Annotated in this window: 39 protein-coding genes; 12 read left to right on the forward strand and 27 right to left on the reverse strand. The window is 63.9% G+C overall.

All coding sequences use genetic code 11. The features are described from left to right. The 5 genes from B5F88_RS08020 to B5F88_RS21775 form a co-directional block, all read left to right on the forward strand. A partial coding sequence (locus B5F88_RS08020; RefSeq protein WP_140402076.1) for an FAD-dependent oxidoreductase occupies positions 1–1034 on the forward strand: 1034 nt, incomplete at its 5' end. Then, complete coding sequence (locus B5F88_RS08025; protein ID WP_087344053.1) at positions 1034–2293, forward strand: FAD-dependent oxidoreductase; 1260 nt, start codon at positions 1034–1036, stop codon at positions 2291–2293. The genes B5F88_RS08020 and B5F88_RS08025, both read left to right, overlap by 1 nt. Next, positions 2290–2634 carry a DUF1667 domain-containing protein gene (locus B5F88_RS08030; RefSeq protein ID WP_087344056.1) on the forward strand — a complete coding sequence of 115 codons (345 nt, stop codon included), beginning with the start codon at positions 2290–2292 and terminating at the stop codon, positions 2632–2634. Before B5F88_RS08025 ends, B5F88_RS08030 begins: the two co-directional genes overlap by 4 nt. A 35-nt stretch (positions 2635–2669) precedes the next feature. Continuing rightward, entirely contained in the window at positions 2670–4157 is a 1488-nt protein-coding gene (glpK, locus tag B5F88_RS08035) for a glycerol kinase GlpK (RefSeq protein WP_087344059.1), read from the forward strand. Between the two features lie 129 nt (positions 4158–4286). After that, a complete protein-coding gene (locus B5F88_RS21775; protein WP_162612144.1) occupies positions 4287–6335 on the forward strand; it encodes a DnaB-like helicase C-terminal domain-containing protein in 2049 nt (682 codons plus the stop codon). A 53-nt stretch (positions 6336–6388) separates the two neighbouring features. Here the strand turns inward: B5F88_RS21775 and B5F88_RS08045 are convergent, their stop codons facing one another. From B5F88_RS08045 to B5F88_RS08125, 17 genes are all read right to left on the reverse strand, one after another. Beyond that, entirely contained in the window at positions 6389–6739 is a 351-nt protein-coding gene (locus tag B5F88_RS08045; RefSeq protein WP_087344065.1) for a hypothetical protein, read from the reverse strand. Positions 6740–6793: 54 nt separating this feature from the next. Then, positions 6794–7159, reverse strand: coding sequence for a hypothetical protein (locus tag B5F88_RS08050; RefSeq protein ID WP_087344067.1), 366 nt, complete (start codon positions 7157–7159; stop codon positions 6794–6796). Beyond that, positions 7156–8427, reverse strand: a complete 1272-nt coding sequence (locus B5F88_RS08055) for a type IV secretory system conjugative DNA transfer family protein (RefSeq protein WP_087344070.1) — start codon at positions 8425–8427, stop codon at positions 7156–7158. Before B5F88_RS08055 ends, B5F88_RS08050 begins: the two co-directional genes overlap by 4 nt. 22 nt (positions 8428–8449) lie before the next feature. Then, positions 8450–9034 (reverse strand): ATP-dependent Clp protease proteolytic subunit, encoded by a 585-nt coding sequence (locus B5F88_RS08060; RefSeq protein WP_087344073.1) that lies wholly within the window; start codon positions 9032–9034, stop codon positions 8450–8452. Beyond that, complete coding sequence (locus B5F88_RS08065) at positions 9031–10392, reverse strand: hypothetical protein (RefSeq protein ID WP_087344076.1); 1362 nt, start codon at positions 10390–10392, stop codon at positions 9031–9033. Before B5F88_RS08065 ends, B5F88_RS08060 begins: the two co-directional genes overlap by 4 nt. Positions 10393–10937: 545 nt before the next feature. Then, positions 10938–12302, reverse strand: a complete 1365-nt coding sequence (locus B5F88_RS08070) for a serine protease (RefSeq protein ID WP_087344078.1) — start codon at positions 12300–12302, stop codon at positions 10938–10940. 27 nt (positions 12303–12329) lie between these two features. Then, a complete protein-coding gene (locus tag B5F88_RS08075) occupies positions 12330–13088 on the reverse strand; it encodes a Cof-type HAD-IIB family hydrolase (RefSeq protein WP_087344081.1) in 759 nt (252 codons plus the stop codon). A gap of 2 nt (positions 13089–13090) precedes the next feature. Further along, positions 13091–14143: a cysteine protease StiP family protein gene (locus B5F88_RS08080; protein ID WP_087344158.1), complete on the reverse strand. Its 1053-nt coding sequence runs from the start codon at positions 14141–14143 to the stop codon at positions 13091–13093. Continuing rightward, positions 14127–15269: a phosphoribosyltransferase domain-containing protein gene (locus tag B5F88_RS21780; RefSeq protein WP_087344082.1), complete on the reverse strand. Its 1143-nt coding sequence runs from the start codon at positions 15267–15269 to the stop codon at positions 14127–14129. Before B5F88_RS21780 ends, B5F88_RS08080 begins: the two co-directional genes overlap by 17 nt. Positions 15270–15289: 20 nt before the next feature. Beyond that, the gene (locus B5F88_RS08090; RefSeq protein WP_087344084.1) at positions 15290–15856 is read right to left on the reverse strand and encodes a rhomboid family intramembrane serine protease; all 567 of its coding nucleotides are present in this window, start codon (positions 15854–15856) and stop codon (positions 15290–15292) included. A gap of 60 nt (positions 15857–15916) precedes the next feature. Then, the gene (locus tag B5F88_RS08095; RefSeq protein ID WP_087344088.1) at positions 15917–18559 is read right to left on the reverse strand and encodes a calcium-translocating P-type ATPase, PMCA-type; all 2643 of its coding nucleotides are present in this window, start codon (positions 18557–18559) and stop codon (positions 15917–15919) included. Positions 18560–18651: 92 nt separating this feature from the next. Further along, positions 18652–19257, reverse strand: a complete 606-nt coding sequence (locus tag B5F88_RS08100) for a TerD family protein (RefSeq protein ID WP_087344090.1) — start codon at positions 19255–19257, stop codon at positions 18652–18654. 12 nt (positions 19258–19269) lie between these two features. Then, complete coding sequence (locus B5F88_RS08105; RefSeq protein WP_087344093.1) at positions 19270–19881, reverse strand: TerD family protein; 612 nt, start codon at positions 19879–19881, stop codon at positions 19270–19272. Between the two features lie 10 nt (positions 19882–19891). Continuing rightward, entirely contained in the window at positions 19892–20473 is a 582-nt protein-coding gene (locus B5F88_RS08110; RefSeq protein WP_087344096.1) for a TerD family protein, read from the reverse strand. 14 nt (positions 20474–20487) lie between these two features. Then, entirely contained in the window at positions 20488–21069 is a 582-nt protein-coding gene (locus B5F88_RS08115) for a TerD family protein (protein ID WP_087344099.1), read from the reverse strand. Positions 21070–21101: 32 nt separating this feature from the next. Continuing rightward, positions 21102–22256, reverse strand: a complete 1155-nt coding sequence (locus tag B5F88_RS08120) for a toxic anion resistance protein (RefSeq protein WP_087344101.1) — start codon at positions 22254–22256, stop codon at positions 21102–21104. Between the two features lie 2 nt (positions 22257–22258). Continuing rightward, positions 22259–24529, reverse strand: a complete 2271-nt coding sequence (locus B5F88_RS08125; protein ID WP_087344104.1) for a YceG family protein — start codon at positions 24527–24529, stop codon at positions 22259–22261. Positions 24530–24752: 223 nt separating this feature from the next. On the opposite strand from B5F88_RS08125, the gene B5F88_RS08130 reads away from it, so the two are divergent. Then, positions 24753–25718: an HpcH/HpaI aldolase/citrate lyase family protein gene (locus B5F88_RS08130; RefSeq protein WP_087344106.1), complete on the forward strand. Its 966-nt coding sequence runs from the start codon at positions 24753–24755 to the stop codon at positions 25716–25718. A gap of 77 nt (positions 25719–25795) precedes the next feature. Here B5F88_RS08130 and lysA read toward each other — a convergent pair whose 3' ends face one another. From lysA to B5F88_RS08165, 7 genes are all read right to left on the reverse strand, one after another. Continuing rightward, a complete protein-coding gene (gene lysA, locus B5F88_RS08135) occupies positions 25796–27094 on the reverse strand; it encodes a diaminopimelate decarboxylase (protein WP_087344108.1) in 1299 nt (432 codons plus the stop codon). 84 nt (positions 27095–27178) lie between these two features. Continuing rightward, positions 27179–28432: a dicarboxylate/amino acid:cation symporter gene (locus B5F88_RS08140; protein WP_087344111.1), complete on the reverse strand. Its 1254-nt coding sequence runs from the start codon at positions 28430–28432 to the stop codon at positions 27179–27181. Positions 28433–28511: 79 nt separating this feature from the next. Further along, on the reverse strand, positions 28512–29360 hold the full coding sequence (locus tag B5F88_RS08145; RefSeq protein ID WP_087344115.1) for a L,D-transpeptidase family protein: 849 nt from the start codon (positions 29358–29360) through the stop codon (positions 28512–28514). Between the two features lie 278 nt (positions 29361–29638). After that, positions 29639–31432, reverse strand: a complete 1794-nt coding sequence (locus tag B5F88_RS08150; RefSeq protein WP_087344118.1) for a sigma 54-interacting transcriptional regulator — start codon at positions 31430–31432, stop codon at positions 29639–29641. Between the two features lie 115 nt (positions 31433–31547). Then, entirely contained in the window at positions 31548–31805 is a 258-nt protein-coding gene (locus B5F88_RS08155) for a glutaredoxin (protein ID WP_087344121.1), read from the reverse strand. A gap of 38 nt (positions 31806–31843) precedes the next feature. Continuing rightward, the gene (locus B5F88_RS08160; RefSeq protein ID WP_087344124.1) at positions 31844–33013 is read right to left on the reverse strand and encodes a MalY/PatB family protein; all 1170 of its coding nucleotides are present in this window, start codon (positions 33011–33013) and stop codon (positions 31844–31846) included. A gap of 252 nt (positions 33014–33265) precedes the next feature. Then, positions 33266–35341, reverse strand: coding sequence for a sigma 54-interacting transcriptional regulator (locus B5F88_RS08165; protein ID WP_087344127.1), 2076 nt, complete (start codon positions 35339–35341; stop codon positions 33266–33268). 231 nt (positions 35342–35572) lie between these two features. On the opposite strand from B5F88_RS08165, the gene B5F88_RS08170 reads away from it, so the two are divergent. Then, a complete protein-coding gene (locus B5F88_RS08170; RefSeq protein WP_087344130.1) occupies positions 35573–36865 on the forward strand; it encodes an L-serine ammonia-lyase, iron-sulfur-dependent, subunit alpha in 1293 nt (430 codons plus the stop codon). Between the two features lie 85 nt (positions 36866–36950). Here the strand turns inward: B5F88_RS08170 and B5F88_RS08175 are convergent, their stop codons facing one another. Then, complete coding sequence (locus tag B5F88_RS08175) at positions 36951–38759, reverse strand: glycogen/starch synthase (protein ID WP_242959685.1); 1809 nt, start codon at positions 38757–38759, stop codon at positions 36951–36953. A gap of 318 nt (positions 38760–39077) precedes the next feature. On the opposite strand from B5F88_RS08175, the gene B5F88_RS08180 reads away from it, so the two are divergent. Both B5F88_RS08180 and B5F88_RS08185 read left to right on the forward strand, forming a co-directional pair. Then, positions 39078–40136 carry a MoxR family ATPase gene (locus B5F88_RS08180; RefSeq protein WP_087344136.1) on the forward strand — a complete coding sequence of 353 codons (1059 nt, stop codon included), beginning with the start codon at positions 39078–39080 and terminating at the stop codon, positions 40134–40136. Beyond that, a complete protein-coding gene (locus tag B5F88_RS08185; RefSeq protein WP_087344139.1) occupies positions 40133–41911 on the forward strand; it encodes a VWA-like domain-containing protein in 1779 nt (592 codons plus the stop codon). Before B5F88_RS08180 ends, B5F88_RS08185 begins: the two co-directional genes overlap by 4 nt. 19 nt (positions 41912–41930) lie before the next feature. Here the strand turns inward: B5F88_RS08185 and B5F88_RS08190 are convergent, their stop codons facing one another. Together B5F88_RS08190 and B5F88_RS08195 are read right to left on the reverse strand one after the other, a co-directional pair. After that, on the reverse strand, positions 41931–43397 hold the full coding sequence (locus tag B5F88_RS08190; RefSeq protein WP_087344142.1) for a HAMP domain-containing histidine kinase: 1467 nt from the start codon (positions 43395–43397) through the stop codon (positions 41931–41933). Between the two features lie 63 nt (positions 43398–43460). Then, positions 43461–44243 carry a sporulation initiation factor Spo0A C-terminal domain-containing protein gene (locus B5F88_RS08195; protein WP_087344145.1) on the reverse strand — a complete coding sequence of 261 codons (783 nt, stop codon included), beginning with the start codon at positions 44241–44243 and terminating at the stop codon, positions 43461–43463. Positions 44244–44427: 184 nt separating this feature from the next. Here B5F88_RS08195 and B5F88_RS08200 point away from each other — a divergent pair, with 184 nt between their 5' ends. The 3 genes from B5F88_RS08200 to B5F88_RS08210 form a co-directional block, all read left to right on the forward strand. Further along, on the forward strand, positions 44428–45201 hold the full coding sequence (locus tag B5F88_RS08200; protein ID WP_087344148.1) for a GHKL domain-containing protein: 774 nt from the start codon (positions 44428–44430) through the stop codon (positions 45199–45201). 109 nt (positions 45202–45310) lie between these two features. After that, positions 45311–46552, forward strand: a complete 1242-nt coding sequence (locus B5F88_RS08205) for a GHKL domain-containing protein (RefSeq protein ID WP_087344152.1) — start codon at positions 45311–45313, stop codon at positions 46550–46552. A 24-nt stretch (positions 46553–46576) separates the two neighbouring features. Next, positions 46577–47041, forward strand: a 465-nt coding sequence (locus B5F88_RS08210) for a hypothetical protein (protein WP_343286461.1), incomplete at its 3' end; no start/stop codon positions are given.

The following is a 47041-nucleotide window of genomic DNA, read 5'->3' on the forward strand; positions in this document are numbered from 1 at the left end:
CCGTCACCGCCGCCCTTCACGCCCCCACCGCCGCCATCTGCTCCCCCTGGGAGTACGGCCTGGCTCTGGCGGAGACGGCGGTGCGCAACGGCGCCGAGCTCCAGCTGGAGACCGCTGTTACCGGCCTGACTCCCACGGAAGAGGGCTGGCGGGTGGAGACCAACCGGGGCGTGCTGGAGGCCCGGTATGTGGTCAACGCCGCCGGTCTGGACGCCCAGGCCATCCATGAGATGGCCGCCCCGCCCTCCTTTGCCATCCATCCCTCCCGGGGCCAGTACTTCCTGCTGGACAAGAGCGAAGGCGGCCGGGTGGGCCGGGTGATCTTCCAGTGCCCCAACGAGAAGGGCAAGGGCGTGCTGGTGTCCCCCACCGTCCACGGCAACCTGATTGTGGGCCCCGACGCCGAGCCGGTGGAGGGGGACGACACCTCCACCACCAGCGCCGGACTGGCCTTCGTGCGGGAGACCGCCCTGCGCTCGGTGCCGTCGGTGGATTTCCGCACCTCCATCCGCAACTTCGCCGGGGTGCGCGCCTCCACCGGCGCTAAGGACTTTATCATTGAGCTGTCCGCTCCCCATTTCCTGGATCTGGCGGGCATCTGCTCTCCCGGCCTGTCCGCCGCCCCCGCCATCGGGGAGTACGCTGTGGAGCTGCTGGGCCAGGCGGGTCTGGCCCTGGAGCGGAAGGCGGACTTCCAGGCCAGCCGGAAGCGCATCCGGTTCCGGGAGATGTCCCCGGAGGAGAAGGCCAAGCTGGTGGCCGAGCATCCGGCCTACGGCCGGGTGATCTGCCGGTGCGAGACCGTCACCGAGGGGGAGATTCTGGACGCGCTGGCCGGTCCCATCCCGCCCCGGTCGGTGGACGGGGTGAAGCGCCGGGCGGGCGCCGGTCTGGGCCGCTGCCAGGGCGGCTTCTGCGGCCCCCGTGTGGTGGAGCTGCTGGCCCGGGAACAGCACCGCTCTCCCGGAGACATTCCCCAGGAGCGGGCCGGCTCCTGGCTGCTGGTCCGTGAGACGAAAGGAGGGGCGCGCTGATGTATGATCTGATTGTGCTTGGCGGCGGCCCGGCCGGTCTGGCCGGGGCCTGCGCCGCGTGGGAGGCCGGCCTGCGCCGCATTTTGATTGTGGAGCGGGACAAGGAACTGGGCGGCATCCTCAACCAGTGTATCCACAACGGCTTCGGCCTGCACTACTTTAAAGAAGAGCTCACCGGCCCGGAGTACGCCGGGCGGTTTGTGCGGATGCTTCAGGACACCGGCGTGGAGGTGCGCCTGGACACCATGGCCCTGGAGGTCACCCCCGACCGGAAGGTACATATGGTGGGCAAGGAGACGGGCTACCGGGTGGAGGAGGCCAAGAGCATCCTGCTGGCCATGGGCTGCCGGGAGCGCACCCGAGGAGCCATCGCCATCCCCGGTACCCGGCCCGCCGGCATCTTCACCGCCGGAGCGGCCCAGCGGTATGTGAACATGGAGGGCTGGCTCCCCGGTAAGCGGGTGGTCATCCTGGGCAGCGGCGACATCGGCCTCATTATGGCCCGGCGGATGACCCTGGAGGGGGCCAAGGTGCTGGCCTGCGTGGAGGTCATGCCCTACTCCGGCGGCCTGAACCGGAACATTGTCCAGTGCCTCCACGACTACGACATTCCCCTCTACCTCTCCCACACCGTTACGGATATCCGGGGCAGAGACCGGGTGGAGCAGGTGGTGGTGTCCCAGGTGGACGACCGGCGGCAGCCCATTCCCGGCACCGAAATGGTGTTTGACTGCGACACCCTGCTGCTCTCCGTGGGCCTGATCCCGGAGAACGAGCTGACCCGCCAGGCGGGCATCCAGATCGACCCCCGCACCAACGGGGCGATCGTCTGGGAGAATATGGAGACCTCTCTGCCCGGCGTGTTTGCCTCGGGCAACGTGGCCCACGTCCACGATCTGGTGGACTTCGTCACCGCCGAGAGCCAGCGGGCGGGAAAGGCCGCCGCCCAATATGTCCAGGAGGGTCCGGGAGAGAGCCAGCCCGTTCTGGAAGTGAAGAACGGGGACGGCGTAAGCTACACCGTGCCCCAGCACATCCGGCCCGGCCGGGTGGAAAAGGCCTGCGACCTGTTTTTCCGGGTGAACCGGGTGTGCGGCCCCAGCCGCATTCTGGTCACCTCCGGCGGCGCTCAGGTGGCCGCCTATTCCAGAGACTATCTGGCCCCCGGCGAGATGGAGCACATTATGCTCCCCCGCAAGCTGCTGGACGGGGCCAGCGGTACGTTGACTGTATCCATTGAGGAGGTGGCGTCCAAATGAAGGAGCTTATCTGCATCGTCTGTCCCAAGGGGTGCCATCTGAAGGTGGACGAGGAACAGGATTACGCCGTCACCGGCAACAGCTGCCCCAAGGGGGCGGATTACGGCAGGGTGGAGCTGACCCATCCCACCCGGGTGGTCACCTCCACCGTCCGCTGTGAGGGCGGGGCCTATCCCCGCTGTCCGGTGAAAACCAACGGTCCCATTCCCAAGGGGGACATTTTCGCGGCCGTGTCCCTGCTGGACGGGGTGACGGTCAAGGCCCCCGTCCAGGTGGGCCAGGTGGTAGTGGAGAATATCTGTGGCACCGGAGTGGACTTTGTGGCCACCCGCAATATGTGACACAGAATTTATAAAAAAGGAAGGGGCGCAATATTATGGGTACTTACATTCTGGCATTGGATCAAGGCACCACCAGCTCCCGGGCCATCCTGTTCGACCGGGAACAGAACATTCTGGGCGTGGCCCAGAAGGAGTTCACCCAGTTCTACCCCAAGGAGGGCTGGGTGGAGCACGACCCCATCGAGATCTGGTCCTCCCAGTACGGCGTGATGATGGAGGTCATCGCCCAGGCCGGTGTGACGTCGGCTGAGATCGCCGCCATCGGCATCACCAACCAGCGTGAGACCACCATCCTGTGGGACAAGGAGACCGGCCGGCCCATCCACAACGCCATCGTGTGGCAGTGCCGCCGGACGGCGGACATCGTGGATAAGCTGCGGGCCGACGGCCTGGAGGACCACATCCGCCGGACCACCGGCCTGGTGCCCGACGCCTACTTCTCCGCCACCAAGATCAAGTGGATCCTGGACCGGGTGGAGGGCGCCAGGGAGAAGGCCCGCCGGGGCGAGATCCTGTTCGGCACGGTGGACACCTGGCTGCTGTGGAAGCTCACCAACGGGGCGGTCCACGCCACCGACGTGACCAACGCCTCCCGCACCATGCTCTACGACATCCGCAAGCTGGACTGGGACGACACCCTGCTCCAGGCTCTGAACATCCCCCGGGCCATGCTGCCCCAGGTCCGCTCCTCCAGCGAGATCTACGGCTACACCGACATCCAGGGCGTCCAGATCCCCATTTCCGGCATAGCGGGCGACCAGCAGGCCGCTCTGTTCGGCCAGGGCTGCTTCTCCTCCGGCGACGCCAAGAACACCTACGGCACCGGCTGCTTCCTGCTGATGAACACCGGCGAGACCCCCTGCGAGAGCCGCAACGGCCTGCTGACCACCATCGCGGTGGGCCTGAACGGCAAGGTGCAGTACGCCCTGGAGGGCTCGGTGTTTGTAGGCGGCGCGGTGATCCAGTGGCTGCGGGACGAGATGCGCTTCTTCGCCGAGAGCCGGGACGCGGAGTATTACGCTCAGAAGGTGTCCGATAACGGCGGGGTGTACCTGGTGCCCGCCTTCACCGGCCTGGGCGCCCCCTACTGGGATATGTACGCCCGTGGCGTCCTGGTGGGCATCACCCGGGGCACCCAGCGGGAGCACATCATCCGGGCGGCTCAGGAGTCCATCGCCTACCAGGTGGCCGATCTGGTCCACGCCATGGAGAGCGACACCGGCGTGCCTCTCACCAACCTGAAGGCCGACGGCGGCGCCAGCCGGGATATGTTCCTGATGCAGTTCCAGGCGGACATTCTGGACCGCCAGGTGCTCCGCCCCGCCATCCGGGAGACCACCGCTCTGGGCGCGGCCTATCTGGCCGGTCTGGCCACCAACGTGTGGTCCAGCACGGAGGAGCTCAGCCGCCTGTGGCGGTGCGACACCGCGTTCACCCCCGCCATGGAAGCCGCCAATCGGGAAAAGCTGATGGGCGACTGGCACCGGGCGGTGGAGCGCTGCCGCGGATGGGCCAACCGCTAAGTTCACAGATAACCTGATCAGCCGCCCCCGGGCGCCCTTCCGGCGCCCGGGGGCGGCTTTACAAACGGCTGGGATTGTCCTAAAATGGAAAGCAGTACCACGAAAACGCCACTGGAGGAGGGAGAGCACATGGCTCAGCCCCAAAGCGCCGCGCCCCTCAGCGCCCTGCTGCTGGATGAGGCGGAATTTGGCTCAGACGCCCTTTTGCGGGCCCACCCCTGCGTCAGCACCGGCTTTCCGGCCCTGGACAGGCTGCTGGGCGGGGGGCTCTCTCCCGGCCTGACCGTGCTGGGGGCCAGCCCCGGCCTGGGGAAATCCACCCTGGCGCTGAACATCGCCCAGCATGCCGCCGCCCACGGCAGCCCGGTCCGCTACTACTCCTATGAGATGCCCCCCAAGCGGCTGGGGATGAAGCTGATCACCCGGGAGAACTTCCTCCGGGGCGGCAGCCCGCTGTTTTCGGTGAAGGACCTGTTTGACGCGGACACCCTCCGGGGCTGGACCGACGGCTGGGAGGCTTACCGGCAGGCCCGGCGGCAGGTGGCAGAGCGGTTGGACCGGCTCTACATCATCGACTGCGACGCCGGCGGGAAGGCCTACACCGCCGAGGACATCCGGGCCGACTTTTTCCGCTTTATGGAGGAGCAGGGCGGGACCGGGGGAATGCCCCTGCTCATTGTGGACTATCTGCAGATTCTCCCTCTGGAGGACGGGGTCCGGGTCAGCGACGCCCGCCAGGCGGTGGACCACAACGTGCGCAAAATGACCGCCCTGTCCAAGGCCTTCGGCGGGGTGGCGGTGCTGCTCATCAGCTCCCTGGGGCGCAGCTCCTACAAGATCCCGGTGCAGATCGACTCCTTCAAGGAGTCCGGCTCCATTGAATTTTCGGCGGACACCCTGCTGGGCATCCAGTTCTCCGCCTGCCAGGGGCAGGACGGCTCCCCCAACCGGGAGTGGAACATGATCCAGGAGAAGGACAAGAACCCCCGGGAGATGGACCTGGTGGTGCTCAAGCAGCGCTACGGCGAAACCGGCAAGGTCCCCTTCCTGTACTACGCCGCCTACGACTGCTTTACCGAGGCCGGGGACCGTCCGCCGGCGCCCCCCCTTCCCCGGACGGAGGAGGCCCCTCCGGCCCAGGCCGCCGCCCCGAGCCAGACGGCCGCTCCAGTCCCAACGGCCGCTCCGCTCTCTGAGCCGCCGGCGGCGGAGCAGGCGGAGGCAGCCGAGGAGATACCGCTGGTGGAGGAGGCTGTCCGCCCCCGGACCCAGGGGCTGGAAAAGGCCTGCATGAACAACACCATGATCGCCCACAGCCTGCGGGGCGGCGGCGGGGTCCCCGGAGAGGAGCAGAGCTGCCGGGTCATTCCCGCCAAGGGCATTTCCACCCGCTACACCATTTCGGCGGAGCTGTCCTGCGGCGACTGCGACGTGGCCGACGCAGTGTACTCCCTCTTTTTGACGGAGAAGTATTTTTCGCCGGAAAACAGCTTTTCCCTCCGGCGGCTGCTCACCCTGCTCACCGGGGACAGCCGGCAGACCCTGACCGCCCGGCGGCGGGACACCCTGTTGGCCAGCCTGGACCGGCTCCAGGGGGCCACCCTTTCCATCCGCTGCGGGGAGGAGCTGGAGGCCAGGGGCATGGACCGGAAATACGAAAAGGCCGGCTTTGATCAGCCCCGGAGCTTCCTGCGGCTGGCCCAGCACAACGGGCGGTACTATTTCCCCTCGGTGCAGCTGGCGGAGGTGCTGCCCCTGTACGCCTATGCCACCATGACGGGGCAGGTGATCTCCTTCCCCACCGCCCTGCTGAGCGCCCGGCCGGGGCCGGGCAAAAAGCCCCTCAGCAGCACCGCCGAGGCCATTGCCATCCGGCATTTTCTCATCTACCGGCTGGAGGTGGTACGCAACCGGAAGAGCCCCCAGGAGCAGCACAAAATGCGCACCATCGCCCTGGGGCGGGACTCCCAGCTCTTCCGGCTCCTCCGGATCCGGCGGGAGGACTACAGCAGTGCCGACTGGAGCCGCCGGTGCCGCCGGGTGGCCGGACTGGTGGCGGACGCCCTGGAGGCTTTCCGGCAGACGGGCTACATCCAGGGCTATGTGTTCCACGAGGAGAGCAGCGTCACCGTCTCCGGCGCCGTGGCCGACCCGTGGACCCTGGATTACGAACCATAAACGCCAGCAGGCGGGACCGTCTCCGGGCGGTCCCGCCTGTTTTCCTGTACGGCTCACTCTGGCAGACACCCCCCTTCCGGCCCGTAGGGGCACGTATAGCAGTCCCCGGGGCACTCCACCTCCTGGGCCACGCCGCAGCTGCCGCAGTAGTTGCACGCCTGGCAGTCCTGCTGGCAGAAGGGGTAGTTGCCGTCGCAGAGCAGCGGCTCGTCATCCGGCTCCTCGTACGGCTCGTCCCAGTCGTCTCGGCCGTCGTCCTCCGGCGGGGGGCAGCCGAAGAGCCGGTAATCCGCCAGGAGGAAGGGGTCTTGCGGCTCCTCCCAGCCGTCGCCGAACAGCGCCCGGTCATAGGCCTCGTCCAGGGGCAGGTCCTCCCCCAGGATTTCCTCCCAATCAATTCCCATGAGAATCGCCTCCTTTCCGGTGGTTTTGATTTTTGTTGTGTTCGATATGGTAGTTCATATGGATTCTCCTTCCGTATATTCGTATTGATAGGTCAGCCCCAGTCCGTCCAGGTAGTCCTTCAGGGGCCGTTCCGGCCACGAGAGCTCAAACTCCCGGGCGATGCGCTGCTCGGGCCGGTCGCCGGAGGCACGGCTCAGGGCGGCCAGCAGCTTTTCCGCCTCGCCGGCCTCCAGGATGTAGCGGTATTCCGCCCCCATCCGGATCGGGCGGTCCCTGGGGAAGCGCAGGGGGGTGGCGCCAGTGAGCTGCAGCCGCTCCCCCCGCACCTCCACCAGCAGGTAGGACAGGGGCTCCCCGGTGTAGGCGGCGGGTCCTCTGGCCCGGAGGGCCTCCAGCAGCGGATAGGCCTGCTTGCTCACAGCGCCTCACCCCCCTTCTCCCCGGCGGCCTCCGGCAGTTCGCCGTAGGCCTCGTGGGTGTGGAGGTCGTACTTGACCACCAGCCGGGGTTTCTGGCCCCTGGTGAAGAGGTAAGCCTGCTCCAGGGGCATGTTGAGGATGGTGTCCGCCGTCTTGTTGGCCTTGGCGGCAATGTACCGGGCGGTCTCCACGTCCTGGCCCCCCAGGTACAGGCAGTTGTCGCAGTTGTTGATGATGGTCATGCTCTTCTCATGGCCGTAGAGGGCGGACAGCTGGGAGATACTCTGGAGGATGATGCTGACGTAGATCTCCCGGGAGCGGATCACCGAGATGAGCTTGTCGAACTCCGGGATGCAGGCGTTGGTGGCGAAGTCGTCCAGGATGAACCGGACGGGCACGGGCAGCCGGTGGTCGGGGTAATCCTTGTCCGCGCTGGCGCACAAGGTCTGGAGGGCCTGGGTGTAGAACAGGTTCACCAGGCCGTCCATGGACCGGTCGGTGTCGCTGATGGTGAGAAAGACCGCCGTCTTTTCCCGGCCCATGGCCTTGATGTCCACCCGCCGCCCGCTGCGGTACATCTGCATGGGGCCGTCGTAGGACAGGGCCCCCAGTGCCCGGGAGACGAAGGCCTGGATGCTGGAGTCGGTCTTTTCCGAGTTCTGCACCACGTTGTAGAGCTGGAACTGGCGGGCGGCGAAGCTGTCAGGCTGCTCCTGGGCCAGCTCCTGGAGCAGCTGGCCGTAGATGCGCTGGCCCAGCCCGCCGCTGCCGTCGGTGGCCGTGAAGAGCCGCACCACGTAGTCCAGGGTGTGCTCTGCTCGGGGGAGGACTTCCAGCACATAGCCCACCAGGCAGGCCAGCAGGGTGCGGGCGCTCTCTTCCCAGAAGGCGTCCCGCTTGTCCCCCAGGGGTACCAGGGCGGCGCACAGGGTCTGGATGTCCTGCTCCACGTACTTGTCCCGCTTGGGGTCGAAGCGGATGTAATCCAGGGGATTGTAGCCGTCGGAGGCCAGGGTGTCGGTGAAGTCCAGGCTGAACACCTGGTAGCCCCGCCGCCGGAGGAGGGGGCCCAGCTCCTCCTTCAGGCTGCCCTTGGTGTCGGCGATCACCATGCTCTCGTTGCACTGCATGATGTTGGGCTTGACGTAGCCCCGGGTCTTGCCGGCGCCGCTGGGGCCGATGATGAGGTCGTTGTTGTTGATGCCGGTGGTGCGGGTGCTGTTGCTGATGAGCTGGCCCTGGGCCAGAATTCTCTGATTGTCCTGCATGGTGATGTTCTCCTTTCCAAGGTTAGATTTTTTCCACAACGCGGTCGGCCAGGCCGAACTCCACCGCCTCCTGGGCGTCGAAGTAGGTGTCCTTGGCGGTGGCTTTGTTGATTTGACGCAGGTTTTTGCCGGTGTGCCTGGCCAGAATGGCGCACAGGTCCTTGCGGCACTTGAGCAGGCGGCCGCTGGTCTCCTGCAGCTGCAGGGCGCTGCCCCCGGCCCCGCCGGAGAGCAGCGGGTCGTGGATCATCACCGTGCCGTGGGGCAGAATCTCCCGGCGGCTGCCTGCCGCGAAGAGAATGGCGGCCATGCTGGCGGCCATCCCCACGCAGACGGTGCGGACGGGGCAGGAGAGGCTCCGCATCACGTCGTAGACGGCCAGCCCGCTGTTGACGCTGCCGCCGGGGGAGTTGATGAGCAGGGTAATCTCCCCGGCCGGATCCTCCCGCTCCAGCCAGCGGAGCTGGCGGATGAGAGAGTAAGCGCTGTCAGGGGTGATTTCGGTGACGCACTCCACCTCCCGGCGGGCCAGCATGTCGTCGGTGATGCGGCAGCTGAAGTATCCGCTGCTGGTCTCGCGGATAATCATGGGTGTTTCACAGTTCATTGGTGAGAGACCTCCTTCCGGTCGTGTCGTTTTTTCTCCTGGGCAATGAGGCAGTAGGGCTCGATGAGCAGCAGATAGAGCATGTGGACTCCCACGTCCTGCATCCACTGGTCGTCCTTATCCAGGCTGTCCTCCGCCATGTGCAGCAAATCCACATAGGGGCATCTGGCGGGCAGCTCCAGATAGGTGCGCAGCATGCCGGCCAGCCAGCAGGGGTATCCGCTGCGGGTGAGGGCGGCCACCCCCTGGAAAAAGCGCTCCTGGGTGCCCATGGCCAACCGGGCGCTGTCGGGAAGCCACCGGTTGAGCCGGCTGATCCGGTCCTGAAAGGACTGGACCAGGCGGATGCTGCCCTCCTCGCTCTGGTAGCGCTTGGGCATGTTGTCCGGCCTCCGGCCGGTGACTCTGCGGCCCAGCCTCATGGCGTTCACCATGGTCTGGTCCCCCCGCAGGGTGGCGGCCATCAGGCGCATGAGCTCCACCCCCTGATAGTAGCGCTCCCAGTCCCCGTTGCACAGCATATCCCGGGTGGCCAGGGCCACGTCCTCAAAGGTGACGCACCAGTCGGGCAGCAGCGCCCGCATCTGGCGCAGCTGGTCGGGCAGGCCCCGCATCCAGGCCTCCAGGGTCATCTCCCCCACCCGGCCCACCAGTTCTCCGCTGCGGCCTTCGTCACTGGACACGCCGGCCCGGTAGTCCGCCAGCAGCTGCTGGAAGGGGATGCCGTCCTGCCGGGGCGGGGCGGGCTCCCGGTCCGCCGCCAGCAGCATGGGCAGCCGCCGGGCGGTGCGGGCGGTACACATGGCCTGGCTCCGGCCGTCCTGAAGCACGCGGATCAGGCCGCCGTGCAGGCTGCCGTACTCGCTGGGCGCCGTGCCCTCCCTCCGGCACTCCAGCATGCTCTGCCGGAACAGCTCTCCGGTCAGCTCCGGGGGACAGGGCTCCAGACGGCAGTACCACTCCGGCGGGTCACCCCGGGCTGTCACGGCCTCCAGCATGGTCAGAATCTCCCCCACCTCCCCTTTGGAGAACGGGGAGGCGGAGGTCCGGAACGTGAGGCAGCCGTCCAGCCGGGCGTGGCTGCCCCGCCAGGCGTCCCGGTCGGTAAGCTCCACCGCCAGCAGCACGGCGTCCCCCCGGCACACCAGATAGTCCAACCGCTCCCGCTGGAGTACCTTGGGCCACTGACAGTCGCCCTCCGGCGCGGACAGATCCGCGCACACCGCTCCGCAGAGCAGCCGCAGATGTTCCCGCCGGAACAGCTCCGACTCCGCCAGCGCCCGCTCCCCCGCCTGGGGGTCAAAGATGTCAAACGGCATATTCATGGGCCAGCATACCCGGATACCATATTCATTCATTTCAGATTCCATCCTTTCCTGATTGTTTTCTCAATGCCCCTATCGAAGGCAGGGGTACCCCTGCCTTCTTTCTCCTCCAGGCTCCCGCGACCGCCGGCTCCCCGCACAGCGCGGAACCTCCGTCCAGGACCCTTCCTTCCACAATTTCACCCGGCGCCAGCGCAAGCGGCGCTCACACGCCTAGCTCCCAGGCCTCCACCCCGCTGCCGGATCACGCGGAAGGTGTCGATACTGCAAAACGTTGTCCCGACAGGGACGTTCGGACATGTTTCATGTCCGTCACTTGATGAACAAAATACTTAAAGTATTTATGTTCATCAAATACATATAACATAGCGTTCCATTCAAAATTTCTGAATCCATTCTGCTCCAATGGTTTTCCACATTTCAAAAAATCATATTTTTATAAATTCAAGCAATTTTTCATCTTTTTCTTTCTCAAATTTCTTTTTTGATTTCCAAAATGGCAAAAAGAAAACCGTCCCGGATGGGAAACCCTAAGGGTTTCCCATCCGGGACGGTTTTCTGCTCAAAAGGGTGGCCGGTTACAGCAGTCCTCTGGCGAACTCCAGAATGGACTGGTAATCCACCGCCAGGTTGAGGTTCTGTCCGTCGTCAAAGCCCGCCGTAATGACCCCGATCAGGTTGCCGTACACGTCCAGCAGGGCGCCGCCGCTGCTGCCGTGGGAGGTGGGGGCGGTGAACTGGAGCATGGACCGCCGCCCCACCGTCCGGAATCCGGAGATGATCCCGTCGGACACCGTGTTGAACAGGCCCAGAGGGCTGCCGATGGCCACCACCTTCTGGCCCCGGACCAGCGGCTCCGGCCCCCGGTAGATGGGGATGGGAGCCCGCCGCTTCTCCATGCGAAGGATGGCCAGATCCAGGTCCTGGTTGTACTTGATGAGCTCGTTGGTGTAAAAGACCTCCGTCTCCTCCTCCAGCAGCACGCCGTAGTAGCGCCCTCCGGCGGCCACATGGAAGTTGGTGAGGATATACCCCGAGCTGTTGATGAGCACCCCGGAGCCGGTCTTGTAACACTGGTTCTGGTCGTCAAACACCTGCAGCATCACCACCGACGAGGCCAGCTTGGCCAGCTCCTCGTAAGGCATAGGCTGCCGGGACTCCCTGGCGGGCGGGCTGCTGGTCTGCCTCCTGGGGGGCGGTGTCACCACCGGCCGCCGGGCCGGCTGCTGGGCCGCCGGAGGCGGGGCGGCGGGGGTGGAGACAGGCGTGGAGACCACCACCGGCCTGGGCGGACGGTCCGGCCCCTCCACCACCACCGACAGCCCCAGCAGCTCCGGATCCTCCAGCCCCACGTCCTGGCTCTCGCTCACATACAGCACGTCGCAGCCCATCCGGTACAGCAGGCAGAGGAACAGATACTCCGGCAGCTTCACCACACCGCCACAGGCGAATTTGGGGAAGCTGGAGATCTTCTGGGTGCTGACAAACAGGCGGGGAAAGTACTGGTCGATCCAGAACAGCAGCTTGACGGCAAAGTTGCGCACAATGGACTCCTCCGCCCGGCCCCGGCTGCGATGGAAGGCCTCCAGGGTCTCCCGGAAGCTGGTCTCAAAGGCCTCCTCCAAAATCCGGTTCTCAAAGCGGAAGGGCAGCTGCCACTTTCCCCCGTTGTACAGCTTTATGTATGTCTCCAGCGCCCCCTGGTCCGGCTGTCTGGCCAGGGCGGGGACGTACACATACCCGCTCTGCCGGGCCCGGTCGTCCTTCTCCCACATACCCAGCCGCTCCAGCACGCCCTTGTAGTCGTATCTGGCCAGATAGCGGATAAAGCAGGTCTCCTTCTGGAAGTTGGAATACCGGCCGCTCAGGGCGAAGAACTCCTCAACGGCGTGCTCGGAGCGGGGGCGGAGCACCGCCTGAAAATATTGTCTGTAGTCTGCCATACTCACTGCTCCTTTTCGAGGCGTCTGTCACTCGATCCGCGCCGCCGCCTGTCTCAGCACAAACTCATAAAATCGCTCCCCCGGTCCGCAGACCGCCCTTTCCGGACAGGGAAGGCCTTGGGCCAGCTGCCCATGGGGTACAATGGCCACGTCGGCCCGCTCCAGCATGGGCCGGTCAATGGGGCTGTCTCCGGCGCAGATCACCCGCTCCGCTCCAAACCGCGCCCGCAGCCGGTCCACCGCCGCCCCCTTGTGCATGGACGGCGGGAAGCAATACACCTTCCGCCCGGTTACCTCCACGTCCAGGGGGGTGCGGTTCCGCAGCTTCTCCCGAAGCGTCAAAGCCTCCTGGGGACCGTCGCAGGCGGCGAACACAAACAGCTCGTCCACCATCCGAAACCGTTTGGCCTGGGGCTGCTCCTCCATGGCCGCCAGCACCTCCTCCATGGCCTGCCGCCAGGGCCGGACCAGCTCCAGAGATTCCTGCCGCCAGACCTGGTCCACCGCCCCGCCGTCCAGCAGGATGCCGCCGTTGGCGGCCGCCCCGTACCGGGGCCGGCACCGGAGGGGAAATTGGATGCGCAGGTACTGCTCCACCGAGCGGCTGGTCACCGGGATGAACAGCGCTTTTTCCATCAGCTCCTCCAGCATGGCCGGAGCCGTTGGGGGGAGGTAGCCCTGGGGTTTCCCATCCAGATACTCCACACACAGGTCGGTGTCCAGGGCATGCTTGTATGAAAAGATCAGGGTATTGTCCAAATCGCTTGCAAAGATCGTCTGTTTCATGCTCAGTTGTCGGCCAGCTGCTGGATCAGGCCGCAGGCCCGGTAGTTGACCAGCGGATACTCCACCAGCGGGACCCCCTTCTCCTTTGCCAGTTGATAGATGTGGCCCAGATGCTCCTCGTCCTCCATGCTGTGGACCAGCATCTTCCAGGGCATCCGCCGCAGCAGCACCCGGGTGGCCTCCCCGATGCTGGGCTTCACCAAATTGCGGTCGGCGATGGAAAAGGCCCGGCACAGCCCGTCCACCTCCTCCATGGCGCTGAGGGCAGGAGGCGTCTCCTCCCCCTCCTCCCCGTCCTCCGGCTGGAAGTGAGCGGCCACCGCGTCAATAAACTGGTAGGTGAGGTCCTGGTCCAGCAGCCCTTTATAGAAGGCCGCGCCGTGGAAGTCGTGGTCGCCAATGATGTCCTTCCGGTAAAAGGTGCGGCTCAGCAGCCCGGACACGGTGGAGTTAAGGCAGGAGCTGGCGATGAGGAAGTCGTCGTGGGTCCCCCACTTCTCCGCCAGCCGGGCCGGATCGGACAGCACCGCCAGCCCGGCGCTGACGCCGGGGTACTCCTCCATAGCCCGGCTCAGCTCCCGCTGGATGGCCCCCTTGCCGGTCCAGCCGTCCACAAACTGGAGCTGCTCCGGCCGGTGGCGGGCCAGCAGACAGGCCATGGCGTTGCGGTCGATCCCCTTCCCCCGGATAATGGAGATGGTATAGTGCTTCACATCGGCGTGGTAAAACCGGGCGATATACCGCTTGAGCAGCACGCCGATGGAGGTGCCCGCACGGGCCAGGGAGACCAGCACCGCCTCCGGCCCCTTGTCCCGCCAGATCTGCCGGGATACGGCGGCCACCGCACGAGCGGTCATGGGGGCGTACCGGGCCAGGCCGTCGTGGTAGGCCGCCAGATAGGCCGGCGAGGGCTCGTACTCCACGGGCAGCATTTCGGAATAGTGGACCCCGCTCTGGATGCGCTTCTCCCGCTCCGCTGTGGGCAGGGGCTCCACCAGTCCGGTGATGTCCTTCAGCAGGATTTCCACATCCTGCGGCTTATAGGTACCAAACATGTCGTCCTCCCTGGACATAAAAAACCTTCCGGCCCGCCTGGGGCGGGAAGGCCCCCAGCAGGCTGGCCAGCGCCCCGGTCCCCTCCACCGGCGTGTCGGAGACCACCACAATGGCGTCATAACCGTCTATGTTGTAAAGATAGGTAGGGCGGGCCTCGTCATAAAAGCTGGGCAGCTTGGCCCCGGAGCGGATGGGGTAGTCCCCCCGGCTACAGACGCCGATGGGGCTTCTGGTGGTGGCGTGGCAGCGGACCGCGCAGCCCCGCTCCTCCAGCATGGCCCCCAGCGTCAGGGCGGGATACATGCACTCCTCCGTCCCCAGCACCGCCACCCGGCTGCCCGCCGGGATGTCCCGACCCGGCCCCGTGAGAAAGGCCCGGGCCAGCCCGGCGCAGCTGTCCTCATAGGCCCCGATGGGCAAACCCAGCCTGGGGTCCAAAAGTTTTCCACACGCTAACGCCTCACTGTGGAAAACTTCCGCGACCGGCTCCGCCGGAGGGGCCTCCGCCACCTCCAGGCCCTCCACCAGGGCGGCGTAGTCCTCCTGGGGGAGCTTGACCAGGTACTGGCTGCGGATGCCCGCCTCCTCCAACAGCCGCTGGTTTTCCGGGGAGACCCGGTTGAGGATGGAGGCGGCCACGATCTGCTTGTCCCGCAGCTGGGGATACCGCCCCTCCAGCTCGGCCACCATATTGCGCAGGGTCTTTCCGGTGGAGATCTCGTCGTCCACCAAAATCACGGTGTCCGTGGCGGCCAGCCACTCCGGCAGACGGTCGCCGGGCAGCTTCTGCTCCACCGCGTGGCTGTGCTCCTCCAGAAATTCCAGCCACTGGCCGGCCTGGGGAAAGTTCTCCCGGGTGGTGTGGAGGTAGACGCACTCCGGCCCCAGGGAGGCGGCCACCGCCGCGCCCACGGCGGTGGCGGTCTCCGCGAAGCCGAGCACCAATCCGGCGCCTGGGTATTGCTTTGCCAGCAGCTCCCCCAGGGCCCCCATCATAGTCAGGGCCTCCGAGGGGCTTACCGGGATGTGCTTGGCCTGCAGCGGGTTGACCAGCAGGTAGGGCCGCTTGCTGTTCTGAAACCGCTTGGCCAGCCGCAGGGTATCTTCCTTGGTGTAATCAGGCATTCCTTTTTTCCTCGCTGTTATCAAGACTTCCGGCGGCCTCCCAGCAGGAAGCCGAAGGCCGTGCCGCACAGCCCGCCCACAATGTGCATCAGGTTGGCCACGTTGTCCCGCACAAAGACCATGGCGTACACCTCCTGGCCCAGGTACAAGGCGCCCACCAGCAGCAGGGTCAGGGGGATCTTTCCGTCCCGCATGCCGGAGAGGGAACCCAGCATGATGAGCATGAACACGATGCCGCTGGCCCCCAGCAGGGCGGTGTGGGGGAACAGGAGAAAGTGCAGCACGCCGGAGACCAGCGCCGTCAGGACGATGGCGGCCAGCAGGGAGCGGCTTCCGTACTTCTCCTCCATGGGGGGACCCACCACCAGCAGCAGCAGCATGTTCCCCATAAAGTGGCTGCCGTCGGCGTGGCCCAGCACATGGCCCAGAAAGCGCACGTAGGTCAGGGGGTTGGCCAGAGAGGAGCGGTATACGGAAAACAGGGCGGAGGTGGTCCACCCCTTGGTGAGGTAGCCCAGAACCAGGGCCAGCAGGGAGAGAAAGAAGAAGCTGAGGATCACCGGCGAGTTATACTGTAATTTTTTCATGCCACAGGGCCTCCCATGCTTGGAAAAGGGGTACTCCCTGGGGAGTACCCCTTTCCGGTTTTATTTCGGGGTGACAGCCTTCCGAATCATATCCACGGGGATCATGGTCACCGCCAGGATCCCCACCACCAGCCAGCCCACCGGCGGGAAGGGCACGCAGCTGAACATACTGCCAATCCATGCGCAGGCAGGCACCAGGGGGGCGTTGACGATCAGCGCCTGGATCACCACGATGGCGAGGAACACCTTCATAAAGCCGGTGTTCTCGTTCAGGCCCTTGAAGATGGCGAAGCCGTCGTCGCGGACGTTGAAGCCGTTGAACAGGGCGCTCCAGATAAAGAGCACGAAGTAGGCCGACAGCTTCTGTTCGGTGTTGGCGAAGAACTGGTCAAAGAAGGGGAGCTTCAGGAAGAGGAAGCTGAGCACGGTGAGCCACAGGCCCATGGTGAGAATCTGCACCATCATGGGCTTGCTCACAATGCTCTCGTCCCGGCGGCGGGGCTTTTCGGTCATATACCGCTCCTGAGCCGGCTCGTTGCCCAGCATGATGGCCCCCAGGCCGTCCATCACCAGGTTGACGAACAGCAGATGGGTCACCTTCAGGGGCTCCTCCACCCCGAAGAAGGGGGAGATGGCGCTGACCACCACGGCGGCCACGTTGATCACCAGCTGGAACTTGCAGAACTTCAGGATGTTGTGGTAGATGGTCCGGCCGTACCAGATGGCGTCCTTAATGGACTTGAAGTTGTCGTCCAGAATGACGATCTTGCCGGCCTCCTTGGCGGCCTCGGTGCCGCTGCCCATGGCGAAGCCCACATCGGCCCGCTTCAGGGCGGGGGAGTCGTTGACGCCATCGCCGGTCATGCCCACCACCAGGTTCATCTCCTGGCACAGCCGCACCATGCGGGACTTGTCGGTGGGGAGGGCCCGGGCGATGACCCGGATGCGGGGGATGATCTGCTTGACCTCCTCGTCGCTGAGCTCATTGAGCTGGGCGGAGGTGAGGGCCACGTCGTCCTCGGTCTTGAGCAGGCCGGCGTCGGTGGCGATGGCCACCGCGGTCTCCAGCCGGTCGCCGGTGATCATGACCACCTGGATGCCCGCCCCCTGGACGGCGGCGATGGCCTCCCGGGCCTCGGGGCGCACGTCGTCCCGGATGCCCACAAAGCCCACGATCACCGTGTCGTCGTTGATCTTGTTCTCGGTCATCTGCTGGTTGGAGTACCCGAAGGCCAGCACCCGCATGGACTTGCTGGCCAGCTCATCGATCTTGGCGTTGATGGCCCGCAGGGAGATAGGGTGCTCCTCCCCGCTGAGGCTGAGGTATTTGGTGGAGGCGTTCAGCAGCCGCTCGGGAGCGCCCTTGTAGAAGGTCTTTTTCAGCTCGCCCAGGTAGGCCTGGCTGAACTTGTTGGCGGAGTTGAAGCCCTGGGAGAGGGTGACGGTGCAGGAGCTCTCCAGCTTGCCGAACAGCTCCTGTCCCAGGAATTTCATCAGCGCCTGGTCGGTGGCGTTGCCGCCGATGACGTTGCCGGAGGCGTCAAACATGGACTGGCTGTTCTTGCCGATGGCCAGGTCCACCAGGCCCTTGATCTTGCCGTGCTGGGGCAGCTCGGCCAGGGGGATGGTGATGCCATCTCCCGTGAAGAACTCCACCACCTCCAGCCGGCCCTTGGTGATGGTGCCCGTCTTGTCGCTGAACAGGATGTTCAGCGAGCCGGCGGTCTCGATGCCCTCGGCCTTGCGCACCAGCACGTTGTGGTCCAGCATCTTGCTGGTGTTCTGCATCAGCACCAGGGAGATCATCAGCGGCAGGCCCTCGGGCACCGCGCACACGATGATGACCACCGCCAGGGACACCGCCTCCACCACGTCCTTGATGATCTCGGTGGCGCCGGTGTCCAGGTAGGGGCCGATGCCGCCGGCGGAGATGACATAGAAGGCCAGGTACATGGCGGCGATGACCACGGCGCCGATATAGCCGAATCTGGAGATCAGGCCCGCCAGATTGGAGAGCTTCACCTTCAGGGGGGAGTCGGGCTCCTCGTCCTGCATCTCCTCGGCCATTTTGCCCATCATGGTGGCAAGGCCCACTTTCTGTACGTCCAGCACGCCCTCGCCGTCAAAGAGCACCGCCCCGCGGAACAGGGAGTGCTTGTCCACAAAGGTGTCGCCGGTAATCTCGTCGGCCAGGCGGAACTCCCCCGGGGCCGCCGTCTTGGAGCACTCCTCCGCCTCGCCGTTCAGGGCGGAGTTGTCCACCTTGATGTGGCCGTGGATGAGCACGCCGTCGGCGGGGATCTTGTCGCCGGACTGGAGCAGGACCTTGTCCCCCACCACCACGTCGTCCATGTCGATGACGGCCACGACGCCGTTGCGGTAGACCTTACACTGGTCCTTTTTGGTGCTGTCCTTCAGCTGGCGGTACTTGGTATCGCTGGCTACCCCGGTTTTGGCCGAGACGAAGGCCACGATCAGGATGGCCACAATGGTGCCGATGGGTTCGTAGATATCCGCGTAGCCCAGAACACACATGACGATCATCAAAACCGCGATCGCCAGGAGGATCCGGATCATGGGATCGCCGAAGGTCTCCTTGAACTCCGCCCAAAATGTGGTGGGTTCTGAGTCGGGGATCACGTTGCTGCCGTATTTTTCTCGAGATTCGGCAACCTCTTTGTCCGAAAGCCCGTTATAGTGCATAGTTTTTTCTCCCGTATACACAGGAAAAGAGAAGCCAGGTGCAACGCCGCTTCTCTCTCCTGTTTTCTATGTTGTCAAACAGAAATGAATGCTTACATATACCGCCGGCACAGCTCGGGCAGGCCGGGATCGGTGGTGCCCTGACCGATGGCGTTGAACTTCCACTCGCCGTTGTGGCGGTAGGCCTCGCCGAAGATCATGGCGGTCATGCCGTCGTAGTTCTCCGACAGGTTGTACCGGCACAGCTCCTGGTTGTTGCGGGCGTCCATGATGTGGATAAAGGCGTTGCGGATCATGCCGAAGTGCTGGTTGCGCTGCACCGCCTGGTAAATGTTCACCACGAACACAATGCGGTCATACTCGGCGGGCACCTGCTGGAGCTGAATGACGATCTGCTCGTCGTCCCCCGCGCCCGCGCCGGTCAGGTTGTCGCCCATGTGCCGCACCGCCCCGGTGGGGTGCTGCAGGTTGCCGAAGTAGATGATATCCTTCCCGTCCAGCAGTCTGCCGCCCCGCAGCATGAGGGCGGAGGCGTCGCAGTCGATGGCCTGGGGCTTGGAGCCGAACAGGCCGCCCAGCAGGCCACCCTTGTTGGCCTGGGCCTCGTCCCAGCCCAGACCCACAATCACCTGGTTCAGACCCTCCTGGCCCTCCTTGGTCAGGCTGACCTTCTGGCCCTTTTGCAAACTAACAGACATGGTTTTTCCTCCTTATTTTCTCCCGGCAGTCCAGGACAGGCCCCAGTGGAAGGCCTCGTCCAAATCCCGGTGGCCCTGGTAAAACTGGACGATCTTCTCCACGCTGAAGGTCTCGTCGTTGATGTTCTCCAGCAGCACCAGGCCGCACATGATCTTTTGGGAATTAAACTCATCCATCTTCACGATCAGGTCCTCGGCCCCGGGGTAGCGGATGGTGACCACCGCGTCGGCCTGCTGCCAGTTGGCAACCCCCTCGTAGATGTAGGTGTAGACCAGCACCCGCTGGATCTCGGCGATGCGGTTGCCGTCAATGCGCAGATTCTCCCCGGTGGTGACGGCGCCGGTGCGGTCGTCCCCGTCCAGGGCGATGTAGGGCTCCCGCTGGAGGGAGCCGAAGGCGTTGCCCAGGGCCTGGACGGCGCCCTTTCTGCCGTTTTTCAGCTCAAACAGGCAGCCCAGGTCCAAATCAATGCCGCCGGAGTTCTTGGAGCCCATCAAGCTGGCGAAAAAGCCCTGCTTGGCGGGCTTGCTGTTCCAGTTCAGGTTGACCAGGATCTCTCCCAGGCCGGCGTTCTGCTTCTTTTGGAGATTGACCTTTTTCCCCTTTTCCAGACTGATGGCCATGGCTTCCTCCTTATTCCACCTCGACCCCGTAGTTGGCGCACAGGGCCGCCAGGCCGCCCTGATAGCCGCTGCCGATGGCGTTGAATTTCCACTCGCCGTTGTTCTTGTAGAGCTCGCCGAACACCGCCGCCGTCTCAATGGAGAAGTCCTCCCCCAGGTCGTAGCGCAGCAGCTCCTGGCCATTGGTCTCGTCGTAGATGCGGATGAAGGCGTTGTTCACCTGGCCGAAATTCTGCCGGCGCTCCTCCGCCTCATAGATGGTGACGGTGAAGGCCACCCGGGTGACGTTGTCGGGCAGGCGGCTCAGGTCCACCTTGATCTGCTCGTCGTCCCCGTCGCCCACGCCGGTCAGGTTGTCGCCCAGGTGCTCCACCCCGCCGGAGGGGTCCTTCTGGTTGCCGTAGAACACAAAGTCCTCGCTGCGGGCGGTCTTGCCGTTGTCCCCCAGCAGGAAGGCAGCCGCGTCCAGGTCGAAGGCCCCACCGGTGTCAAAGGCGTTCACATCCCAGCCCAGGCCCACCACCACACGGGTCAGGCCCGGATTGTCCTTGGTGAGGCTCACTTTCTGGCCTTTTTTCAGATTAACAGGCATGATTGGTTTCCTCCTTACGCAACTTCAATTCCGTAGTGGCCGCACAGCGCCGCCAGGCCGCCCTGGAAGCCGCTGCCGATGGCGTTGAACTTCCACTCGCCGTTGTGCCGGTACAGCTCGCCCACCACGATGGCGGTCTCGATGGAGAAGTCCTCCCCCAGGTCGTACCGGATCAGGTCGGCGCCGGACACCATATCCTGGATGTGGATATAGGCGTTGGACACCTGGCCAAAATTCTGGTTGCGGCTCTCGGCGTCATAGATGGTGACGGTAAAGGCGATGCGCTCCACGTTGGCGGGCACCTGGGACAGATCCACCACGATCTGCTCGTCGTCGCCGTCGCCCTCGCCGGTCAGGTTGTCGCCCAGGTGCTTGACCGAGCCGCTGGCGTGCTCCAGGTTGCCGTAGAACACAAATTCCTTCTCGCTGGGGCACTTGCCGGAGGCGTTGGTCATAAAGGCCGCCGCGTCCAGGTCGAAGGCCGCCCCGGAGTCATAGGCGTTCACGTCCCAGCCCAGGCCCACCACAATCTTGGTCAGTCCCGGATTTCCCTTGGTCAGGTCTACTTTCTGTCCCTTGGTCAGATTGATCGGCATAGTGATATCCTCCTTATTCCCGAATCGTTTCTTTATTTCTTCTCAGGCATGCTGTACCTGGAGTTGAAATCCGCCTTGATGGCCTCCAGCCGCTTCTGGTCGTCCACCCGCTGCTTGCGGGCGTTCTCCTGGATCTGCCGGGTCTCGTCGATGCCGGAGACGATGGTCTGCCAGGTCCGCTCCAGGGTCTCGATCTTGATGGAGCTGCCCGAGGCCAGCCGGGCGGTCATCTTGGACTGCTCGGCGGTGTTCTGGGCGTTGCGGATGAGCATTTCGTTGGTCTTTTCGTCCAGAGCGGACATGGCCTCGGCCTGAATACGCTGGCGCTTGAGCATGATGGCCTGGGTGAGGGCCTGCTTGAACACCGGCAGGGTGATGATGAAGGCGGAGTTGATCTTGCGCACCAGGTTCATGTTGCTGAACTGCATGGTCTTGATCATGGGGATGGCCTGCATGGCCACGTTCTCCGCCGTGCGCAGGTCCTGGGTGCGCTGCTCCAGCATCATCAGGGCCTGGTTCAGGCTGGTCAGCTCGAACTGGATGGAGTTGTCGCCGCTGGCCTCCATGTCGGCCTGCCGCTGGGCGATGTAGGCCTCCAGCTCCCGGCAGCCCTGCTCTCCGGCCAGGATGTACTTCACCAACTCGTGGTAGTAGTTCACGTTGGCCTGGAACATCTCCTCCAGCTTGCGGTTGGACTGCTTGATCTCGCTCTCGTACTGCTTGAGCTGAACGTAGATCTTGTCCACCTCCTGGCCCATGGTGTGGTACTTGGCCAGGATCTTGTCCAGCTGCTTGCGGAGATTGCCGAAAAGCTTGCCGAACAGGCCGGGGTTTTCCTTGATCTCCTCGATGTCGAACTTGTCCATGATCTTGGCCAGGGTGGTGAGCATGGCGCTGGACTCGTCCAGCTGGGACATGTTCATGCTGTTAAGCACCACGTCGGAGCACTTGGAGATCTCCTCCGCCGCCCCCGCGCCGAAGGTGACGATGGTCTCCAGGTTATAGACCTCGATCTGGCTGGCCAGCCGGTCCACCTCGGGGGAGTTGGTCAGGGCCTGGCTCATCTCCTGGCGGTCGGCCACAATGTCATACTGCTGATAGTTCTCCTGCTCCGCCGGGGGAGCGGCCGCGGCCTGCCCCTGGTCGGGAAGGGCGTTGGGGGTGGGTCTGCTGAAATCCAATCCCATAGTCATGTACTCCTTCCAAATAGTCTTCTGATGGAACTCAGTCCGCCCTCCTGGACGGCATTGAGGTTGGGAACGGACAGGTCGTACTGGTACTCTCCGATCTGGTGCTCGTTCACATACCCCTCCGGGAGATATTTTTCGATACACTGATACCCTGTGGGCACAAAGAACAGGATGTCGAAGCCCACCAGGTTGAGATAGGCCACCAGGATGCTGTCCTCCAGGGAGAGAATCTTTTCCGTGGTGTTGATGAAAATGAGCTTGGGATTCTTCTTGGTAAAGTCAAACTTCTGGATGAGCCGCAGCAGGTCCCGGTTCAGGTTGAGGGCGGTGGCCACCACGGTGTACTCCGTGCCGTTCTGGTAGGTGCCCGCCACCACCTTCTGGTCCAGCAGCAGCTGGAGCTTGTCCAGCAGGTGCTCCTGCATCTCCCCCCGGAGGATGCCGTAGGGGTAGGCCTTGTGCTCCTTGATCTTGCTGCGCTGCAGCCGCCCGTTTTTCAGAAATTGGGTGGCGAAGGGCTTGACGGGGTTGGCGTCCGTCCCGGCGAGCCAGGGCACCGACCGGACCACCAGGGTGTCCGGCGTCACCAGCTTTTTCAGCTCCAGCCAGTAGGCGTTGGTCTGCCCGTCCTTCACGCCGCAGATCTTCTCCAGCAGCACCGGCATGGTCACCGTCTGGTCCACCACCGAAAAGCTGGGGCGGTATTTCAGCTCCTGGTCCCACAAAATGGGGATCTCCTCGTACATGGTGCGCAGGGTGACCGTCTCCGCCTTGCCGTACTGCTGGTTGCGGTACATCCCCGAGTCCTGGTACATCAGCGAATCCAGGTCCCGCTCGGCCTGGTAGGCCGCCGTGCTCACCCGCACCTGGGCGGGCTCCACGGGGAAGCTGTCCATGGGGAGGGACTGCTCGTACCGCAGCTCCAGCAGGGCGGGGTCTTGGAGGGGGCAGCCCTGGTTTCCGTCGGGCAGCAGCACCAGCACGTCCACCGGCAGCCGGGCCAGCAGCCGCAGGAACAGGGCCTCGTTGAGGGTGGCGCACCTGCCGAAGAGGAGGAACACCCCCACCTCCGGCATCTGCCAGCCGGCAAACAGCTCCTTCTGATACCGCTTGAGCCACGCCAGCAGATAGACCGCCTTGTTGGTCAGGCGGGCGACCGTGCCGCCCGGCTCCCTGGCCTCCTCCAGGATCAGGTCCAGGAAGGCCTTCACCATCAGCCGCTGGAGCTCCTGGCTGGAGGGATACTGGATGTTGGGCGTCAGGCCCGCCGCCAGCTGCTCCACGTTGGCGTAGTTCTGCCGCTTGATGGACGCGATCTCCTCCGGCGTGGGGGCGGGAATGCCGCCGTTCACCAGGCATACCCGCCGCTGGCCGCTTTTCAGCTGCTTGTAGAAGGAGAACATATCGTTGGAGAAGAGCAGCTTGTCCTCCACGCCGTACTGGATGACAAAGCCGTTGTAGAAAAAGCCCGGCTCGCTCCCCCGGCCCTGGGCGCTGGTAAGCAGCTCCTGGACCTGGGGGCTCTTCATCCAGGCGTTGGTGCAGGGGCGGAGGGAGGGGGGCGGGCCGTAGAGCCGCTGGCGGTTTTCCTCCCTGCGCAGCTCCTCCTGGAGCCCCTTCAGGCCAAAGCCGTCGGGAAAGGCGGTCATGCCCGGCTCCTGGTAGAGGACGGACAGGGCGGAGCTGGGGTCCAGCTTCAGATAGGGGGAATCTCCTCCCCGCTCCAGCAGGACAATGTCGGCCCCGGCCCGGGACAGCACGGTGAGCAGCTGCAGCTCGTACTGGCTCACCGCCCCGTCGTACAGGATCTGGGGCAGCTGCTCCGCCCCCAGCCGGTTGACGATGCGCTCAAACTTGTAGTAGAGCCAGCACATGTATTTGATATAGGCGTTGCGCAGCATATTTTCATTTTTCCCCTCCCGCAACATGTCCTGCAGGGTGGAAAACATGGCCTCCACCACGATGGCCCGCTGGGGATCGGCCATCCGGGGCAGCCACCGGCGCAGCTTGCCGTCCAGAAAGGCCCGGTCCAGCCGGAAGTCCTGTCCCATCATCTCGGAGAAGTAGGCCAGGTTGTTCACGTCGGGGTTGGGGATCTTCCCGTCGATGATCACCCCCGTGCGTCTGGCCGACTGGTAATAGGCCTTGAGAAAGTCCGCCACGGCGGGGGAGTAGCCCGCGATCCGGCAAAAGTAAACCCCCGCCTCCCTCCGTCCGGAGAGCGGCAAGAATATGTCATTGAGTTTTTCCGGTATGATCAGTTTCAGCATGCCATCAACTTTCTCCGACTGAAGTATGGAATCATTCCCATTATAGCATTTCTTAAAATTTTTTCAACTTGAAGAAAGGGCCATTTACCCAATAAAATGGCCTGTTTGTGCCTAAAAATTTTTTAATCTTCTTTTCATGTTCTCCCCTTGTCTTTTATGGTAGAATTATTAGGTTGTCCCCCTGTCTGGGGGATATGATTTTCAGCTGTAAAGAGGGATTGTGATGATCGAGCAACTCAGCGGGTATGACGTGGGCGCCTTGATGTACTGCCCGGCCCACGCCCACGGGACCATTGCCGGCGCTCTGCTGCGGGAACAGTATCCCAAGCCCTTTTCTCTGGCCTTCTGTCTGGAGGACACCGTGCCGGAGGCCCTGGTGGAGCAGGCGGAGGGGGAGCTCTATCAGATCCTGCAGGAGATTTGCCGCAACCGCTCGGAGCACGCCTTTTATCTCCCCCTCATTTTCGTCCGGGTGCGCTCCCCCCAGCAGCTGCGGAAGCTGGCCGCCGCCTACCGCCCCTTCTCCTCCATCCTCCGGGGCTTTATCCTGCCCAAGTTCTTTGTGGAGAACTGCGGGGCCTATATCCAGGCCATCCGGGACATTGCCGCCGCCGGGGCGGACTACCGCTATATGCCCATCTTTGAGTCCCCCGCCATGCTGCCCCTCCACACCCGCTATGAGCATCTGGCCCAGGTGAAGGAGCAGCTGGACACCGTGGCCGACAGAATCCTCAACGTCCGGGTGGGAGGCAACGACCTCTCCCACGCCTTCGGGTTGCGGCGGACGGTCCATGACACCATTTACGACGTCCGGCCGGTGGCCCACCTGCTGACCGACCTGGTCACCACCTTTGCCGGCCGGTATGTGGTCTCCGGCCCCGTGTGGGAATATTTCTCCGGGGACGGCTGGGAGGAGGGCCTGCGGCGGGAGCTGGCCCTGGACCTGCTCAGCGGGTTTATCGGCAAGACGGTGATCCACCCCAACCAGATCCCGGTGGTCAACAACATGCTGAAGGTCTCCGCCGGAGACTACCGGGACGCCCAGGCCATCACCGGCTGGAATGGGGCGGACGGGCTTCTGGTGGCCTCCAGCGCCGACGCCATCCGCATGAACGAGTACAACACCCACTTCAACTGGGCCAGCAAGGTACTCCGTCTGGCCCAGGTCTACGGCGTGCGGGAGAACTGAGCTGTCAAACACGATAAGAAAAAACGCGGTCTTTCCCTCCAGGGGAAAGGCCGCGTTTTACTTGTTCAGAGTATGACTTACCGGTCGTTCCGACACAGGTCGGCGAAGGACTCCCGCTCTACCGCCACATAGTGCTCCCGGCCGCCCCGCAGCATGACAATGGGGGGACGGGGCAGGCGGTTGTAGTTGGAGGCCATGGAGTAGTTGTACGCGCCGGTGGTGCACACGGCCAGAATATCCCCACGGCCCACGCTGCCGGGCAGCTGGACGCCCTGCTGGATGATGTCGCCGCTTTCGCAGCAGCGGCCTACCACCGAACAGGTGAAGTTGGTTTTCTCGTCCATCTTATTGGCAAGCAGGCAGGTATAATTGGCCTGATAGAGGGCGTAACGGGGGTTGTCCGTCATGCCGCCGTCCACAGAGACATAGTTTTTGTAGCCGGGGATCCGCTTGACCGTACCCACGGTGTACAGGGTCATGCCGGCGGCGCCCACGATGCTGCGGCCGGGCTCCATGTGGATCTCCGGCATCTCGATGGACAGCCGGGCACAGGTCTGCTTGATGGCGTCGGCCACCTGGGCCACCTTCACGTCCACGTCCAGATGGGGGTCGCTCTCCACATAGCGCACGCCGTAACCGCCGCCCAGGTCCAGCTGGGGAGCCATGTAGCCCAATTTCTTCTTCATGTCGGCCACAAACTCCAGCATGATGACGGCGGCCCGCTCGAACACGTCCTCGGCAAAGACCTGGGAGCCCACATGGCAGTGGAAGCCCATCAGCTCCACATGGGGCTGGGCCAGGGTGAAGGCGGTGATCTCCTCGGCCTGGCCGGTTTCAATGGCGCTGCCGAACTTGGAGTCCACCTTGCCGGTGGCGATGGCCTCATAGGTGTGGGGGTCAATGCCGGGGGTCAGGCGCAGCAGCACCTTCTGCCGGATGCCCCGCCGGGCGGCCTCCGCCTCGATGGCCCGGATCTCCTCCACGTTGTCGGCCACAAAGTAGCCGATGCCGTGCTCCATGCTGTAGCGGATATCCTCGTCGGTCTTGTTGTTGCTGTGAAAATAGGCCTGGCCCAGATCGTAGCCCGCCTGCAGCGCGGTATAGATCTCGCCGGAGGAGACCACGTCGATGCCCATGCCCTCCTCCTTCATGATCTCGTAGATGCGCTTGAAGGAGGCCGCCTTGCTGGCATACAGGGGGCGGGCCTTGTCCCCAAAGTGCTTTTGGAAGGCCGCCAGGTACGTCCGGCAGTTTTCCCGGATTTTGTCCTCATCCATCAGGTACAGCGGGGTGCCGTACTGCTGGGCCAGCGCCGTCACGTCCTGTCCCGCGAAGTACAGGCGGCCGTCCGCGGCGGTAATGTTATCACAGATCATGGGACTCTTCCTTTCTGTCTCTCTGGACCCGGGGAGGGTCTTCCGGCGGCGGCGAAGCCCCCGCCGCCGGAAGTCAAGAGGGAATTATTTCTGAAGCTGCTTGCCGCTGATGGCTCTCTCCAGCCAGTTCTTGCCGTCGGTGATACGGGCCACAATGTAGCAGACCACATAGTCGCCGGAGGAGTTGATCATGGTAGCGGGAGGATCCACCAGGTTGCCGATGGCCACCAGGATGGGGAAGGCCACCTCAATGTGCTGGGGGAAGAAGATGGAGCAGATGATATACTCGCCGATATAGCCGCCGCCGGGCACGCCGGACATGCCCACGGAGGAGAGCACGGCCACCAGCACCACCATGGGCAGCATGCCCCAGCTCATATCGGAGCCCATGGTGCCCATGACGAAGGCGATCTTCAGCACGCAGGAGAAGCAGGAGCCGTCCATGTGCATGGTGGCGCCCATGGGGATGACCATTTCGGCCACGTCCTTGGGGATGCCGGTATCCTCCGCCTCACGCAGGTTGGTGGGGATGGTGGCGGTGGAGGAGCAGGTACCCAGGGACATGACGGCGGGACGGGCAATGTGCTGGAACATGGTCTTGATGCCGTGCTTGCCGCCGCCGATCCAGGCAAACAGGGGGAAGGCGGTGAAGAGGTAGATGAAGCACAGGGGGTAGTACACGATCAGGGCCCGGCCGTAGGCGGTAGCCACTTCCGCGCCGTAGGTGGCCACCAGGTCGGCGAACAGGGCGAAAAAGGCGATGGGGGCATAGTAGGTGATGATCTTCACGAAGGCCATCATGACCTCGCTCAGGCCCTCCAGGAACTTGCCGATGATGTGGTCCGGGCCGCCCACCAGGTTGGTGGCGAAGCCGAAGAAGATGGAGAACACGATCAGGGGCAGCATGGCGCTGCGGCTGAGCAGGCCCACAAAGTCATCGGTGGTGAAGAAATTGACGATCATATCCGACAGGGAGGCGTGCTCGCCCATGGCCTCGGTGGCCATGTCGGTCCAGGGGGTCAGTACCGGGGGGAAAACCTTCATCAGCACGAACATGATGACGGCGGCGATGGCGCCGGTGACCACGAAGGTGGCCACGGTGGTGCCCATGATCTTACCCGCCCGCCGGCGGCTGCGCACGCTGGCCACGGAGTTTGCGATGGAGGCGAACACCAGCGGCACCACCACGCAGAACATCATGTTGATAAACACCGTGCCGAAGGGCTTGATGGCGTGGCCAAAGCTGGGGAAGAACCAGCCCGCGATACAGCCCAGCACCATGGCGGCCAGCATGATGATCAGGAACATATAGTTCTTCATCACTGTTTTTTTATCCATTATGAATACCTCGCTTCCTCTCTTTGCTCTGTCCCTGGAGCCCGGGCCGGACCAACCACGGCCGGCCCGTCAGGGAAGGTTACATGATCACAATAATGGTGTCCTCCTGAATGGTCTGCAGGATCTCAACCATCATCTCCCGGGGCACGGAGACACAGCCGGCCGTACCGTTGCCGGTACTGCAGTGGAAGAAGATGGCAGAGCCGCTGCCGGGGGTGCAGGAGGTGTTGTAATTGATGGCAATGGCGTACTCATAGGCCACGGTCTCCTCCACCAGATGCTCGGCGCTGTCCCACTGGCCCTCGGTCTCACTCTTCTTTACCATCTGGTTGTAGTAGACGCTGTCCGAATCGTCCACCCAGTAGTCGTCCTCGCCCACCTGCAGATAGTCGCGGGCGCTGCCGGGATCCTCCGCCACGCCGAAGGCCTGGCCAAAGGTGTAGATGCCCCGGGGCGTGCAGCCGTCCCCTTCCTGCTTGTTGCTGGTGGTGCCGTTTCTGCCTACAAAGGCCTCATCGGTGGACATGGTCTCCTTCCAGAAGTCCCCGTCCTTCTCCAGCACGGTGACGGTGGCCTCCGGCGCGCCGTCGGCGTGGGGCCGCACCAGGATGCAGGAGGAAACCGACTGCTCTTCCGGGCTGGTAAGCTTCACTTCCTGACCCTCCTGATTCCACTCCACCCCCAGACCCAGGGCGGAGCTGATGGCCCGAATGGGCAGATAGGTGGTACCGTCAATGGCGAAGGGCTCCACCGCGCCGCCCCCCTCGTTGGTCAGGGTCAGCTTTTTCCCATCCAGGGAAACCGAGATGTCTCCATAGTAGAGCTCCTTGGTCACCATCCCCTGGATGGCGGATGCGGTGGCAATGGTGCCAAACGCAATGCACCCTACCAGTACCCCGCTGACCAGTTTCTTCAGAATACCTCTCATGCTGATTCCTCCTGTCTCTTTTCCTTGCGGAGCCGGAATTCTGCCGGGCTGCCACGTTGTATTTATTTTAAAATGCAAATTTCACACCAAATGACCCTCCCCGTTGCATTTTGTATGAAACTCACAATTTAAAACAAAAGCATTTATATATTATCACAGAGATTAAGGAAAAACATCGCATATTTTGTTATTTTATTCCTGTTCAATCTTTCGCCGGCGGGCAAGAATAGTTCGGAATTCAGAACATGCTTTCCTGATTTCCGGACCATCTGGCCCATTTACTCGATCTGGTGCTCCTTCAGCTTGCCGTAAAACACAGTTTTGGACATGCCCAGCTGCTTCATGGCCTTGCTCCGGCTGCCGCCGCACTGGGCCAGGGTCTGCCGGAGGATCCTGGCCTCCTCCCGCTTGAGCAGCTCCTTCCAGGTGCCGCCCTCCGGCTCGCTCTCCAGGTGGATGTGCTCGGGATAGATGATATCCGACTCGGAGAGGGCCACCGCCCGCTCCAGCACGTTTTCCAGCTCCCGGATGTTGCCCGGCCAGCGGTAGGACATCAGCCGGCTGAAGGCCTCGCCGGAGAGCTGCTTGCGGGGGGCGCGGTACTTTTCCACAATTTTCTCCATCAGGTCATTGATGAGAAAGCACACGTCCTCCTGGCAGTCCCGCAGGGGGGGCAGCTCCAGGGAAAAGCCGCTGAGGCGGTAGTACAGGTCCTGCCGGAACCGTCCGGCGGCCACCTCCTCCCGCAGGCTGCGGTTGGTGGCGGCCAGGATGCGCACATCCACCGGGATGGGCTGGGTGGAGCCCACCCGGCAGACCTCCTTGTTCTGGATCACGTGGAGCAGCTTGGCCTGGATGTTCAGGGGGATCTCCCCGATCTCATCCAGGAAGATGGTGCCCCCGTCGGCGCTCTCAAAAAAGCCCGCCTTGCCCTTGGGGTTGGCCCCGGTGAAGGCGCCTCCCACATAGCCGAACATCTCGCTTTCAAAGAGGGTGGGGGCGATGGTGGAGCAGTCCACCGTCACCACGGGCCCCTTCCGGGGCTGGAGCTGGCAGATGGTGCGGGCTAGAAAGGACTTGCCCGTGCCGCTCTCCCCCGTGATGAGAATGTTGCAGTCCAGCTGGGAGAGCTTGTAGGCGTAGCGCCTCACGGAGGCCGAGCCCTCTCCCCCGCCCAGGGCGGGAGCCAGAGCCCCCTCCTCCCCCTGGCGGTACTTCTCCTCGGCGGAGCGGATGACGTTGTTGCGCTCCAGAATGGCGTCCCACAGGTCCTCCACGTTCCGGAACTTGACAATAACCCCCTCCGGCCCCTCCGGTCCCGCCACCGGCAGGATGGAGGCGATGAGCTCATAGCCGTTGACCTCGTAGGCGGTGTCCACATACCGCTCCGCCTGGCCCGCCAGCACCTGGGCCAGATGGGCCTCGAACAGCGCCCCCTCGAAGAAGTCCTGAAAATGGTACCCCTCCACGCAGATCTCGTATCCGGTCTCCTTGGCCATGTAGGGCGCGCCCTGGAGCAGATTGCGGATGGACTCCTTCCGGGCGGAGTAGCCCTTTTCCTCCCAGAACTTCACCTCCAGGGTGGCGCCGTCCAGAATCACCATCTGGCCGATGGAGAGGAAATAGTCGATGGTATAGGGCACTCCGTCCACCAACACGGAGGCGGACTTGTTTTCGATGGTCACGGTGATGGAGCGGGAGCGGAAGGTGGTCTGCAGCTGGAGCCGGTCGGCGTCCCGGCTGGGCAGGAATTTGTACACCGCCCGGCTGCCCGGCGTCTGGTACTGGCCCACCGCCACGATCCGGTCCCCCGTCCGTAGCCTGCGCTCCTGGATGCCGATGCAGGCCAGGTCCTCCGGCGTCAGTCCGCCATCGTCGGCGCCGATGGCGGTGTCCGCCAGGATCACCACGTCTCCCGCCTCCAGCCGGCCGGCGCCATGGGGGTGGGGGCTGCGGTTGAACAGGCCGAAACGCTGCTTGGCCCGCTGGTTGATGTGGGTAATGATCCCCTGCCGGTCCAACGTGAGGACGGCGTGGGAGGATGCGTCTAACAAACTCTGTAACAGGCTCATGGAACGGACTCCCTTTTCCCGGTTTCAAGTATAGCTGATTATTATAGCACATCGCCCCCGGCCCGTCGAGGGACGCCGGAGGGGGAAAGGCGGCCCGTCCCGTGGGCGAAGCCGGTCAGAGCCGGGCCAGAACCTCCTCCAGCTCCAGCGTGGTGAAGCCGTCCTCCAGGATGAAGCAGGGGATCCCCAGGGTGCCGTTGGCCTTGGGTCCGTCAAACAGGGAGCTGCTCTCCCGCAGGGCCAGGTAGGCCTTCAGATCGGCCAGGCTGGCCGACAGGTTCTGAAAGGTGATGTCCACCTTCCGGGCCGCCAGGACGTTGATGGCGTACAGGGTGTCGGGGCAGAGATGGCTGCCGATAATCGTAACGTGCATGGTCTTTTACTCCTATCGCGTCAAAATCAAAGGAACTGTTACAGGGCGTTGACCGCCTGCTCCAGCTGGGCCATGGCCCGCTCCAGCACGCTGCGGGGGCAGGCGGCGTTGAGGCGCATAAACCCGTCCAGGCTGCGGCTGAAGGTCCAGCCCTCGTTCAGGCCCAGGCCCGCCTTTTCGATCATAAACTTCCGCAGGGCCTCATTGTCCAGCCCCAGGCCCCGGCAATCCAGCCACATCAGATAGGTGGCGTCGGGGGCGTAGGTCTTGATTTTGGGAATGTGCTTGGCGCAGTAGTCCACCACGTAGTCGAAGTTGGCCGACAGATAGGGCAGCAGCTGCTCCAGCCACTCCTCCCCCTGGTTGAAGGCGGCCTCCATGGCGATGAGGGAGAAGGCGTTGTTGCGGTGGATGTCCATGCGCATCCAGTACTGGTCAAAGACCTCCTTCATGTGGCGGTTGGGAAATACCACGGTGGAGGCCTGCAGGCCGGCCAGGTTGAAGGTCTTGGTGCCGGAAATGCCGGTGACCACATACCGGGCGATCTCCGGGGAGAGGGTGGCCGTGGGGGTGTGCTTTTTCCCGTGGAAGATCAGGTCGGAGTGGATCTCGTCGGAGAACATCACCACATGGTGCTTCATGCACAGCTCCGCCATCCGCCGCAGCTCCTCCGGGGTCCACACGATGCCCAGGGGGTTGTGGGGGTTGCACAGCAGGAACAGGTCGGACTGCTCCAGCTTGGCCTCAAAGTCCGCCCAGTCCATCTCCCACTTGCCGTCACGCTCCACAAAATGGTTCTCCACCACCTTGCGGCCCGAGGCCTCCGTCATGTCGTAGAACTCGGAATACACCGGGGGCTGAATGAGCACGCTGCCCCCCTCAGGGGTGAACAGCCGGACCATGGCGCTGATGGACTGCACCACTCCCAGGCTGAAGCTCATCAGCTCGGGGTCGATCTCCCAGTTGTTGCGCCGCTTCTGCCAGCCCCGGATGGCCTCAAAATAATGGGCCGGGCGGCTGGTGTAGCCCCAGATGCCCTCCTGGGCCCGGGCGGTCAGGGCGTCGATAATGGGCTGGGCGGTTTTAAAGTCCATGTCGGCAATCCACAGGGGGATCACCTGGTCCGTTCCAAACTTTTTAACCCGCTCGTCATATTTGGCCGCGCAGTTGTCCTTGCGGTCAACGACGGCGTCAAAATTGTACTTCATTACAATACCATCCTTTCCCGATGAGGTTTGTCCTCTGGTTGAGCAAGGGACATGCCGGATTCCCGTTCTCCCGCCAGCTTTTTGATCCGCCTCCTCATTTTATTCATCCTGCCCAATTTTTCAGCTCCCGTTTTATGCAACAGGCGCAGAGCTGCCGGCAAATCCCTCCGTGGGCCCGCCTATTTAACTGGTTAAAGCACAACCCGTTTTATAATTGGTTAATCCAATTGACCATTTTTTGGCTGCGCCGGACTACTTGGCCAGCCGCTGGGCCCAGAGCCGGCCATTGGGGGTCAGACAGGTGCCCCCCCGGCCTCTGCCCACCCGGGCCAGCCCCTGCTGGCTGAGGGACAGGAGGATGCGCCGGATCTCCTGCTGGGAGCAGGTGAGCCCGGCCTCCCTGGCCGCCTTCAGCAGGCTCTCCCGGCCCGCGCCCCCGCCATTCTCCCCGGCCTGGTAGAGATACCGGAGGACAAAGTCCTGGTCCCGGCTGGGGTACTCCTTCAGGTAGGGAAAGCCGGTGGTTGGGGCGGCGGGGGACACGGCGGCCCCCTCGCCGGACACGGGCAGGTAGTGGAAGGTGGGGGGCAGGTCCTCCGGGCCGATCACGGGGCTGCCCACATAGCTGAAATACTCCACCACGTTGCGCAGCTCCCGGATGTTGCCCCGCCACTGGTGGGTCAGCAGCAGCTGCTTCACCTCCGGGGAGAGGGTGAACTCCGCTCCGTTCTCTTTGCGGAACTGCTCGATGAGCAGCAGCAGGTCCTCTCCCCGCTCCCGCAGCGGGGGGATTAGGACCGGCAGGGTATTGAGCCGGTAATAGAGGTCCCGCCGGAAGCTGCCCGCCTCCACCCGCTCCTCCAGGTCCTCGTTGGTGGCGGCCACGATGCGCACATCCACAGGGATGATCCGGTTTCCTCCCACCCGCATGATCTCCTGCTCCTGCAGCACCCGCAGGAGCTTGCACTGGAGGGCGGCGCTCATCCCCTCCACCTCGTCCAGAAACAGGGTGCCCTTGTGGGCGAATTCAAACAGGCCGGGCTTGCCCCCCCGCCTGGCCCCGGTGAAGGCCCCCTCCTCATAGCCGAACAGCTCGCTCTCCAGCAGGTTTTCCGGCATGGCGGCGCAGTTGATGGCCACAAAGGGGCTGGAGGAGCGGGGGGAGGCCCGGTGGATGGAGTGGGCAAACAGTTCCTTTCCGGTGCCGGTCTCCCCGATAAGCAGGATGGGCAGCTGGGTCTGGGACATCTTGTTCAGCATGGTGATGCACCGCCTCAGGGCCGGGGAGTCCCCCCGCACGTCGGCAAAGGTGTACTTGGCCCGATACCCCTTGTGGTGCAGCTGGGTGCGCAGCTCATTCTGCCGGTTTTCCGCGTCGGAGAACCGCTGGACGGTGGCAAAGGCGCCGATACAGTTGCCACCCCGGAGCACGGGGGTCACCGCCACGTTCATATTGACCTCCCCCACCCCCACCACGCAGGCCGGCTGGGGCCGCTCCTCCCGCAGGCAGGCGTCAAAGGGGATAAAGGGATAGACCTGCCCGGCGGGCTGCCCCAGGGCCTCCGACCGGGGGATCCCGGTCAGCTCCTCCATCTTCCTGTTGCAGGCAAACACCTGGCCGTGCTCGTTTACCCCCACCAGGCCCTCGTCCAGAATCTCCATCAGCATGTCGAACTGGCTCTCCAGGCGAAGGCCCCTGGAAAACACCCGGTCGAAGCTGTAGGTGTTGGTGGCCACCCCCTCCTGGTACCGCCGGAAGGCCTCGGATTCCAGCAGATCCTCATAGCCCAGGCGCAGGGCGGCCTCGATCATGGTGGAGCTGGTACACACCCGCTGGCCGATGTCGATGATCTCCCTGGCCCCCTCCGGCACGTAGCGGCCCTCCCTGGGGGTAATCACATAGTCGTATTTGGACATATCGGGCCGGGGGGCTCCGGGGTGGTAGAGGTCCATCAGCAGCTGGTTCACCCCCAGCTGGTTGAGGTGGACCACCGCCTCCCGGCACATCTTCTGGCTCAGGTTGACAAACAGAGCCCGCCGCCCCGGCGGCAGGGCCTGGAGCTGCCGGATCACCGACCACAAAAAGGTGACCTGAATCTCCATCATCTCTCCGTCGATGGGCACATACTGGTGCAGGTCCCCCACCGTGTCAAAGGCGTCGGTTGTGATCATATAGAGGGCGTACCGGCGGGAAATGTGCCCCACCGAGCCGTCCTGCACGCTGTAGGCGTCCACCGAAACCCGCTGGCCGAACAGCTCCCGCACCTGCCCGGCGTAAAACTGCCCCGCCAGCGGGTCCAGCGAGATGACCGCGATGTCCTGTTTCATCCAATCCCCCCAACCAATTAACCTATTCTTTAACCTATTTACCCTTATCATGGCCCGCAAATCAGGAGTTAGTCAAGAAAAACCGCCTATTTTTTCCCACAAAAACCCAGAAATTTGCCTCAAATGGGGTTCCTGGCCCCGGCGGAAGTCTTGGCACAAAACTTGCTTCTTTTTTCGACAGAAGAACTTGGCGCCCATTTGTACGCGCGTTTTGGAAAAGGAGAGATTGTCATGCAGCTGACCAAGGAAGAAATGCTCACCCTGCTCCACCAGGAGGTCGTGCCCGCCCTGGGGTGTACCGAGCCGGTGTGCGTGGCCCTGTGCGCCGCCGACGCCTACCACGCCATTGGAGGGCAGGTGGTGTCCATCAAGATGGAAGTCAACCCGGGCATCTACAAAAACGGCATGTCGGTGGGGATTCCCGGCTTCAACCGGGTGGGGCTGAAATACGCCGCCGCCCTGGGGGCCTGCCTGGGAAATCCGGAAAAGGGGCTGGAGCTGCTGGAGGAGATCAACAGCATCGTCAGCAAGGAGGCCACCCGGCTGGTGGAGGAAAAGCAGGTCTCGGTGTCTATCGCCGAGGAGGAGACCCAGCTGTACGCCCACGCCGAGATCATCACCACCCGGGGCATCGGCATCAGCACCATCCGGGGCACCCACTCCAACATTGTCTACACCAGCGCCAACAACCAGGTGCTGTACGAGAAGCCCTTCAGCCTGGACAGCGAGGACGCCCTCCACGAAAAGCTGAAGTCCATGACGGTGGCCCAGATCCGGGAGCTGGTGGACAGCGCCAGCCAGGAGGAACTGGCCTTCATGCTGGACGGGGCGGAGATGAATGAGAAGCTCTCCGACTTCGGCCTGGAAAACCGGCTGGGCATCGGCATTGCCGACACCCTGAAAACCCAGCTGGGCGCCGGCGTGCTGGGGGACAGCCTGATGGCCAACACCATGGTGCGGGTGGCCTCCAGCGCCGAGGGGCGCATGTCCGGCTGTCCCTACGCCGTCATGAGCAGCGCGGGCAGCGGCAACCACGGCATTACCGCCATCCTTCCGGTGGTGGAGCTGGCCCGCCACCTGGGCTCCAGCCAGGAGGCCACTGAGAAGGCCCTGGCCTTCTCTCACCTGCTCAATGTGTACATCAAGCTCTTTACCGGCAAGCTGAGCGCCACCTGCGGCTGCGGCGTGTCGGCCGCCGCCGCCGCCAGCGCCGCCATGGTGTGGCTGCTGGGGGGCAGCGACGCCCAGATGGGGGCGGCCATCATCAACATGAGCGCCAACCTCACCGGCATGATCTGCGACGGCGGCAAGATCGGCTGCGCCCTCAAGCTGGCCACCGCCACCAGCGCCGCCTTCCTCAGCGCCTATCTGGCCGTGGGGGGCGTGGTGGTCAGCGCCAGCGACGGCATCTGCGCCGCCACCCCGGAGCAGGCCATCCGGAACATGGGCCTGGTGAGCACGCCGGGCATGACCCAGACCGACAAGACCATTCTGGGCATCATGATGCAGAAGGACCAGGGCTGACCGGTTCTGCGGATATACGGACGCCCGCAGCGGGGCAGGATTGCCTGCTCCGTTGCGGGCGTTTTTTATCGTTGTATTTCTGTCATTACCAGGGGGTCAGCTCCAGATACAGGTCCTTGTACTGTCTGGCCGACCTCTGCCAGGAGACATCCTTGGCCATGTCCCGCTGGACGATCTCGTCCCAGTGATACCGGTTGTCGAAGTAGAGGCTCTTGGCCCGGTTGATGGCATCCAGCAGCAGCCCCGCGTCATAGCGGTCGAAGGTGAAGCCGTTGCCGTCGCCGGTAAAGGTGTTGTAGGGCTCCACCGTGTCCTTCAGGCCGCCGGTCTCCCGGACGATGGGCAGAGTGCCGTAGTGCATGGCGTTGAGCTGGGTCAGGCCGCAGGGCTCAAAGCGGGAGGGCACCAGCAGCGCGTCCGCGCCGGCGTAGATGCGGTGGGCTCTGGCCTCGTCGTACTGGATGCAGGCGCTGAAGGAGCCGCGATAGGTGTGCTCATAGTAGCGGAAGGCGTCCTCGTACCGCCTGTCTCCGGTGCCCAGCACCACCACCTGGGTGTGTCCGTCCAGCACCTGGGGAATGATGGCGTTGACCAGGTCCAGCCCCTTCTGATCGGTCAGCCGGGAGATAAGGCCGATGACAAACTTGCCCGTGTCCTCCTCCAGGCCCAGCTCCTTCTGGATGGCCAGCTTGTTTTCCATCTTGTGGTCCAGCACGTTGCCCAGGCCGTAGTTGGCCGCCAGGGCGGGGTCGGTCTCCGGGTTCCACATGTCGTAGTCGATGCCGTTGACAATGCCCCGGAGCTTGCCGCTGTGATAGCGCAGGTGGTCCTCCAGCCGCTCGCCGTACTCGCTGCTCTGGATCTCCCAGGCGTAGGTGCCGCTGACGGTGGTGATCCGGTCGGCGTAGGCCAGCCCGCCCTTGAGGATGTTGGCCTCCACCCAGTCCTGCTTCAGCGCCCCCATGCTGAACACATGGTCGGGCAGGCCGGTCCAGTACTGGATGGTGGGGATGTTGTACACTCCCTGGAAGCGGAGGTTGTGGATGGTGAGCACCGTTTTGGCCCGGCCCACCGGGCTGTCCTGGAACAGGGTGCGCAGATACACCGGCACCAGGCCCGCCTGCCAGTCGTGGCAGTGGATGATGTCGGGGATCCAGTTCATATAATTCAGCGCCGCCAGGGCGGCCTTGCTGAAGAAGCAGTATTTGGGGATGTCGTCCACCAGGTTGGTATAGGGGTTGCCCGAGGAGAAAAACTCCTGGTTGTCAATAAAGTCGTACACCACGCCGTCGCAGATGTACTCCATGATCCCCACGTAGTAATTGCGCCCGGTCCGGCCCAGATCCATGTAGAACTCGCCCCGATAGACCATCTTGTTCTGGTATTCCTGGGGGATGCAGGCATAGCGGGGCAGCAGCACCCGCACGTCGCAGTTCAGCCGGGCCAGCTCCCGGGGCAGGGCGTACATCACGTCCCCCAGGCCCCCTGTCTTGACAAAGGGGTGACACTCCGAGCCGATAAACGCCACGCTCCGGCGGGGCAGGTTGGACATTTCGTTCACTGGGGCGGGCTCCTCCGCCACAGGGGTGGGCTTTTCCACAGCGGGGGCGGCCTGCTTCATAGCGGCGGGTTTTTCCTCCGCAGCGGGGGCGGCCTGCGCCGCCTCAGGGGCGCTCTTTTTCGCGGCGGCAGCAGTCTTTCGGCTGGCAGCCGTGGTCTTTTTTGTAGCAGAAGCCGCTTTTTTCGTGGCAGAGGCGGCTTTTTTTCTGGTGGTAGCGGTCTTTTTGACGGCAGTCTCTGCCGGCTCCCCGGCGGGCGCAGCCGTCTCCTTGGGGGCAGTGTCCACCGCCGCGGGATGGGCCTGTTCCGCGGCCGGAGCCTCAGTCTTTTTCACAGGCGCTTTCTTCTTTGTGGAATCCGCTTTTTCCCGTGCCATCATGAACCTTCCTTTCCCGTACTCTGGTACTGGCAAGAATATAACACATCCGGCCGGCTTTTGACAGTCCTTTTTGGAAATTTCAGAAAAATTTCCACACTTTCTCCAAATCCGCTAAAAGCTCAGGGTATCCATCCCACTCACCAATCCGGTCAGGCGCCTTTCCCATTCTTAAGGTTCCGGCCGCTTGCGCTTGCAAAAGGCCCATTGTATAATAAAGCACACACTTTCACGGGCAAAAGCGGCGGCTCGCCTCCGCAGGCCCAAAGGAGGATTATGAATCTCACCATTACCGTCAATCACAGGCAGCTGCTGGACATTCTGCTGAACGTGGGGCTGGTTCGCCCGGTGTTCATCTGGGGCGCCCCCGGCATCGGGAAATCCGTCATTGTGGAGGAGTTTGCCCACAGCCTGGGGCTGGAGTGCGTCTCCCTGCTGGGCAGCCAGCTGGCCCCGGAGGACATCATCGGCGTGCCCCAGATCAAGGACGGCTTCAGCCAGTTCTGCCCGCCCCGCTCCATCGCCCGGCAGGAGCCCTATGTGCTCTTTCTGGACGAGCTGAACGCCTGCACCTCCGAGGTGCAGAAGGCCTTCTACTCCCTGATCCACGAGCGGCGCATCGGGGAATACCACCTGCCCGAGGGCTCCATCGTGCTGGGGGCGGGCAACCGGGCCCAGGACAACGCCATCACCCGGCCCATGTCCTCCGCCCTCATCAACCGGATGTTCCATGTGGAGCTCACCGCCAGCCCCCGGCTGTGGCTGGAGTGGGCGGGGCAGCACAACATCCACCCCTACGTCTACGACTACATCACCAGCCGGCCGGACCACCTGTGGTCCAGGCCCCCCAAGAGCGAGGAGCCCTTCTCCACCCCCCGGGCCTGGCACATGCTCAGCGACGCCATCCACAGCTGGGGCCCGGACATCGACGTGGACAGCCTGCGGGTGCTGGCCGCCGGCTGCCTCACCCCCCAGCACGCCACCCAGTTTCTGGCCTACATCCGCCAGGTGCGCAGCCAGTACGCCCTGGACAAGATCCTCTCCGGCCAGCAGCCCTGGCCGGACAAGCCGGAGGAGCGGGACGTGCTCTACTTTTTGGCCCAGTCCCTCCGGGCCCGGCTGGTAAAGGAGCTGCCCCCGGAGCGGAGCCGGCTCAGCGCCGACAGCCGCGCCCTGGTGCTCCAGGCCAAGGACCGCATCACCGAGCTGGCCGACCTGAGCCTGGAGATCGCCCGGATGGCGGTGACCCCGGAGGACGGCCGGGAGCTGCCCGACTGGTTTGTGGTGGAGCTGTTCCGGGACCTGCCCCGGCTGGCCGACAAGCGCAACGGATGAGCGGCAGAAAGCAGCAGAAGGCCAACCCGGCCCAGGAGGCCTTTCAGGGCGGGTGCGGCCTGGTGACCCTGCACCCGGTGCTGGGGCCCCTGATGAAGCAGGCCACCCCCCATTTTGACAATAGCTACCCCATGGCAAAAGAGGACTGGGCGTGGATCACCGCCAACGGGGACCTCTACGCCAACAGCCACCGCCGGGCCACCCCCCAGGAGTGGGCCTACGTGATAGCCCACTGCCTGCTCCACCTGGCCCTGGGCCACATCCGGGAGGACCGGGCTGGGGACCTGGTGTGGAACGCCGCCTGTGACTGCGTGGCGGCCCGGTACCTGTCCGACCTGCACATCGGCACGCCGCCGGGGGAGCTCTCCGCCCCCCTGCCCCCCAACACCCGGGAGGAGGAGGCCCTCTACCGCTGGCTGAAGGAGCACAGCGACGACGCCTACTTCCGCTTCTCCACCATGAGCGGCGGCCGGCCGGACCTGGTGTGGGAGCCCATCCGGGCCAGCTGGTGGCAAGGGCCCACCGACTGGCGGCAGCTCTTTGCCGAGAGCCTCCGGGACGCGCTGCGCTCCGCCGTGGACTACGCCGGGGGCGTCACCACCCCGCCGGGGTCCCACAAAAAAATGGGCCCCATCCAGCGGGCCCGGGAGTGGTTTTTGTCCAGCTATCCCCTGCTGGGGGGCGTGGCCTCCGGCTTCCGGCTGGTGGACGACCCCCTGATTGTCCAGCGGATGGACGTTCCGGTGGCCGCCATCTCCATGCATCTGCGGGAGATTTATGTCAATCCATCCGCTGGACTGACCGAAGAGGAGTGGCGGTTTGTCCTGGCCCACGAGTACCTCCACGCCGCCCTGTGCCATGAGGCAAGACTGGGCAAACGGGATCCGGAGCTGTGGAACGTGGCCTGCGACTATGTGATCAACCAGTGGCTGCGGGACATGGAGGTGGGCTCCATGCCCGAGGGGCTGCTTTTCGACCCGGAGCTGCAGGGCCTGTCGGCGGAGAGCGTGTACGACCGGCTGGCGGTCAATCTGCGCAAGTACAAGCGCATGGCCCAGCACGACATCCGCTTCGGCCCGCCGGACTGGGCGGCCTCCAAAGACTTTGTGGATCTGGACAGCTGGTGCCGCTCCGCCATCCAGCGGGGGCTGGACTACCACCAGACCCACGAGCGGGGCTATCTCCCCGAGGGGCTGGTGGAGGAGATCCGGGCCCTGTCCCAGCCCCCCATCCCCTGGGATGTGAAGCTGGCCCGGTGGTTTGACCAGCGGTTTGAGCCCCTGGAAAAGCGCCGCACCTATGCCCGGCTCAGCCGCCGCCAGTCGGCCACGCCGGACATCCCCCGCCCCTCCTGGCATCTGGAGGAGGAGGCCCGGGCGGGGCGCACCTTCGGCGTGCTGCTGGATACTTCCGGGTCCATGGACCGTTCCCTGCTGGCCGCCGCCCTGGGGGCCATTGCCAGCTACAGCGCCGCCCGGGACGTAAACCGGGTGCGGGTGGTGTTCTGCGACGCCGCCCCCTACGACCAGGGGTACATGGAGGCGGCCGACATCGCCGGCAGCGTCAAGGTCCGGGGCCGGGGGGGCACGGTGCTCCAGCCGGGGGTAGAGCTGCTGGAGCACGCCCCCGACTTCCCCAGGCAGGCCCCGCTGTTGGTGATCACCGACTGCGAGTGCGACCGGCTGAACCTCTACGGCCGGGACCACGCCTTTCTGGTGCCCCGGGGGCGCAGCCTGCCCTTTCCCCCCAAGGGGCCGGTGTTTTACCTGGAGTAGGCTCTCCTGTATCTTGCGTCTATTGGGATATCAGCGCTTTGGGGTTTACCGAGACGGCCTTGGCCCGGGCCGGGTCGGGCAGCTTGAGCCGGTATTGCCCCAGGCCGTCAAAGCAGACCGACACCCGCTTGGTATAATAGCGGTCCTCCCCGTATTCCTCCAGCACAAAGCTGGCATTGTACGTCTGACAAAGCCGGTAGGTGTTTTCCAGGCCGATCCCGCTGCCGCCGTCCTCCGGGTGGCCGGTCATCCGGCGCAGGCCGAAGCTGACCAGTACCTCCGGCGGGAAGGGGGCCCCACTGTCATAGATGTCGATGGTTGTCTCCGCAATCTGCAGCAGCATCCGGCGTACAGGGCTGGAGGAGGTGGCGATAATGGCGTTCTCCAGCAGGTCCGCCAGCAGGGTGTTGAGGTCCTCCTCCCGGACCTGGTCCTCCATCCATAGGGGGAGGTTGGCCGGGATGGAGCTCTGGAACTCGATGCCCGCCTGGGCGGCCCGGCCGGCCATGAACCGGAGCGTCACATCAATGGACCCGCTGCCTGTGTCCGGGGTTTGACAGCTCTCCTGCGCATAGTCCCGGAGAGCCGTCTGCCGGTCCCGTATGACCGCCTCCAGATGCTCCAATACCTCCGCCGCCGCCGATGCGCAGGCCTCCCCCTGGAGGGTCCGGCCCGCCTTGCGGAGAAAGTCCCGCACGCAGGCGCTTGCGGCGGGGAGCTGCTTGTTGTCCCGGTGGAGGATGGCCGCCAGCCGCTCGTTTTCCTGCCGCAGCCGCTCCAATTGGCTGTTTTTTTCCTCCAACTGCTGGTTCAGCTCCTGGATCTCCCGGAGATACAGCTCCTTCCGGTACACGGCGGCGGTCCGGTCTTTCCACCAGAGCCACAGGGTGATGCCGGAAAACAGGAAAAAGCAGGTCAGGACCAGATAGGCCAGGTGAGCGTCCTGATTGATTCCCAGCAGGGAGGCCGTGACCAGAATGGCGACGCTGATGGAAACGCCCACGTCGCTGCTGCCGGAATCCACCAGAAAGACAAGGCCGTGCTTCAGACGCTTCATTTGAAAGAGGAGCAGGGTCGCGCACAGCTGCAGAACGCCCGCCGTCAGCATACGCCAGATGGGGGCAACGGGGATGTCCAGAAGTGAGAGAACCAGGGCCTCCAGCACGGCGGACAGGGTGGCGGCGGCCGCCAGCGTCCCATAGCTGACCCCATAGGCCAGGATGGTGCAGGCGGCGGCTCTGGGAAGGGGCTCCATGGAAAGGCGTCTGAACACGGGAATGGACACGGCCGCCATGCCCAGCAGGCTGACGGCGGGTACCGTCACCCGCAGCAGAACGGTACAAGCCGTGAGCGCCGCCGCGGACAGAGCGGCACGGCAGGCGGCCCCCCGCCGCCCGGAGCCGGAGGGCTGCAGATGGAGCAGCTTCCGGTAGGAATACATGGCGCACACGATGATGAAAGCGTATTTGATCCAGACCTCAAGCATGTTGTACATCCCGCCCACAAGCAAAGTTATGTAGGAAGCGAGCCGCGGTTGCGGCTCGCTTTTTTAATCCGTCGATTTGAGCTTAGCGGCGTAGTAGTAGATAAACTCCGTGATGGTGGGCACGCCCTTCTCCGAGCTGATCCTGGCCGTATAGTACCGGAGCAGATCTTCAATGGGCGTGGTCCGCCAGGCTCTGGCAATGGCGTTCTGCATGGCCCGCTCCACGCTGGCGGGCGATTTGCCGTAGCTCTGGCCGATGGCGGCGCAGACGTTGGGGGTAGGACCCTTCAGCGCCAGCTGGATGGCGTCGATCAGATATTGATAGCCCACCGCCTTTGTGCTTACCCCGATCTGGTTCAGCTCCGCGATGATCCTGCGGGCCAGCTTTTTGCGCAACACCTCCGGAGCCTCCCGCCCGCTGCCAGCGGGGGCTTGCCGCCTGTGCCGCAGGATGCCGTCCCGGAGCAGCGCCAGAAAATGGACCGCCTCCTGGGGTGCGTAGCCGGCCTGGTGCTTCGACATGATAAAATCGGCCCCCAGATTCCGGGCGGCTTCGTGGGTCATGGCGCTGGAATTGTTGGTGGTAACCAGTACGTAGGGTTTCCAAGGGAGGTCCATGCGCCGCAGGTCCTCCAGGACCTGCAGGCCGTTTCCCCCGCCCTGATGGAGCTCCAGGTCCAAAATCAGCGCGTCGGGGTGGAAGTCCTGGATCAGCTCCGCCGCCCGGCGGGCGTTGTTGGTCACGCTGACCAGTGAAATGTCCTCCCGGCTCTCCATACATTCCACCATTTCCCTGCAGGCAACGGGGTCGTCTTCCACCAGCAAAACCAGCAGCGCCTGGTCCATACGCAGCGCCTCCCTCCTGGGCCAGCCGTCAGATACTGGGTATCAGTATAGGACATAAACACACAAAAAGCAACGATTTCCAACTAAAAACCGCAACGAATACAAATTGCCAGCCTGGAAAAATCGGATAAAATGGTAGTCAGAATATTCCAGACAAAAGCGGAAAGAAAGCGGGAGGGTGGAGATGGAGGCAAGAAAGTGGGACTGCGTACGATTCGGGTGGAGCGGGGCCGTAGCCTGCGCCGTTACGGCTCTTACGGCCTGTCTGGGCAGCCGGCTTGAGCTGGCGGCGGACATGGTCCGCCTGTCCCGCGAGAGGGAGCTGCTCAAGCAGCAGAACCGGGCTTACCGGGCGGAATTTGACCGGCTGCGCCAGTCGGAGCGGCAGATCCGTGCCCTGCGCCACGACCTGAACAATCATCTGGCTGTCCTGGAGACCTATGCCGCCCGGGGACAGACGGAAAAGCTGGAGCGGTATCTGGGTCGTCTGGGCCGGCAGCTGGCCCGGCCCGGCTTTGTCTCCACGGGCAACCCGGAGATTGACGGCATCCTGAACGACAAGCTGGGCCAGGCGGAGCGGGCGGGGGCCCGGCTGGAGGTGGACGTGCGCCTGCCCGAGAACCTGGCGGCGGATGTGTTTGACCTGGCCGTGATTTTGGGCAACCTTCTGGACAACGCGGTGGAAGGGCTGGAAAAGAGTGTGGACAAGCGGCTCTCCCTCTCCCTGACGGCCGACCGTGGGATGCTTTTTTTGAACCTTGTCAACAGCTATGACGGAGCGGCGCTGCGGACGGAGCGACCGGACGGCCCGGAGTACCGCTCCCGAAAGGGCGGACCGGAACACGGTCTGGGGCTGTCCATTGTCCGGAGCGCCGTGGAGCGATACCACGGGGAACTCCGGCTGGACAGCGCCGGGACGGTATTTACTGCAGAGGTCATGCTCTATCTGGAGCCGTAGGCCGGGCAGATAACGAATTTCGGCGGTTGGGCGACGAATTTCGGCATTTCATGGACGAGCTGACAGACAATCCATATAATAGGAGCAGGCTGTCAGGAGGGTCGTATCCATGCAAGATTTTTTGACTGTCCTTGTGCGCATCATCGCTGCCGCCGTGCAGACAAACGGGGCATACCGCCTGTACGGGGTCTATTTTGACCGCCAGTCCGCGGACAAAAACAAGGAATGGGCCGGCTTTCTCCTCTGCTTTCTGCTCTGCGGGCTGAAGGCGGTGCTGAACACCCCGCCGGCGGTCAACGGGGCGCTGACCATCGGCATCTACTGCGGGCTGGCCTTTTTGTACGCGGGCACGGTGCTGGGCCGGCTGACGCGGGCGCTGGGGATCGTGGCGCTGATGGTCCTGTGCGAGGGCCTGGTGGGCGGCCTCATGGCCTTCTTCCCGCTCCCCCCGCGCACCGCCTGGGTGACCGGCACCATGCTGTCGCAGCTGCTGTTTCTGATGATTTCCCTGAGCCTGAAGGGGATACACATGCCCAAAACCAGCCCCCGGCTCTCCCGGCTCTATTGGCTGGCCATTCTCTGCCTGCCCACCGGCACGCTGGCCGTCCACATTCTGCTCATCTTCGTCTTTTACGACCCGGCGGGCAATCCCATTTTCCTGCCGGTCTCCATCATGCTGATGCTGATCAACCTGCTGACCTTCTATGTGCTGGACCGGCTGGAGGAGTACAGCGCCGCCTACTACGAAACCGAGCTGCTGGCCCGGCAGAATCAGGCCTACCGGGCGGAATTCGAGCTGATGCGCCAGTCCCAGCAGCAGGTCAGCGCCCTGCGCCACGACATGAAAAACCACCTGGCGGTGGTGCGGCAATACGCCGCCGCGGGGCAGACGGAGGAGCTGGGGCGGTATCTGGACCGCTGCCTGGAGCAGCTGGCCCAGCCGGGCTTTGTCCATACCGGCAACCCGGACATCGACAGCATGCTGAACTACAAGCTGGCCCAGGCGGAGCGGGCCGGTGCCCGGCTGACCCTGGACATACGGCTGCCGGAGGACTTTACCGCGGACGCCTTTGACTGGAACATCATTCTGGGCAGCCTGCTGGACCACGCGGTGGAGGCGCTGGAAAAGAGCCGGGAGAAGCGGCTCTCCCTCTCCCTGCGGGTGGACCGGGGCATTTTTTATCTAAAGATGGCCTACAGCGATGACGGTCCGGCGCCTGAGTCGGAGGGGGCTGGCGGTTTGGGCGGCTCCCTTGTCCAGCGCGCCATAGACAAGTACCACGGGACGCTGGACGTGGACCTCGCCGGACAGATATGCACCGTGGCGGTTATGCTCTATCTGGAGCCGTAGGCTGAACACAGGGAGGAAAAGGGAATGCAAACTGCAAAGCGCGAGCATGTGCTGGCCGGCCTGGTGGGGGCCTTTCTGGGCTCCCTGATCGGCGTGGCCTGCATTGTGGCGGTGGGCCAGCTGGGCTATGTGGCCTCGTTCTGCGGCGTGGTGCTGGCCGTCTGCGCCATCAAGGGCTATGGGCTGCTGGGCGGCGCCATGACCCGGAAGGGGGCGGTGATCGCCTCCATTCTGACGATTTTCATGACCTACCTGGGCAACCGGCTGGACTTTGCGGTCAGCGTGGCCCGCACCCTTGATATAGACATATTTTCCGCCTTTCGGGCGCTGGACTCCCTGCTGAATACCGAATATACCGTGTCCAGGGCCTACTGGGGCAACCTGGTCCTGCTGTATCTGTTCACCCTGGTGGGGGCGGTGCCCACGCTGTTTGCGGCCTTCCGCCACGCCGGCCGGGACAGCGCCCCGCCGGAGCCCGCGCCCCAGCCC

Origin of the sequence: Flavonifractor sp. An306, assembly GCF_002159455.1 — a bacterium.
Lineage (GTDB): Bacteria > Bacillota > Clostridia > Oscillospirales > Oscillospiraceae > Flavonifractor.

What these genes read in the sequence shown, in the direction of transcription:
- B5F88_RS08075 (WP_087344081.1), bottom strand. Translation starts at nt 13,088, where the DNA reads ATGAAACAGACGATCTTTGCAAGCGATTTGGACAATACCCTGATCTTT.
- B5F88_RS08060 (WP_087344073.1), bottom strand. Translation starts at nt 9,034, where the DNA reads ATGAACTGTGAAACACCCATGATTATCCGCGAGACCAGCAGCGGATAC.
- B5F88_RS08125 (WP_087344104.1), bottom strand. Translation starts at nt 24,529, where the DNA reads ATGCTGAAACTGATCATACCGGAAAAACTCAATGACATATTCTTGCCG.
- B5F88_RS08065 (WP_087344076.1), bottom strand. Translation starts at nt 10,392, where the DNA reads ATGAATGAATATGGTATCCGGGTATGCTGGCCCATGAATATGCCGTTT.
- B5F88_RS08070 (WP_087344078.1), bottom strand. Translation starts at nt 12,302, where the DNA reads ATGGCAGACTACAGACAATATTTTCAGGCGGTGCTCCGCCCCCGCTCC.
- B5F88_RS08200 (WP_087344148.1), top strand. Translation starts at nt 44,428, where the DNA reads ATGGAGGCAAGAAAGTGGGACTGCGTACGATTCGGGTGGAGCGGGGCC.
- B5F88_RS08185 (WP_087344139.1), top strand. Translation starts at nt 40,133, where the DNA reads ATGAGCGGCAGAAAGCAGCAGAAGGCCAACCCGGCCCAGGAGGCCTTT.
- B5F88_RS08170 (WP_087344130.1), top strand. Translation starts at nt 35,573, where the DNA reads ATGCAGCTGACCAAGGAAGAAATGCTCACCCTGCTCCACCAGGAGGTC.
- B5F88_RS08155 (WP_087344121.1), bottom strand. Translation starts at nt 31,805, where the DNA reads ATGCACGTTACGATTATCGGCAGCCATCTCTGCCCCGACACCCTGTAC.
- B5F88_RS08100 (WP_087344090.1), bottom strand. Translation starts at nt 19,257, where the DNA reads ATGTCTGTTAGTTTGCAAAAGGGCCAGAAGGTCAGCCTGACCAAGGAG.
- B5F88_RS08025 (WP_087344053.1), top strand. Translation starts at nt 1,034, where the DNA reads ATGTATGATCTGATTGTGCTTGGCGGCGGCCCGGCCGGTCTGGCCGGG.
- B5F88_RS21780 (WP_087344082.1), bottom strand. Translation starts at nt 15,269, where the DNA reads ATGCCTGATTACACCAAGGAAGATACCCTGCGGCTGGCCAAGCGGTTT.
- B5F88_RS08165 (WP_087344127.1), bottom strand. Translation starts at nt 35,341, where the DNA reads ATGAAACAGGACATCGCGGTCATCTCGCTGGACCCGCTGGCGGGGCAG.
- B5F88_RS08145 (WP_087344115.1), bottom strand. Translation starts at nt 29,360, where the DNA reads ATGAGAGGTATTCTGAAGAAACTGGTCAGCGGGGTACTGGTAGGGTGC.
- B5F88_RS08095 (WP_087344088.1), bottom strand. Translation starts at nt 18,559, where the DNA reads ATGCACTATAACGGGCTTTCGGACAAAGAGGTTGCCGAATCTCGAGAA.
- B5F88_RS08045 (WP_087344065.1), bottom strand. Translation starts at nt 6,739, where the DNA reads ATGGGAATTGATTGGGAGGAAATCCTGGGGGAGGACCTGCCCCTGGAC.
- B5F88_RS08120 (WP_087344101.1), bottom strand. Translation starts at nt 22,256, where the DNA reads ATGGGATTGGATTTCAGCAGACCCACCCCCAACGCCCTTCCCGACCAG.
- B5F88_RS08180 (WP_087344136.1), top strand. Translation starts at nt 39,078, where the DNA reads ATGAATCTCACCATTACCGTCAATCACAGGCAGCTGCTGGACATTCTG.
- B5F88_RS08110 (WP_087344096.1), bottom strand. Translation starts at nt 20,473, where the DNA reads ATGCCTGTTAATCTGAAAAAAGGCCAGAAAGTGAGCCTCACCAAGGAC.
- B5F88_RS08105 (WP_087344093.1), bottom strand. Translation starts at nt 19,881, where the DNA reads ATGGCCATCAGTCTGGAAAAGGGGAAAAAGGTCAATCTCCAAAAGAAG.
- B5F88_RS08030 (WP_087344056.1), top strand. Translation starts at nt 2,290, where the DNA reads ATGAAGGAGCTTATCTGCATCGTCTGTCCCAAGGGGTGCCATCTGAAG.
- glpK (WP_087344059.1), top strand. Translation starts at nt 2,670, where the DNA reads ATGGGTACTTACATTCTGGCATTGGATCAAGGCACCACCAGCTCCCGG.
- B5F88_RS08090 (WP_087344084.1), bottom strand. Translation starts at nt 15,856, where the DNA reads ATGAAAAAATTACAGTATAACTCGCCGGTGATCCTCAGCTTCTTCTTT.
- B5F88_RS08130 (WP_087344106.1), top strand. Translation starts at nt 24,753, where the DNA reads ATGATCGAGCAACTCAGCGGGTATGACGTGGGCGCCTTGATGTACTGC.
- B5F88_RS08160 (WP_087344124.1), bottom strand. Translation starts at nt 33,013, where the DNA reads ATGAAGTACAATTTTGACGCCGTCGTTGACCGCAAGGACAACTGCGCG.
- B5F88_RS08115 (WP_087344099.1), bottom strand. Translation starts at nt 21,069, where the DNA reads ATGCCGATCAATCTGACCAAGGGACAGAAAGTAGACCTGACCAAGGGA.
- B5F88_RS08150 (WP_087344118.1), bottom strand. Translation starts at nt 31,432, where the DNA reads ATGAGCCTGTTACAGAGTTTGTTAGACGCATCCTCCCACGCCGTCCTC.
- B5F88_RS08140 (WP_087344111.1), bottom strand. Translation starts at nt 28,432, where the DNA reads ATGGATAAAAAAACAGTGATGAAGAACTATATGTTCCTGATCATCATG.
- B5F88_RS08195 (WP_087344145.1), bottom strand. Translation starts at nt 44,243, where the DNA reads ATGGACCAGGCGCTGCTGGTTTTGCTGGTGGAAGACGACCCCGTTGCC.
- B5F88_RS08080 (WP_087344158.1), bottom strand. Translation starts at nt 14,143, where the DNA reads ATGTTTGGTACCTATAAGCCGCAGGATGTGGAAATCCTGCTGAAGGAC.
- B5F88_RS08190 (WP_087344142.1), bottom strand. Translation starts at nt 43,397, where the DNA reads ATGCTTGAGGTCTGGATCAAATACGCTTTCATCATCGTGTGCGCCATG.
- B5F88_RS21775 (WP_162612144.1), top strand. Translation starts at nt 4,287, where the DNA reads ATGGCTCAGCCCCAAAGCGCCGCGCCCCTCAGCGCCCTGCTGCTGGAT.
- B5F88_RS08205 (WP_087344152.1), top strand. Translation starts at nt 45,311, where the DNA reads ATGCAAGATTTTTTGACTGTCCTTGTGCGCATCATCGCTGCCGCCGTG.
- B5F88_RS08055 (WP_087344070.1), bottom strand. Translation starts at nt 8,427, where the DNA reads ATGCAGGACAATCAGAGAATTCTGGCCCAGGGCCAGCTCATCAGCAAC.
- lysA (WP_087344108.1), bottom strand. Translation starts at nt 27,094, where the DNA reads ATGATCTGTGATAACATTACCGCCGCGGACGGCCGCCTGTACTTCGCG.